Source organism: Lachnoanaerobaculum sp. MSX33 (assembly GCF_000512995.1).
GTDB lineage: Bacteria > Bacillota > Clostridia > Lachnospirales > Lachnospiraceae > Lachnoanaerobaculum.
The window spans coordinates 1-48,116 of record NZ_AZXX01000078.1; the positions used below are offsets into that span (position 1 = coordinate 1).

41 protein-coding genes and 1 CRISPR repeat array are annotated in these 48,116 nt (G+C 37.1%); of the genes, 37 read left to right on the forward strand and 4 right to left on the reverse strand.

Annotation, left to right across the window (positions count from 1 at the left end):
* Nucleotides 1-176 precede the first annotated feature (176 nt).
* Nucleotides 177-683 carry a hypothetical protein gene (locus HMPREF1495_RS08575; RefSeq protein WP_034213837.1) on the forward strand — a complete coding sequence of 169 codons (507 nt, stop codon included), beginning with the start codon at nt 177-179 and terminating at the stop codon, nt 681-683.
* 37 nt (nt 684-720) lie between these two features.
* Here HMPREF1495_RS08575 and HMPREF1495_RS08580 read toward each other — a convergent pair whose 3' ends face one another.
* Nucleotides 721-1,725, reverse strand: a complete 1,005-nt coding sequence (locus HMPREF1495_RS08580; protein ID WP_034213839.1) for a LacI family DNA-binding transcriptional regulator — start codon at nt 1,723-1,725, stop codon at nt 721-723.
* A gap of 392 nt (nt 1,726-2,117) precedes the next feature.
* Between HMPREF1495_RS08580 and HMPREF1495_RS08585 the strand changes: the two genes are divergently transcribed.
* The 8 genes from HMPREF1495_RS08585 to HMPREF1495_RS08620 all read left to right on the forward strand — a co-directional run bounded on the left by HMPREF1495_RS08585 (nt 2,118) and on the right by HMPREF1495_RS08620 (nt 10,833).
* Nucleotides 2,118-3,311, forward strand: a complete 1,194-nt coding sequence (locus tag HMPREF1495_RS08585) for a substrate-binding domain-containing protein (RefSeq protein ID WP_034213841.1) — start codon at nt 2,118-2,120, stop codon at nt 3,309-3,311.
* A gap of 138 nt (nt 3,312-3,449) precedes the next feature.
* On the forward strand, nt 3,450-4,985 hold the full coding sequence (locus tag HMPREF1495_RS08590) for a sugar ABC transporter ATP-binding protein (protein WP_034213843.1): 1,536 nt from the start codon (nt 3,450-3,452) through the stop codon (nt 4,983-4,985).
* Nucleotides 4,985-5,956, forward strand: a complete 972-nt coding sequence (locus HMPREF1495_RS08595; protein ID WP_034213846.1) for an ABC transporter permease — start codon at nt 4,985-4,987, stop codon at nt 5,954-5,956. The genes HMPREF1495_RS08590 and HMPREF1495_RS08595 overlap by 1 nt, the downstream gene beginning before the upstream one ends.
* Nucleotides 5,957-5,973: 17 nt before the next feature.
* Entirely contained in the window at nt 5,974-7,194 is a 1,221-nt protein-coding gene (gene mtnK, locus HMPREF1495_RS08600) for an S-methyl-5-thioribose kinase (protein WP_034213848.1), read from the forward strand.
* Nucleotides 7,195-8,286, forward strand: coding sequence for an S-methyl-5-thioribose-1-phosphate isomerase (gene mtnA, locus HMPREF1495_RS08605; RefSeq protein ID WP_034213851.1), 1,092 nt, complete (start codon nt 7,195-7,197; stop codon nt 8,284-8,286). It abuts the gene before it with no gap.
* A 17-nt stretch (nt 8,287-8,303) separates the two neighbouring features.
* A complete protein-coding gene (locus HMPREF1495_RS08610; protein WP_034213856.1) occupies nt 8,304-9,293 on the forward strand; it encodes a dihydroxyacetone kinase subunit DhaK in 990 nt (329 codons plus the stop codon).
* A gap of 8 nt (nt 9,294-9,301) precedes the next feature.
* Complete coding sequence (locus HMPREF1495_RS08615; protein WP_009663642.1) at nt 9,302-9,940, forward strand: dihydroxyacetone kinase subunit L; 639 nt, start codon at nt 9,302-9,304, stop codon at nt 9,938-9,940.
* Nucleotides 9,941-9,942: 2 nt separating this feature from the next.
* Entirely contained in the window at nt 9,943-10,833 is an 891-nt protein-coding gene (locus HMPREF1495_RS08620; protein WP_034213861.1) for a ribokinase, read from the forward strand.
* A 101-nt stretch (nt 10,834-10,934) separates the two neighbouring features.
* Here the strand turns inward: HMPREF1495_RS08620 and HMPREF1495_RS08625 are convergent, their stop codons facing one another.
* A complete protein-coding gene (locus tag HMPREF1495_RS08625) occupies nt 10,935-11,852 on the reverse strand; it encodes an Rpn family recombination-promoting nuclease/putative transposase (RefSeq protein WP_034213864.1) in 918 nt (305 codons plus the stop codon).
* 298 nt (nt 11,853-12,150) lie between these two features.
* On the opposite strand from HMPREF1495_RS08625, the gene HMPREF1495_RS08630 reads away from it, so the two are divergent.
* From HMPREF1495_RS08630 to cas2e, 8 genes are read left to right on the forward strand one after another with little or no spacing between them, the layout of a single operon-like run.
* Nucleotides 12,151-14,928, forward strand: a complete 2,778-nt coding sequence (locus HMPREF1495_RS08630) for a CRISPR-associated helicase/endonuclease Cas3 (RefSeq protein ID WP_034213867.1) — start codon at nt 12,151-12,153, stop codon at nt 14,926-14,928.
* A complete protein-coding gene (locus HMPREF1495_RS08635) occupies nt 14,915-16,573 on the forward strand; it encodes a type I-E CRISPR-associated protein Cse1/CasA (RefSeq protein WP_034213868.1) in 1,659 nt (552 codons plus the stop codon). The genes HMPREF1495_RS08630 and HMPREF1495_RS08635 overlap by 14 nt, the downstream gene beginning before the upstream one ends.
* Before the next feature lie 9 nt (nt 16,574-16,582).
* On the forward strand, nt 16,583-17,161 hold the full coding sequence (gene casB / locus HMPREF1495_RS08640; RefSeq protein ID WP_034213869.1) for a type I-E CRISPR-associated protein Cse2/CasB: 579 nt from the start codon (nt 16,583-16,585) through the stop codon (nt 17,159-17,161).
* A complete protein-coding gene (gene cas7e, locus HMPREF1495_RS08645) occupies nt 17,151-18,257 on the forward strand; it encodes a type I-E CRISPR-associated protein Cas7/Cse4/CasC (protein WP_034213870.1) in 1,107 nt (368 codons plus the stop codon). The genes casB and cas7e overlap by 11 nt, the downstream gene beginning before the upstream one ends.
* An 11-nt stretch (nt 18,258-18,268) precedes the next feature.
* Nucleotides 18,269-18,991: a type I-E CRISPR-associated protein Cas5/CasD gene (gene cas5e / locus HMPREF1495_RS08650; protein WP_034213872.1), complete on the forward strand. Its 723-nt coding sequence runs from the start codon at nt 18,269-18,271 to the stop codon at nt 18,989-18,991.
* A 1-nt stretch (nt 18,992) separates the two neighbouring features.
* Entirely contained in the window at nt 18,993-19,616 is a 624-nt protein-coding gene (cas6e, locus tag HMPREF1495_RS08655; RefSeq protein ID WP_034213874.1) for a type I-E CRISPR-associated protein Cas6/Cse3/CasE, read from the forward strand.
* A 14-nt stretch (nt 19,617-19,630) separates the two neighbouring features.
* A complete protein-coding gene (cas1e, locus tag HMPREF1495_RS08660; RefSeq protein ID WP_034213875.1) occupies nt 19,631-20,554 on the forward strand; it encodes a type I-E CRISPR-associated endonuclease Cas1e in 924 nt (307 codons plus the stop codon).
* Between the two features lies 1 nt (nt 20,555).
* Complete coding sequence (gene cas2e, locus HMPREF1495_RS08665; RefSeq protein ID WP_034213877.1) at nt 20,556-21,452, forward strand: type I-E CRISPR-associated endoribonuclease Cas2e; 897 nt, start codon at nt 20,556-20,558, stop codon at nt 21,450-21,452.
* Nucleotides 21,453-21,475: 23 nt separating this feature from the next.
* Nucleotides 21,476-23,639: a CRISPR direct-repeat array (repeat unit 28 nt; unit sequence GTGTTCCCCGCGTAGGCGGGGGTGATCC).
* A gap of 246 nt (nt 23,640-23,885) precedes the next feature.
* On the opposite strand, the gene HMPREF1495_RS08670 is transcribed toward cas2e, so the two are convergent.
* On the reverse strand, nt 23,886-24,560 hold the full coding sequence (locus HMPREF1495_RS08670; protein WP_007594582.1) for a Crp/Fnr family transcriptional regulator: 675 nt from the start codon (nt 24,558-24,560) through the stop codon (nt 23,886-23,888).
* Nucleotides 24,561-24,672: 112 nt separating this feature from the next.
* Here HMPREF1495_RS08670 and HMPREF1495_RS08675 point away from each other — a divergent pair, with 112 nt between their 5' ends.
* From HMPREF1495_RS08675 to trmB, 20 genes are all read left to right on the forward strand, one after another.
* Nucleotides 24,673-25,356 carry a DUF2249 domain-containing protein gene (locus HMPREF1495_RS08675; RefSeq protein WP_034213879.1) on the forward strand — a complete coding sequence of 228 codons (684 nt, stop codon included), beginning with the start codon at nt 24,673-24,675 and terminating at the stop codon, nt 25,354-25,356.
* Between the two features lie 3 nt (nt 25,357-25,359).
* On the forward strand, nt 25,360-26,013 hold the full coding sequence (locus HMPREF1495_RS08680) for a cupin domain-containing protein (protein ID WP_034213881.1): 654 nt from the start codon (nt 25,360-25,362) through the stop codon (nt 26,011-26,013).
* Nucleotides 26,014-26,031: 18 nt separating this feature from the next.
* Nucleotides 26,032-27,216: a flavodoxin domain-containing protein gene (locus HMPREF1495_RS08685; protein ID WP_007594576.1), complete on the forward strand. Its 1,185-nt coding sequence runs from the start codon at nt 26,032-26,034 to the stop codon at nt 27,214-27,216.
* Nucleotides 27,217-27,484: 268 nt separating this feature from the next.
* A complete protein-coding gene (locus tag HMPREF1495_RS08690) occupies nt 27,485-27,784 on the forward strand; it encodes an ATPase (RefSeq protein ID WP_034213907.1) in 300 nt (99 codons plus the stop codon).
* A gap of 301 nt (nt 27,785-28,085) precedes the next feature.
* Nucleotides 28,086-28,592, forward strand: coding sequence for a precorrin-2 dehydrogenase/sirohydrochlorin ferrochelatase family protein (locus tag HMPREF1495_RS08695; protein WP_007594571.1), 507 nt, complete (start codon nt 28,086-28,088; stop codon nt 28,590-28,592).
* A 14-nt stretch (nt 28,593-28,606) separates the two neighbouring features.
* Nucleotides 28,607-29,581, forward strand: coding sequence for a porphobilinogen synthase (gene hemB / locus HMPREF1495_RS08700; protein ID WP_034213883.1), 975 nt, complete (start codon nt 28,607-28,609; stop codon nt 29,579-29,581).
* Entirely contained in the window at nt 29,578-30,348 is a 771-nt protein-coding gene (locus tag HMPREF1495_RS08705; RefSeq protein ID WP_034213885.1) for a sirohydrochlorin cobaltochelatase, read from the forward strand. The genes hemB and HMPREF1495_RS08705 overlap by 4 nt, the downstream gene beginning before the upstream one ends.
* Nucleotides 30,338-31,258: a hydroxymethylbilane synthase gene (gene hemC, locus HMPREF1495_RS08710; RefSeq protein ID WP_034213887.1), complete on the forward strand. Its 921-nt coding sequence runs from the start codon at nt 30,338-30,340 to the stop codon at nt 31,256-31,258. The genes HMPREF1495_RS08705 and hemC overlap by 11 nt, the downstream gene beginning before the upstream one ends.
* 1 nt (nt 31,259) lies before the next feature.
* On the forward strand, nt 31,260-32,753 hold the full coding sequence (gene cobA / locus HMPREF1495_RS08715) for a uroporphyrinogen-III C-methyltransferase (protein WP_034213889.1): 1,494 nt from the start codon (nt 31,260-31,262) through the stop codon (nt 32,751-32,753).
* The gene (gene hemL / locus HMPREF1495_RS08720) at nt 32,734-34,029 is read left to right on the forward strand and encodes a glutamate-1-semialdehyde 2,1-aminomutase (protein ID WP_034213891.1); all 1,296 of its coding nucleotides are present in this window, start codon (nt 32,734-32,736) and stop codon (nt 34,027-34,029) included. Before cobA ends, hemL begins: the two co-directional genes overlap by 20 nt.
* Nucleotides 34,026-35,201, forward strand: a complete 1,176-nt coding sequence (hemA, locus tag HMPREF1495_RS08725) for a glutamyl-tRNA reductase (RefSeq protein WP_034213893.1) — start codon at nt 34,026-34,028, stop codon at nt 35,199-35,201. Before hemL ends, hemA begins: the two co-directional genes overlap by 4 nt.
* A gap of 354 nt (nt 35,202-35,555) precedes the next feature.
* A complete protein-coding gene (locus HMPREF1495_RS08730; RefSeq protein WP_007594545.1) occupies nt 35,556-36,437 on the forward strand; it encodes a DegV family protein in 882 nt (293 codons plus the stop codon).
* Nucleotides 36,438-36,607: 170 nt separating this feature from the next.
* Nucleotides 36,608-37,669 carry a zinc-binding dehydrogenase gene (locus tag HMPREF1495_RS08735; protein ID WP_034213894.1) on the forward strand — a complete coding sequence of 354 codons (1,062 nt, stop codon included), beginning with the start codon at nt 36,608-36,610 and terminating at the stop codon, nt 37,667-37,669.
* Between the two features lies 1 nt (nt 37,670).
* Complete coding sequence (locus tag HMPREF1495_RS08740; protein ID WP_034213896.1) at nt 37,671-38,609, forward strand: glycosyltransferase family 2 protein; 939 nt, start codon at nt 37,671-37,673, stop codon at nt 38,607-38,609.
* Nucleotides 38,610-38,653: 44 nt separating this feature from the next.
* Nucleotides 38,654-40,867, forward strand: a complete 2,214-nt coding sequence (locus HMPREF1495_RS08745) for a glycosyltransferase family 2 protein (protein WP_034213898.1) — start codon at nt 38,654-38,656, stop codon at nt 40,865-40,867.
* 15 nt (nt 40,868-40,882) lie between these two features.
* Complete coding sequence (locus tag HMPREF1495_RS08750) at nt 40,883-41,875, forward strand: glycosyltransferase family 2 protein (protein WP_034213900.1); 993 nt, start codon at nt 40,883-40,885, stop codon at nt 41,873-41,875.
* A 124-nt stretch (nt 41,876-41,999) separates the two neighbouring features.
* Nucleotides 42,000-43,406, forward strand: coding sequence for an undecaprenyl-phosphate glucose phosphotransferase (locus HMPREF1495_RS08755; RefSeq protein WP_007594537.1), 1,407 nt, complete (start codon nt 42,000-42,002; stop codon nt 43,404-43,406).
* A gap of 13 nt (nt 43,407-43,419) precedes the next feature.
* Entirely contained in the window at nt 43,420-45,138 is a 1,719-nt protein-coding gene (locus tag HMPREF1495_RS08760; protein ID WP_034213903.1) for an LCP family glycopolymer transferase, read from the forward strand.
* Nucleotides 45,139-45,268: 130 nt separating this feature from the next.
* Complete coding sequence (locus tag HMPREF1495_RS08765) at nt 45,269-46,876, forward strand: S1C family serine protease (RefSeq protein WP_034213905.1); 1,608 nt, start codon at nt 45,269-45,271, stop codon at nt 46,874-46,876.
* A gap of 92 nt (nt 46,877-46,968) precedes the next feature.
* Nucleotides 46,969-47,622 carry a tRNA (guanosine(46)-N7)-methyltransferase TrmB gene (trmB, locus tag HMPREF1495_RS08770; RefSeq protein WP_007594533.1) on the forward strand — a complete coding sequence of 218 codons (654 nt, stop codon included), beginning with the start codon at nt 46,969-46,971 and terminating at the stop codon, nt 47,620-47,622.
* A 66-nt stretch (nt 47,623-47,688) separates the two neighbouring features.
* On the opposite strand, the gene rpsT is transcribed toward trmB, so the two are convergent.
* On the reverse strand, nt 47,689-47,955 hold the full coding sequence (gene rpsT / locus HMPREF1495_RS08775) for a 30S ribosomal protein S20 (RefSeq protein ID WP_007594531.1): 267 nt from the start codon (nt 47,953-47,955) through the stop codon (nt 47,689-47,691).
* Nucleotides 47,956-48,116: the final 161 nt, after the last annotated feature.

Consider the following 48,116-nt stretch of genomic DNA (forward strand, 5'->3'; position numbering starts at 1 on the left):
TTTTCAGTCCGAAAATAATAAAGGGGAGTCACACGAAAGTGTGGCTCCCCTATTTACATATATTGAAATAACATGTAATATAGTAGTATATAGACTGTGCGTAGATTGTGTTAGAATACGATATGAAAAATATAGTATTTTTATACAAAATATTAAATTTTGGGAGAGTTTATCATATGAGTAATTTTGAACTTAAAGATTTTGAACAAAAAATGAATGAATTACTTGACTTTGACGGCATTGTGCTTGCTGTATGGGGCATGAAGCCGAATCACAATAAAGAAAAGTTTGCTGTAAGTTTTGATATCGGCATAGATTTGATTTTTGATTTATTATCATTCACAGAGTATGATTTTGAAGAAAAAACTTATGAGCCTAATGTAAGTGATATATTTATAATAAATACATTCTATGAATGCCTGATGAATTTTTCCGATATGACGGTAGAATATGTAGGTGAAAATGAAATAAATATATATGTACCGGTAGGAGATGCGTATGCACAACTTGAGATAAGGGATATAGAGTATCTTACTGTGACTGTTACAAGTTATAAAAAAGTGGCATTTTGTAAAGGTGAAAAGCCGGTCAAGATAGGAATATATGATTTTGATGCAATGAGATATGAAAAGTTCCCTGAAAACTTTGTTAAGGGAGATTCTAAATTTTATTGCTTCGGATAGAAGCAGAACAGAATAAAAAGGTAGCAAAAAGGCTTTTTTAAGCCTTTTTTGCTACACTGTCTCTGATGATTAAGTTTCCGGTAATTAAAGTTTTTACCGATTTATTCTTGGGGTCTTTTTTTATTTTCAAGAGTTGTTCCACAGCAAGTTTTCCTATTTGCTTTCTTTGTACATGAACTGTAGTAAGAGCAGGTGAAGAAACTGCAGAATACGGTATATCATCAAAACCTATTATTGAGATATCTTTCGGTATTTTTACTCCCTTTTCTTTTAAAGCCTTTATAGCACCGAGAGCAAGAGTATCATTGTCAGCAAAGAAGCAGTCGGGAAGCGTATTTAAATCGCCAAGCTGTTCTAACATATCATTATAAGCACCGATCATAGTTGGAGAGATCATATAGGTATGCTCTTTTACATAATCCATTTCAAGCCTTTCCACACTCTCTGTGAATCCTTTTTTCCTCAGTTGAAAATTTTCAGAATATATATTTCCACCGATGTATCCTATGCTTGTGTGTCCGCATTTTTTCAGATAATCAAGAGCAATATAGACATTCTCTTCATTATTCATACAAACACTGTTGCAGGTGGTATATGGGCAAACATTGTCTACGACCACATAGGGAATGGAGATGGAATCAAATAGTGGATACAGTTCCGGAGTAAACTCGGTACCTATCAGTATAATACCTTCGTATTGACTAAGATCCGTTTCCGACAGAAATTTTTCAAAGCTTTCCTTATGTACTCTCAGAACCATATTTAAATTTTCTTTTTGAAGTCTGCTCTCTATTGCGTCCAGTATTCCGGCTATAAACCCTTGATTTTCTTCAACAAAAACACCGCTTCTGTAATATTTGAGAACCAGTACATTTTTATTTTCTGTAATTTTTTTTCTTTGCTGAGGGTAATAATTATATTCCTTCATTGCCGCCAACACTTTTTCTCTTGTTTCTTCACTGACGCCTTTTTTTTCATTTATTACTATGGAAATAGTGGCAGGAGAAACATTTATCAGTTTTGATAACTCTCTAATGGTCATAGTATTCTCCAAAGAAATATTGTTCACTAAACAATAATTGTTTTCAGTAATCATAATACTATTTCAAAAAAATATTGTCAAATCAGAATATATAAGAAACTGAACATGAGATGTGCAGAACCATGCATGAAAAATTTATCTTTGGTGATTATATACTATAAAGAATATTATTTTTGTTTATAAAAACATGTTAAACAGTTTGAGTTTAAGTTTATTAAACGATAAAAGGAGATTAAAAACAGTTGCTATACAATATGTATAATAATATTATAATAATATATGCATAAGATAGAAATAATCAGATTGTATTGACATTTAAACATAATAATATTATTGTTTATATAAACAATAGTTCTTGATTTGTTAAATATTTAGTAAACAAGGAGGATGATATGAGAAAGGTCAAGAAATTAGTTAGTGCGTTGTTAATCGGTGCAATGGTTAGTGCTCCACTGATCGGATGTGGTGGAGGAACTACAAAGAGTGCAGATACTACTACTGCAACTGTAGCGGACTCTAAGGCTGAGGAGAGCAAGACAACTGACGGAAGCAATCCTGTAGCGGGTAAGAAGGTAGCATATATTATGATTATGCCTTCAGCTACTATCTTCCAGATGTGGAAGGATTCATGTAAGAAGCTTTGTGATGAGCTTGGAGTACAGTTTGATTTCTTCTTCTGTGACGGTGATTTTAATAAGTGGCAGGACACTATAAGAACATGTGCATCTGCAGGCTATGACGGACTTATAGTAAGTCATGGAAACCAGGACGGTTCATATGTATTCTTAAAGGGCATCTTGGATGAATACAAGGATTTAAAGATTGTTACATTCGATACACAGTTCTATGCGGACGGTGAATACAAGAAGCTTGACGGTGTTACTCAGATGTTCCAGCAGGATAAATCTTTGGTAACTGTTCTTCTTGATGAGATGGTAGCTAAGTATGGTGAAGGTGTAAGACTTGTAAAGGTATGGAGAGGTCCTAACTACAACAGCCCGTTTGACAGAAGAGAAGAAGGTTGGCAGGAGTATGAGAAGGCCGGAAAGATCGTAACTGTAGGTGAAGTACAGCCTTTACAGGATTCTGTAGACTCTGCAAACACTGTAACTGCAGCTTATCTTCAGAGTTTAAAGAGAGAAGATGTTGACGGTGTTATCGCATACTACGATATGTACGGACAGGGTGTATATAATGCGCTTATTGAAAACGACAATATGAACGGTAAGAACGGTGATGCACTTCCTATGGCATCGGTAGATATTGATCCTGTTGATATTACAAATATGCAGACAAGACCTGATATATGGACAGCGGCAGGAACAACAGACTGGACATTAAACGGTGAGATCGCTATGAGACTTCTTTTACTTGAGATGGCAGGAGAGTATGACAAGATCTATGATCCGGCAACAGGAGAAATGGGAGTTGATGTTGTAGAGGTTCCGGGTACAGCTATTAAGGCATCAGATTTAAAGACAGATTCAAATGTAGAGAATCTTGGAAATGTAGCAGGAGAAACTTATGGTAATCTTAACTATCTCTCGGAAGCGGATTGGATGCCGAAGGATCTTTTACACAAATAATAGGGATGTAAATATAAGGCTGCTAAACAGTAGCGACTTATAAAATTAATGAATGAGGTGAGTTTATCAGATACATTTACTTTTATTTTTAAAAGTCATTGAAATTTTGATGACTCACCCGTTTTAGATTGGATAATTATGGACAGAATAAAGTTAAGCACAAAAAATGTGTCGATAGAATTCCCGGGAGTAAAGGCCTTAGAGAATATAAACTTTGAGGTAAGTACGGGAGAGATAAGGGCTGTTGTAGGAGCAAATGGTGCCGGAAAGTCCACGCTTATGAAGGTATTATCAGGTGCCAATCCTACATACACCGGAGAAGTATTATTAAATGACAAAGATGTGGAGCTTAGAACTCCTGTAGATGCAAAAAAATGCGGTGTTCAGATAGTGTATCAGGAAGTAGATACAGCACTGTTTCCAAACCTTACCGTAGCTGAGAATATCATTCAGGGTGATTTGGTAATGGATAAGGGAAATGCCATCTTAAACTGGGGAGAGGTCTATAAAGAGGGTAGAAAAGCTCTTGACAGACTTCATATCAGTAAGGAAAGGATAAATGAAAGGGATCTGGTTTCGAAGCTTTCACTTGCAGATAAGCAGATGGTACTTATAGCAAAGGCAATCAGAAGAAAGTGTAATTTCCTGATACTTGATGAGCCGACGGCGCCACTTAGTAATCAGGAGACAAAAGAGCTTTTTGAAGTTGTTGAGCATTTACACAAAACGGAGAATATAGCAATACTGTTTATTTCACATAGATTAAACGAGATACTTGAGATATGTGAAAGTTATACAGTAATGAGAAACGGAAAGTTGATCGGTACATATCCTATAGAAGAGTCAACTACCACAAAAGAAATAGTGGAACTTATGCTTGGAAGAACTTTTGAGGAAGCGTACAAAAGAGAAGAAATTCCTATAGGTGACACTATTTTTAAAGCAGAGAATTTGAGTGAGATCAACGGAAGAATAAAAGATATAAACTTACATGTAAGAAAAGGTGAAATACTTGGTATAGCGGGGCTTGTCGGAGCGGGTAAGTCTGAACTTTGTAAAACTCTTTTCGGAGCATATAAGAGTACCGGAAAAATCATATTAAACGGTAAAGAACTGAATCTAAAAAATCCTGCACTTGCAGTTAAAAATAAAATAGCACTGGTACCTGAGGAGAGAAGAAAAGAAGGTGTACTTGTAGAAGAGAGTGTAAGCTTTAATTTATCTGCGGCATCCTTGGAAAAGTTTTGTAAATTGTCTTTCATAGACAAGAAAAAGGTAACAGATAATGCAAAGAGTTATATACAAAGTCTTAATGTATCAACACCAAGTGAAAGACAGCTTGTAAAGAAACTTTCAGGCGGAAACCAGCAAAAGGTTGCTGTAGGAAAATGGTTGGCTGCAGATTGCGAGCTTTATATATTTGATGAACCTACAAAGGGTGTTGATGTAGGTGCAAAGCAGGATATTTTTGATCTTATTCATGAGATAGCAAAAAAAGGAAATGCAGTTATATATGCAACTTGTGAGAACCAGGAGCTTTTGGCCCTCACAGACAGAATTTATGTAATGTACAATGGCGGTATAAGTGCAGAACTTATTACAAAAAATACAAATGAAGATGAGATAATGTTTTACAGCGTAGGTGGTAAGCAAAGTCAAGAGGAGGTAGTTTGATGGAACGCAAAAAATTAATAAAATTTGGTATAGATTGGGCTGCTATCCTGGCACTTGCTCTATGTTTTATAGCATTTACAGCAATTAAAGGCACGGCGTTCATGTCACAGAGCAATATGGTAAATATTCTAAGGGCAATGGCAATAACCACGGTATTCGGTATTGCAGCTACAATTACCATGGCACCTGACGGATTTGATATGTCGGCCGGTACTTTGGGAAGCTGTTCAGCTTACGCATTTGTATCATCATACCTTTGGTTTGGACAGTCACTGTTTATGTCGGTAGTAATAACTATAGTGACAACTTTGATTTTATATCAGCTTACCATGTTTCTTATTCTGGTTTGTAAGATACCGGATATGCTTGCGACTTGTGCTTTGATGTTTGTTCATCAGGGACTCGGACAGTGGTATATAGGAGGTGGTGCAGTATCCACAGGTATGAGAACACCATGGAATGCAGAACCTCTTAGAACAGCTCTTTCAGATTCTTTTTCGGCAATAGGAAGAGCACCTTGGATCATTATCATTATGCTTGGATGTGTGCTTGCCGCATATATCTTCCTTGATTTTACAAAGTTTGGAAGATATTTGTATGCAATGGGTGGAAATAAGGAAGCCGCAAAACTTTCAGGTATTGATATTAAGAAATACAGATATGTAGCAGGTATGATAACTGCTGTATTTATAGCTATCGGTGGTATTTTAGTTTCATCAAGAGGAAGTTCTGCACAGGTTATGTGTTGTGACAACTATTTGATGCCTTCACTTGCAGCGGTTTTCGTTGGAAGAACTGTAGGAGGTGCTGAAAAACCTAATGCTCTTGGAACAATGATTGGCTCAATGCTTGTATCTACACTTGAAAACGGACTTACTATCTGTGCAGTACCTTTCTTTGTATTGCCGGCGGTAAAGGGTGCGGTACTTGCTTTGGCACTTATAGCGGCATATGCATATAAGAGAGAATAATATAAAAGGGAGTCAGTATGAGTAGATTTGACACATATTTTCAGATGGAAGAAAAGGATATAGTTGAGTATACTTTATTAAAAGCTACATCCATAGACTGGGATAAGGACAGCATGAAGGCTGTTATACCTAAAGAACATGGGAATTTAAACTATGTCTACAGAGTAACGGATAATAAGGGACATTCGATTTATATAAAGCAGGCAGGTACCGAAACAAGAATCTCAAAGGATATGAAGCCTTCCAGAGACAGAAACAGGCTGGAATCGGAGATTTTAATGTTACAGGAAAAATTTGCAAGCGGAATGGTACCATATATTTATTTTTATGATACTGTGATGTGTGCCTGTGGTATGGAGGACTGTTCAGATTTTTTGGTAATGCGTCAGGCAATGCTTGAGCATAAAATATATCCTCATTTTACAGAAAAGATAACGGACTTTTTGATAGAGACATTACTAAAGAGCAGTGATGTGGTAATAGACCATAAAGAGAAGAAGGTAATCGGAGGGAAACTCGTTTCACCTGATCTTTGTGATATTACGGAAAAGCTTGTTTTTATGGAGCCATACAATGATCTCAATCATAGAAATAATGTTTTTCCTCCAAATGCAGACTTTGTAAATAAGGAGCTTTATGAGGATAAGGCATTGCATTTTGAAGTTGCAAAGCTTAAATTCAATTTCATGACAAATGCACAGGCGTTGATTCATGGAGATTTGCATACAGGTTCTATTTTTATAAAAGAAGACGGCTTAAAAGTATTTGATCCGGAGTTCGGTATACTTGGACCTTGTGGATATGATATCGGAAATGTTATAGCAAATCTTATTTTTGCCTATGACAACGGAATTGCTTACGAAAAGAAAGAGTTCACTGATTGGATTCTTAAATCAGTGGAAGAGGTCATAGATTTATTCATAGAAAAGTATAATAAATATTATGACGAGTGGGTAAGTGAGCCGATGGCAATGGTAGAAGGCTTTAAAGAGTACTATCTTGACGGTATTCTTAGAGACACGGCAGGATTTACCGGAACAGAGCTTCACAGAAGAACTGTAGGAATGGCTAATGTTACAGATGTAACTACAATTGAAGATGAGAAAAAGAGACTTGTGGCTGAAAGAATAAATATTTTGGCAGGTAAGGAGTTTATACTGAAAGCGGACAGCTTTAAATCCGGTAAAGATTATGTAGACACTATACTAAAGTGCAAAGCTTTGGCAGAGGAGTTATAAATGGGTATTGAAGAATTTTTTGACAATATAATCTCAGTGAAGTTGACAGAAGGTGGAGAACTGAATATTATTGACCAAACCCTTCTGCCGGGAGAGATAAAGAGAATAAACTTAAATACAAAGGAAGAAATCTGGGAAGCTATAAAGAAGCTTAGAGTACGTGGGGCTCCTGCAATAGGAGTATGTGCGGCATATGGTATTGCAAAGACGGCTTCACAGATAGAGGCAGACAACTATGCTGATTTTGAAAAAGAGTTTTTGGAATTAAAAGAGTATTTTGCCTCTTCCAGACCTACAGCGGTAAATCTTTTTTGGGCACTTAACAGAATGGAGGATGCCCTGAAAGCAAATAAAGAAAAAAGTATTGATGAGATAAAGGAAGCTTTATTTAAAGAAGCTGAGGATATCAGAAATGAGGATGTTGAAATAAGCCGTGGAATAGGAGCTTTGGGATTTAAGCTTTTAAAAAAGCTTAAAAGAAACGGTAAAGAGATCGGTATAATGACTCACTGCAATGCCGGAACATTGGCAACAGCAAAGTACGGTACGGCGACAGCGCCGATGTATATGGCACTTGAAAACGGATTTAACGGTGATGATATGCATGTCTACTGTGATGAGACCAGACCTCTCTTGCAGGGTGCAAGGCTTACAGCATTTGAGCTTAGTAATGCCGGAATAAAGACGACATTGCAATGTGACAATATGGCATCTATTTTAATGAAATCGGGTAAGATAGATATTATATTTGTAGGTTGTGACAGAGTGGCAAGAAACGGTGATGCGGCAAACAAGATCGGTACATCCGGACTCGCTATTATAGCAAAGCATTACGGCATTCCGTTCTATGTATGTGCACCTACATCAACTATTGATATGAAGGCTGAAAGTGATAAGGACATCCCTATAGAGATAAGAGATGGGGAAGAGATTACAGATATGTGGTATAAAGAGAGGATGGCACCTGAGAATATAGGTGTATATAATCCTGCATTTGATGTTACCGATCATTCACTTATAACAGGTATTATTACCGAAAAGGGTATTTGTAAATATCCTTTTGATAAGGCATTTAAGGAATTGGGACTTTAGGACAGATAGGAGATAATATGAAGAAGATAATCAATGTTCCTGAGAATTATACAGATGATATGTTAAAAGGCATTTATAGTGCACATAAGCAGGTTAAGTATGTAGCAGATGACCTCAGATGCTATTGTATAGCAGATAAAAAACCCGGTAAGGTGGCAATAGTAACAGGTGGAGGTACCGGACATTTACCGCTATTCCTCGGATATGTAGGTGAAAACTTGCTTGACGGTTGTGGTGTGGGAAGCGTTTTTCAGTCACCTTCAGCAGAGCAGATATATGAAATATCAAAGGAAGTGGAAGCAGGAAGCGGAATACTCTATCTATACGGAAATTATACCGGAGATATTATGAACTTTGATATGGCGGCAGAAATGCTTGAGATGGATGATATAAAGACCAGAAGCATCGTGGGAGCTGATGATGTACTCTCAAATAAGCTGCCTGAAACCAGAAGAGGTGTTGCGGGTATATTCTTTATGTATAAGTATGCGGGTGCCGCTGCAGCCGAGATGGGAAATCTTGATGAAGTATATGAGGCTGCAAATACAGCTAAACAAAATACAAGAACTGTAGGATTTGCATTGACACCATGCGTTATTCCTGAGCTTGGACATGCCAATTTCTCTTTGGCGGAGAATGAAATGGCATTCGGTATGGGAATTCACGGTGAGCCGGGAGTTTGGAACGGAGATATAAAGAGCGCAAAAGAACTTGCAGATGAAGCCGTGGGAGAAATCCTTGATGATATAGAAATAGGAAACGGTGATGAAGTTGCAGTACTTATAAACGGACTTGGTGCAAGCAGCATAGAAGAGCTTTATATACTTTCGGGAGAAGTAAGTGAGATATTATCATCAAAGGGTATCAAGATTTACAGAACCTTTGTAGGTGAGTATGCAACAAGTATGGAGATGGCAGGTGCATCCATATCTATTTGTAAGTTAAACAGTGACAAGGAAAAGGCTTGGCTTGATATGGAAGTAAAGACTCCATTTATCAGATTATAGGAGTTGTTATGACAGAGATTAGAATAGAGGATCTTCCGGAATTATTTGAGTCTATAGCTAAGGTGTTTGTCGAGAAAAAAGATGAACTATGTGCAATGGATGCAAATATGGGCGACGGTGATCTTGGGCTTACTATGAGTAAGGGCTACAGTGCAATGCCTGATCTTATAAGAGAAAATACGGTAGAAAATAATGTGGGAAAGACATTGTTTAAGGCAGGCATGAAGATGGCTTCAGTGGTACCCTCAACCATGGGTACATTGATGGCAAGCGGTATAATGGAAGCCGGCAAGTCATTAAATGAAAAGGATAAGATAGATGCCAAAGATTTGGCGGTTTATTTTGAAAGCTTTGCAGCAGGAATCAAGAAAAGAGGAAAATGTGAGGCAGGAGACAGAACAATATATGATGCACTTTTATTGGCAGGTGAAAGAGCAAAAGCAGCAGCGGATGGAAGTTTGCTTGATGTAGCAAGTGCGGCACTAAAGGGTGCGGATGAAGGTGTTGAAGCTACAAAAGATATGTTGCCTAAGTTTGGCAAGGCTGCGGTATTTTCCGCTAAAGCAAAGGGCATTGCAGATCAGGGTGCTGTAGCGGGATATCTGATGGTAAAGGGAGTATGTTTATTTTTAGAAAGTAAGAGTTGATAATGAAGGTACTTAATTTCGGTTCACTAAATCTGGATTATGTATATGATGTAGATCATTTCGTGAGAGAGGGAGAGACTATATCCTCAGCAGACATGAATGTATTTTGTGGCGGAAAGGGGCTCAACCAGTCTGTAGCCTTGGCAAAGGCAGGTGTTAAAGTATACCATGCCGGAGCAGTGGGAAGAGCGGACGGATCTATGCTTTTGGAGGCACTTTCAGAGGTAGGAGTCGATATATCTTACGTAAAAAGGTATGATATGTCATCAGGACATGCCATTATACAAAAAAACAGTGCAGGTAATAATTGCATACTTTTGTATGGTGGAGCAAACCAAAATATAGACATTGAATTTATCAAAGAGGTATTAGAGGATTTTGATAAAGGAGATATACTTTTACTTCAAAACGAGGTGAGCAATCTTGCATTTATTATAGATGAGGGAGCGGCTAAGGGAATGAGCATTATTTTAAATCCCTCACCTCTCAATGAAAAGATATTTGAATGTGACTTGGAGAAGGTGGAATATCTTATACTCAATGAAATAGAAGCTTTTGATATACTCGGAGTTGCTTGCACAGATGAAGATGAACTTGTAGAGAAATTGACAAAAAGATTTCCAAACACCAAGATAGTGCTCACATTGGGAGAAAACGGCTCCGTATATGTGGACAAGACGCAGAAGATAAGACAGGAAATATATAAGGCTGATGTTGTTGACACTACGGCAGCAGGTGATACCTTCACAGGCTATTTTATAGCAGGGCTGGTTGCAGGTACAGATGTATCAGGAGCACTCAAACAGGCCGCAAAGGCTGCAAGTATAACAGTCAGTAGAAAAGGAGCCTCACCAAGTATTCCGTTTGCAAAAGAGGTTTGTGAAAGACTTTAGAAATGTAAAATGCCACAAAATCATTATAATAGATGATTTTGTGGCATTTTTAATATTTTATATAAAGTTAGTACATCTGCAGGAAATAATAAATTGAAAAATTACTTCAATATATTATATTCCCTTAATAACTTATATCTGTAATCTTTGTCGGTGTTGGCTCTGCGAAGTTTATCAATATTCCCTTCGTTTAACAGTAATTCATTAAGCTTACTTACCATATCGGCACCTTCCTGCCTGCCTTGTTTCAACCCTTTTTCCAGACCCTTTTCCAGACCTTGCTCCAAGCCTTTTTCGATTCCTCTATTTTCAATAATATCAAGAACTTCACACATATATTTAGCCTCCTTTTCATTAGCTTCATTTATTGAATCTTCAAATCTATTGTCCCCTGTCATAACGGACATAAGGGTTAGCAGTTCATTTATATGCTTTATTGTATAATCTTTTGGATTATAGGAGTTGTTTGTTCGTATCTGATGCAAATAATCAACCAGTATCCGGAAATCACTTTTAAATAATGCTGTCTTTTCCTCCTCCAGGTATGCTATCTCAAAAAGATTGATTTTATAATCATTGACAAAAGGTTTTAATCTGTCATCAACTTTAACAATATCGAGTATATTAATCGGATAGTTCCATCTCTTTTTGTATCCTAAATATAATACCAAGGTAATCACGGGATATTTAGTCTTATATCTATGTCGTTTTTTAGTTTGTCTTCCATACTCTATACCGTCATAACTGATTACTCTTAAAGGCATTAACTTATCAGGTACAGTTTGATTTTCAAAACCGAATAAAGCAATATTTATACGGCTATGTTGCCAATACTTGGAAACATCTCTATCCTGAGAATGGACGCTACCGTCAATCTTTAACATGCTGCTTGTAGGTGTATCAAGTAGAGAATTTTCATCCACTACATTTTCACCATTAAATAAAAGTACATTTACTATGTCGGAAAAGACATCGTTGAATTGTTCCAACATCTTTTGTGATATATCTTTCTCTTGCATATTTCGCTCCTTTATTATATCAAAGAAATATTTTAGAATCCACGTTAGGGTGAAACTTAAGAATATAAGTATAGAAATTTTATAAAAAAGCCATGCAGGATTATTGTTAAATCCTTTTATATCTTTATTATACCAATTAAAAATCTTATTACAACACTGTAATTTAAGACTAAAATTATTTTGATATAGAAAATAAATTACAAGAATAAATATAAAGGAAATATAGAAATGCAGGTATTTTTAAAGGACAGCTAATATAGTAAAATAAAATTATAGAAAAAAGATAAGAGGAGGAGATATGCTGGAAGCTTTGTGGGCAAAGAAAGAAGAAAAAGATGGATTAATGTATTGGTTACCGCTTACGGCTCATTTAGAAGATACAGGAAGAATTATGGGACTTTTATGGGAACATTGGATGAGTGAGGGACAAAAGGGAACCATTACAGATGATACAGATATGGGAAAGCAGATTGCAATATTTATAGGTGCAATTCATGATATCGGCAAGGCAAGTCCGGCTTTTCAGCTAAAGAAAGGTTTTGCGAATTCTAAGGACTTAGATAAGGAGTTGACAGAAAAACTGGTAAGGGCAGGGTTTATAGGTATAGACTCACAGGATTTGCTTTCATCACCTGAAAAAACACCACATGGACTTGCAGGAGAGGTGATATTAAGTGTATTAAGCGATAGATTTAAAAAGGAAAATGACATAGGATCTATAGTAGGTGGGCATCATGGCAGACCTATAGATAATAAAAGTATGATCTCCGACACACTTAGTTCATTTAAGAAAAATCTCTTTCAAAGTGAAAATGAGAGCAGTGACATATATAAAAAATGGTTAAGTGTACAGACAGATATTTTAAACAATGCATTAAAAAATAGCGGCTTTGAAAGATGTGAGGATATACCGATACTCTCACAGCCTGCACAGGCAATGCTTCTTGGACTTTTGACAATGGCAGATTGGATCGCCAGTAATACATACTTCTTTCCGCTAAAAGAAATATTTGATGATACTAATATTGATATGAATAAGAGATGCGAGCATGGTTTTACAAAATGGAAATATTCAAATCAAAGTGATATGTGGTTACCTGAAGTATATGCTGATTGTAAAGGCTTGTTTAAGGAGAGATTTGGATTTTTACCAAGGGATGTACAGCTAAAATTTGCACAGACAATCAGTGATGCTAAGAATCCCGGACTGATAATACTTGAAGCTCCTATGGGACTTGGGAAAACAGAAGCGGCACTTGTGGGTGCTGAAGAGCTTGCTGTAAAGTCAGGAAGAAGCGGGCTGTTTTTCGGATTACCGACACAGGCGACATCAAACGGTATATTTCCAAGAATAATCAGTTGGATAAAAAAGCAGAGTGTGGAATTAGGTGAAAAAAGAGGATTAAGGCTGGTACATGGCAAGGCTTTTTTAAATGAAGAATATAATAATCTTACGAGTGCTTCAAGTATAGATGTTGATGGAGATAATGAAGGTAGAGAAGGTTTTGTAGTAAATCAGTGGTTTTGTGGTAAGAAGACGGCCATAATGGATGATTTTGTAGTAGGTACTGTAGATCAGCTTTTGATGATGGCACTGAGGCAAAAGCATTTGGCACTAAGGCATCTTGGTCTCAGTAAAAAGGTTGTAGTAATAGATGAGGTACATGCTTATGATACATATATGGATCAATACTTGAATATGGCACTTGAATGGCTTGGAGCCTACAATGTGCCGGTAATACTGTTGTCTGCAACATTACCGAAGAAAAGTAGAGTGGATTTTATAAAACATTATTTGACGGGCAAGGGAGTTAAGTTAAGCAAAGAGGATATGAGCAGTCTGATGGTAGAGGATTACCCTCTGATTACTTACACTGATAATTATAAAGCATTAACTGTAAAGGATTTTGCGCCGATAGAAGATAAGAGAATCGAGATAAAATATACTGATACCGAGAGTTTGCCTAAGCTGATGGAATCCTTGCTTGACGGTGGAGGTAATGTCGGTGTTATTGTAAATACAGTGAAGAAAGCACAGAATATTGCCAAAGAGCTGTCAGAAAAGTTTGGTGATGAAAATGTTATGTTGCTTCATTCTTCGTTTATAGCTACGGACAGAGTGAAAAATGAAGAAAAGCTGATGAGATATCTTGGGAAAGACGGAGACAGACCGGATAAGCTGATTGTAGTAGGAACGCAGGTTATAGAGCAGTCTTTAGATATTGATTTTGATGTAATGATAAGTGATATTGCACCGGTAGACTTATTGATACAAAGAATGGGAAGACTCCATAGACATACAAGGGATAATAGACCAAGGAAACATAAGAAACCTGTACTATATGTTTTAGGTAATGACAAAAACTTAGAATTTGAAACCGGCTCAAAAGCAGTATATGGAGGATATCTCTTAGCAAGAACCGGCTACTTTTTAGGTGACAGCATAAGACTTCCAAGTGATATATCAAGGCTGGTACAAGAAGTCTATGATGAGAATATAGAACCGGATCTACCTGATGAATTAAATGAGAAGTATAGTGAATATAAGATAGAATATAAGGCTTTGGTTAACAGTAAAGAAAGCAGAGCCGGAACTTATAGATTAAGTAGCCCCGTATTAAAAAAACGCATATCTAAGGAACCAAATCTTATAGGATGGCTTAATAATCAATCAAGGAATTCCGGCGAGGAAGAGGGTAACTCACAAGTTAGAGATACACAGGATACTATAGAAGTAATTGCATTAAAGAAGATTAAAGACGGTTATACTACATTTGACAGTAGTGAGGATATGTCAAACAATATTGAAGATGTAAAAACAGCAAAAAAACTTGCAAGTTGTACAATAAAACTTCCAAATAAGCTCTCAAAGTCCTATAATATAGACAAGACTATACGAGAGTTAGAAGATTTTTACATAAACAATTTGCAAAAATGGGATAATTCGGCGTGGTTAAAGGGAACTTTATGTGCAATGTTTGATGAGAATAACGAGTGCAGTATAAATGGAGTAAATATGATATATGACGAAAAATACGGTTTGATATTAAAGGGGGAAAATGATGCCAAGGTATAATTTATTGGATGAAAAGTGGATTCAGGTTGCAAGTAAGGATACTGTAGAAAAGGTTTCTATAAAAGAACTTTTTGCCGATGCAGCTAAGTACAAAGAATTAGCCGGAGATATGAAGACTCAGGATTTTGCAGTAATGAGAGTTATGTTGGCAATCCTTCATACAGTCTTTTCAAGGTTTGATTCAAATGGAGATCCATATGAGTTTTTCGAAGTGGATGAGAAGAGTTTTTTACAGACTGGAGAGCTTGAAGAAAATGATTTGGAAGATTATGAAGATGCATTGTATCAGACTTGGATAGATATATGGAATGCTAAAGAATTTCCAAAAGTAGTGTATGAGTATTTGGAAAAATGGAGAGAAAGGTTTTTTCTATATGATGACAAATACCCTTTCTTTCAGGTGACAAAAGAGGTGATAGAAAAGGATGCCGCCGGTGGTGGAGAGTTTTATGGAAAAAATATAAATAGGCTTGTTTCGGAGAGCAATAATAAGCAGGCATATTTTTCACCTAAAGATGAATCTTATAAGGAATATATTGCTGATGATGAATTGGCAAGATGGCTTATAACATTACAGGGCTATATAGGTACATCTGACAAGAAAAAGGTCGGATTTGCAAAGACATATTCCAAGGGGTGGCTGTATGATTTGGGAGGAGTATATCTTCAGGGCAATAATGTGTTTGAAACATTGATGCTTAATTTTGTAATTGGTCATAATGAAAACAACAATTTATTAAAAAGTCAGAAACCATGTTGGGAAGCAGAAACAATAGAGAAAAATATAGAGTTGTATTTTCATAATGGAATTGACAATATTGCTTCACTCTATACTGCCTGGTGTAGAGAAATATTTATAGATCCGAACAGAACAAAGGAAGATAAGTTTGTATGCTTTATAGCAAAGTTGCCTGAGATAGAACACTCAGATGCTTTTTTAGAGCCTATGACAGTCTGGAAATATAATGATACCGGTGAATATAAGGATAAATATAGACCAAGAAAGCATGATGCAAATAAGTCAATGTGGCGAAACTTCGGACTGTTAACAGGAGTGGGTGAGGGCACAAGAAAACCCGGAGTTATAGAATGGCTAAATAAACTGTGTGATATATCGGAGTCGGAAGAACTGGGATTTAACAAGGAAAATATTACATTGTGTGCAGTATGTATGTTGGATGATGGCAATGCTACTTCATGGGCACCTATAGATGAGGTGGAAGATACTCTTAACCTTAAAGAAAGAGTATTGGTAGACACCGGAGATAACGGTTGGATAATTAGAATAAATAAAACTATTTCAGATACAAAAGCAATAATAGATACAGTATTAAAAAGGTTCATATTTGACTTATTAGAGATAAGAAATATGGAGAAGTCGGATGTATCAAAATATGTTGAACAGTTTTATTTTAGAATAGACCTATCGTTTAGAAATTGGATTGAAAGCATTGATATTGATAATGACAAGGATACAAAAGAAATTGAATGGCAGAATGTTTTAAAAAAAGCTATGAAAGAGTATGTGGATGAGTTAGTGTCAAATGCCGGATTAAGGGATTATAAAGGTATAGAGACAAGTACCGGTGTAAAGAATATTGCAACGATATATAATTCATTTTTATATAGATTAAATCAAAATTAAGGAGGTTAGATGGAGAGTGTAAAAAGTGTTATCGGGAGAATTCTTAAAGAGCTGTATGCTATGCAGGAATATTCCACAGGAAAGGCAATACTTTCCAGGCTAAGGAATTCTATCGGAAGAGACTATGCCGATATGGCGGATATAATGCCTGTTGTTTTTGAGAAATTGCCTGAAAGCTTTCTTGGAAACAGTAAGAAGATGACTGATGAGGAAATTTGTATATTGAGCTGTTTACAGCTGTATGCAATACATCAGCAGGGGGAAGATCTTTGCGTCAATACTACTGAAGACGGTTACAGTAATGTAGGAACAAGTCTAAAGTTACTTAGAGTAGGTGATGATACTACAGCACCGGACAGAAGATTTAATGCAATGATTACATCAACAGATTTTGATGAATTGACAGTACATTTAAGGCATTTGATAAGGTTATTAAAGTCAAAGCAAAAAGGTGCAAGGATTGACTATGGCAGACTTGCAGAAGATTTGTACCGGATAAGGAAGAACAAAAACAAAGACAATATTATTTTAAACTGGGCAAGGGAATATTATAAGTTCAATAGTAAAGGAGAATCAAATGAACAGTAGATTATTTTTGGATATGCATATTATACAGACATTACCACCTTCAAATATTAATAGAGATGATACAGGTAGTCCAAAGACAGCTCTATATGGTGGAGTAAGAAGAGCAAGAGTAAGTTCACAGTCTTGGAAGGCTGCAATGAGAAATTACTTCAAGGAAAGTGGAGAAGTAGCTAATGTAGGTGTAAGAACAAAAGATATAGTAAGCTATGTTGCCGGAAAGATTAGAGAAATAAATAGTACGATACTTGAAAAAGAAGCTATGGATAGAGCGGCAGAGGCGATAGAAAAAGCCGGAATAAAACTGAAAGATAATAAAGATAAGAGTGCCAAAGAAGCTAAAGCTTTATTCTTCCTTGGAGAAAATCAGGCAAGAGATATTGCTAAAATAGCAGCGGAAGCAGAAGAGGATGCAAAGGGTAAGTTGGTACTGGATAAAGATTTATTGCAAAAAGTTTTAAATGATAATGTTGCGATAGATATAGCACTATTTGGAAGAATGGTGGCTGATGATCCAAGTTTGAATGAAGATGCATCTTCACAGGTAGCTCATGCAATTTCAACACATGGAGTACAGACTGAGTTTGATTATTTTACTGCGGCAGATGACCTTTCACCTGAGGACAATGCCGGTGCAGGTATGATTGGAAATGTTGAATATAATTCATCAACATTATATAGATATGCAAATGTTTCACTTCATGAATTTTTACATCAACTTAAGGACAAAGGTAGTATGATAAATGCAACTAAGCTTTTTGTAGAAGCTTTTGCCAAGTCATTGCCTACAGGAAAGGTAAATACATTTGCCAATCAGACATTGCCAAGTATATTGGTGATTAATTTGAGAGAGGATAGACCGGTAAGCCTTGTAAGTGCATTTGAATCTCCTGTAAAATCAGAAGAAGGATATGTTGCAGGTTCTATAAAAAGAATGTCGGATGAGATGGAAAAGATACAAAAGTTCGTACAGAAGCCTATAAAGACACTTTATTTAGCGATAGATAACATGAATATTGCAGATGGTGAGGAAGTAGATTCACTGGATGAATTACTTGAAAAGCTTGGAGCAGAAATAGAAAATTATCAATTTAGCTAAGGGGTGAAAATGTGAAAACTATATTATTGAAGTTTGCAGGACCTATGCAGTCTTGGGGAACCGACTCACATTTTGAAACCAGACATACAGATCTTTATCCGGCAAAAAGTGCAGTGATCGGACTAATAGGGGCTGCACTTGGGATAAGGAGAGATGATGCAGCTATCAAAGAACTGGAAAAGATAAAGTTTGCAACAAGGATTGACCAAGAAGGCAGTCTTTTAAAAGATTATCATATTGCAAGGAAATATAAGCCAGGTGGAGATTTTGATAGAACTTATGTTACAGAAAGATACTATCTTGAAGATGCTGTATTTGTAGTTGCGATATCACATGAGGATGATAATCTTATAGAGAAAATATATGAAGCTTTGAAGAGACCGTATTTTCAAATGTTTTTAGGAAGAAGATCAATACCGGTTTTGGCAGATTTTATTCTTGGAAATTTTGACGGTGATATAAGTAGCATATTGGGAAAATGTGAGTGGCAGGCAAAAGATTATTATAAGAAAAGATATAATAAAAGTCAGAAAGCATTGGATGTATATTGTGACAAGGGCATTTTTGATAATGCTGACAGAGAAATATTAAGGCAGGATAAGGTTATATCTTTTGCAAAGAAGAACAGGCAGTTCAGTTTTAGATATGAAGATCATGCAAAGATTTATGTAAAAAATAGTATGTTTGAAGATGAAGATACAAACCATAATATTTTTGATTTGGTAGGTGAATGATATGTATATTTCAAGAGTTGAGTTAGATATATACAATAGGCAGAAGATAAGAGATTTGACGCATCTGGGAGCTTATCATAATTGGGTAGAACAAAGCTTTAAAGAAGAGAGCGGGGTAAGAAACAGGAAGCTTTGGAGACTTGATAAGATAAATGATAAGAAGTATTTGTTGTTGGTAAGTGGAGAGAAGCCCGATCTGAAATTGCTGGAAAAATATGGTGTGACCGGCAGTGCAGTAACAAAGGAATATGATGCATATATAAGCAAAGTGAAAAATGGTATGAAGTTACGCTTTAGACTTGTAACAAATCCTGTACATGCAGTGATGGAGGATGGCAAGCGAGGCAGTGAAAAGCCGCACATTACAGCAGAGTTTCAAAAGAAGTTTTTTATTGACAGAGCTATAAAAAATGGTTTTGAAGTAAATGAAAATGAAGTGAATATCGTAGAGAGGGGATTTGAGCTACTAAGAAAATCCGGAACGAAGCCGATAAAAGTGGTAAAAGCCACATTTGAAGGGGTATTAACAGTAGTTGATGAGGATAAGTTCAAATTACTATTGGAGAATGGCTTCGGTAAGAAAAAAGCTTATGGATTTGGACTCATGACAGTAATACCGATGTGATAGTAGGTGTGAGTATGGAAAAAGCTAAAATAAATGAACTTCCCAGAATAAGTGACAGAGTTACATTTATCTATATAGAGCATGCCAAAGTGAACAGACAGGATGGAGCTATAGTGGTATCTGACAGTAGGGGTACTGTCAGAATACCGGTAGCAATGATTGGAGCATTGATGTTGGGACCGGGAACGGACATTACCCATAGAGCAATGGAGCTGATAGGAGATATGGGTACAGGCATAATATGGGTAGGAGAAAAAGGTGTACGACATTATGCACATGGCAGAGCATTGACTCATTCTACCAGGTTTTTAGAAAGTCAGGCAAGATTAGTTACAAATGTTAGAAGCAGAGTGGATGTTGCAAGGAAAATGTATATGATGAGATTTCAAGGGGAGGATGTCTCATCATATACTATGCAGCAGCTTAGAGGACATGAGGGTACGAGAGTCAAGAGATTATATACGGGATTGTCAAAAAAATATAATGTTGAATGGACCGGCAGAGATTATAAGGTGGATGATTTTGCAAGCGGATCTGTTGTAAATCAGGCATTATCGGCAGGTAATGTAGCATTATATGGGCTTGTTTACAGTGTGATGGTAGCACTTGGAATATCTGCAGGGCTTGGTTTTGTACATACAGGTCATGATTTATCATTTGTATATGATATTGCAGATTTGTATAAAGCAGATACAACGATTCCATTAGCATTTGAAATAGCAAGTGAGTTTGGAAAAGAAGATGATATTGGAAGCATTACCAGAAGAAAGGCAAGGGACATTTTCGAAGAAAAAAAGCTTGTAAAGCAGATTGTATCAGACCTGCAGTATTTATTGGATATAGGTGATGACGAAAAGCTTGAAGGGGAATTTTTGGGACTTTGGGATAATAAGGAGCAACTTGTAAGTTATGGTGTGAGTTATACTGAGGTGATGTGATATGCCGTTTACAGTTATTACATTGAAAAAAGTGCCACAGGCCCTCAGAGGTGATTTGACCAAATGGATGCAGGAGATAACTACAGGAGTCTATATTGGAAATTTCAACACAAAGGTAAGAGAAAAGCTTTGGAAGAGGGTGAAGGAGAATGTCAAGGACGGAGAGGCGACTTTGAGTTTCTCTTACAGAAATGAACTTGGTTATCAGTTTGATACTAACAATACAAGCTTTTCAAATATCGACATGGATGGTATACCTTTGGTTTTTATTCCAAATGAGAATGTAGATGAAAAAAGAGAAATAAAACATGGGTTCAGCAATGCGGCAAAGTTTAGAAATGCTAAAAAATATATGACACATAAGAGTAAGCTTGATTCTAAGGATTTTGTTGTAATAGATATAGAAACTGACGGTTTGGATAAAGAGAAAGATGTTATTATCGAAATAGGTGCAGTAAAATCTGAGGGTGGAATAATAAGTGAATTTCAAAGTCTGATAAGCTATGAAGGAACATTACCAAAACATATAGTTGCAATGACAGGTATTACCACTAATATGCTTAAAACTAATGGTAAGAGTGTAGATGTGGTATTAAAGAATTTTAAGGAATTTATAGGTGATTTGGATATCATAGGATATAATGTAAGTTTTGATATTGAATTTATAAATATTGCACTGTCAAAATTTGAACTTGAAAAACTTGAAAATAAACGATATGATTTAATGAAGTTTGTAAAAAATGAAAAACTATTTTTGGCAAACTATAAATTACAAACTGTGATAAAGGAATATGGGGTTGGTGATGAAGTACCACATAGAGCATTGGAAGACGCAAGGCTAATATACAAGCTTGCTGTAAAAGTAAACAAATTCAGGGATTTATATAGTCTGACATAGCGTGTTTAAGGGATCTTATTACTGTGTTCCCCGCGTAGGCGGGGGTGATCCCAGGCGAAGAGTTGGAGTTTATAAGCTTTGAACGTGTTCCCCGCGTAGGCGGGGGTGATCCTGCGACTGGGTCGTAGGGGCTTGCCGTGTTGGCGTGTTCCCCGCGTAGGCGGGGGTGATCCCGAGTTGAAAATTTTTAAAAATGAAGCATTTGGGTGTTCCCCGCGTAGGCGGGGGTGATCCCCTGATTTGAAACAAATTTCTTCATATGCACCTGTGTTCCCCGCGTAGGCGGGGGTGATCCTGCCCACACAACACCTACTAAAGCTCCTACACCGTGTTCCCCGCGTAGGCGGGGGTGATCCCCGACAACAAAAATATATGTATCACCTATTACAGTGTTCCCCGCGTAGGCGGGGGTGATCCCGGTGCTTTCCTTGCCTTGCGTCCGTCATTTATGTGTTCCCCGCGTAGGCGGGGGTGATCCTACTGATTTATAACTATATCAATTATCAAAGCTAGTGTTCCCCGCGTAGGCGGGGGTGATCCCTGGAAATATTATCAGAATGGGAATATTGTAACGTGTTCCCCGCGTAGGCGGGGGTGATCCTACGGCAAAAGTAGGCAGTTTAGTATTTTTTAAGTGTTCCCCGCGTAGGCGGGGGTGATCCCGCATTGCAGATGGCAGGGAAAAAGCAATATTAGTGTTCCCCGCGTAGGCGGGGGTGATCCTGAGATAGAAAAAATGATAGTCCAACTAGGTATGTGTTCCCCGCGTAGGCGGGGGTGATCCCAGAGACGATGACAGAGGTTATAATAATACTACGTGTTCCCCGCGTAGGCGGGGGTGATCCTGGAACGAAACCTATTTCAAGTTGAACTATACGGTGTTCCCCGCGTAGGCGGGGGTGATCCTGAGCATCGCTGCAGGTTGTGCACTTGACGACAGTGTTCCCCGCGTAGGCGGGGGTGATCCTATGTACCTTGTTCAACAGGTAAATCAATAATTGTGTTCCCCGCGTAGGCGGGGGTGATCCCAGAAGTTCAGTACAATACTTATATGAATGATAGTGTTCCCCGCGTAGGCGGGGGTGATCCAAGAGATTTTAAAAGATTATGATAATATAGAGAGTGTTCCCCGCGTAGGCGGGGGTGATCCTCATATCAAATAAATAAATAGATTGATTATCTAGTGTTCCCCGCGTAGGCGGGGGTGATCCTCAGATATATAATAAAATTCTATATTAATATCAGTGTTCCCCGCGTAGGCGGGGGTGATCCTATCTTTATCTTACTATCCAATAACCCCAGTAGGTGTTCCCCGCGTAGGCGGGGGTGATCCTTGCTTGCGATTGTCTTATTTCTTTTTCGTACTGTGTTCCCCGCGTAGGCGGGGGTGATCCCTGCTAAGGCAAAATGGCATTGATATCGGCGCTGTGTTCCCCGCGTAGGCGGGGGTGATCCTAGTTTGGCTATATGATAATATGCGTCTTTTTCGTGTTCCCCGCGTAGGCGGGGGTGATCCCAACCCTGAAGGCTGGACGGAGTACGATAGATAGTGTTCCCCGCGTAGGCGGGGGTGATCCCCTTACCTTTTATTTTTTCATTAACGTAACAAAGTGTTCCCCGCGTAGGCGGGGGTGATCCCGGCAAAAACAATTATACTATTTTCGCAAAAGAGTGTTCCCCGCGTAGGCGGGGGTGATCCCTCTCATCATTCTTAGATGCTAAAAATTGTGTTGTGTTCCCCGCGTAGGCGGGGGTGATCCCGTTTAAGTCGTTAGAATTCTGTGTAATTCTACGTGTTCCCCGCGTAGGCGGGGGTGATCCATTATCAGAATTTTCAGACAATAAAATAAATTAGTGTTCCCCGCGTAGGCGGGGGTGATCCTTAGATTAGATAATCAATCAGAATAGAATAATCGTGTTCCCCGCGTAGGCGGGGGTGATCCTAATCTATCTTAAATATTTCTATTATTTCTTTTGTGTTCCCCGCGTAGGCGGGGGTGATCCCATACAGAGCCAACAACAGCACTTGAACATATGGTGTTCCCCGCGTAGGCGGGGGTGATCCCCCATCTTGTACCGTAATTCATTTTCTCTGATAGTGTTCCCCGCGTAGGCGGGGGTGATCCCGGCTACTACAAACGCTCGGATGGACATCCACAGTGTTCCCCGCGTAGGCGGAGGTGATCCCTATTCTATTCACGATTTTTTCTTCATCAGGTATTCCCTGCGTATGCGGGGTGAAACCTACCACATATTATGTTCCATCACCATCAGAAATATTCCCCGCGTATGCGGGAGTTACTACTTATATTAAAATTTGTATCCTTTGGTAATTTTGTCTTATCCTTATATGCAGAAGTACTTTGAGATATTTAAACCTGTATTTATTAATGAGATTGTATAAGTAATACTATAAAGAGAATACAAATACCGTCACCTGCTTAATATATCCTGCAGGGCATCTGAATCCAGTATTTTGATTACAGGGGGATTATAAAAAATAATTTTCTCGGATTCCAGGCGGCTTAATTCCCGGTGCAGGGAGGTTCTGGATACATTCATAAGCATTGCCCATTTTGAAATGCTGTCAGGAATTGTGACAGTATCTTTACCTGATTGACAGGACTGCATTAAAAGCCAGAATGCCGCTTTTTGTGCGATGCCTCCGTAGGAGAGCAGCTCAAGTCTTTGCTGAAGCATATAAGTGGCAGTGGAAATTTCGGTGGTGAAATTTTGTAATATGCAAAGATTTAATTGCATAAGCTTTAAAAGCTCATCTCTATGTAAGAGCATTATCTTTGCAGGCTCAATTGCAACTATATCACAGGGATATTTTCGGCTTTTGGAAAAAACGGCGGCAGGTCCTATAATATCTCCGGGATTTCGTACAGAAACATCCACCTGCCTGCCGTTTGGGAAATTTTTCCTTGCCTCTACGCGACCTTCTAAAATAATACCTATACGATTGGCGGTATCCATAAAATTAAACACGGTATTTCCTTTGTCATAGTATTTAACGGTGGGGGAAATAATTCCAAGGATATCTGAAATTTCATCTTCTCCCAAACCCTTAAATAAGGAACTGTTTTGAAGAATTGAATAGTACATATTGTCTCCATAGTTTTTTGTTGTTTTTATTATACATGAAATCTGTATCTGGGAATACAGATTTTTTGACATTATAGGAGTATAATAAAGACAAAATAAAGGAGGTCAAGATATGAGCGTTACAAATTGGAAAGATAAAGTTTCAAGTTTTAAGCAAATTGATGTAAGAGGAATTCAAGGCAATTTCTTTTTGGGATTAAAAAAGCAGGCCATGGATGTGAAGGCAGGCGAGGGAATAGCGGTTATTCAGTCCTTTGATCCCATACCTCTTTATGAAGTAATGGAGGGGTTGGGTTTTGAATATTATACGGAGAAAAAAGCCGAAGGTGAGTACCATGCTTATTTTTACCGCGTGGAGGTAAAGCAGGAAGAAAGGGATATTCCTATGCGTCCGGCGGCACTTACAAATATGCCTTTGATTGATGAGAAATTAGGGGATATAGCTGTAAGTTTCTGGGATTTGACATGGAATGATGAGCATAGATATCTGCCGTATGAAACAAGGCTTTTACTGTCATTGACAAATGCAGTGGGTGCGGGCAGAATGCGTCAGGCAACAAGAGAACTTGTAAAGGCATATATTCACGGACTTGACAGTGCTGCATTTGATGATGTTTTTGAACTTCTTGTATGGAATCAGGGAATAGGTTATTTTAGTTCGGAGATAGGCCCTTCCACACTTTTTGCAGCATATAAGACCATAAAAAACATGGAAAAGCAAAACAAAGCAAGGGGCGAGATTTGTGAAACATTAAAGGAAAAATTCGGAGAGAAGAATCCGGATGTAAAGGTGTGATATATGAAAGAAAAAGTAGGTGAAGTATTTTCTATAGCAAGGGATAATGAACCTGTTGCCGGTTGTACTGTTTCAAAGGCGGTATATGAGGGAGCAAATGATATAATATATTTTTCTTTGGCGGAGAATACGGATATAAGTGCCGAAATATATCCCTACCATAAGCTGCTTATAGTGGCTGAGGGAAGGATGAGTGTTTACGGTGATAAGGGTTTTATAAGAGAGCTTGAAACAGGAGACTGTATTATAACAATGACAGATACACCTGTGGGAATGAAAACAAATAGTGGAGCCGTGTATACGGAAATATCAATAAGGAGAGAAGATATTATGAATAACAGTGTTAAAGCGGGAGAAGTTTTTAAATTAGCGGATTTGGTACCATATGCGGATGGAAAGATTGTAAATATGGATGTGGTTCATAATGATAAGATGAAATTTATTGTTATGGCATTTGATGAGGGTGCGGCACTTTCAGAACATGCAGCACCGGGTGAGGCAATCGTTTTTGCCCTTGACGGCGAGGGGGTAATAGGTTATGAGGGAAAGGAACATGTTATAAAAGCAGGTGAAAACTTCCATTTTGCAAAGGCGGGACTTCACTCGGTAAAAGCAACAAAGAAATTTAAAATGGCATTATTACTTACACTTGAATAAAAGAAAGGGGGCGATCACATGAGAAAAAAAGTAAAGGGGAATGTAAGCTGGGTAGGATATATTGATTGGGAGCTGGAGAGTTTCCATGGCGATGATTATTCCATAAAAAACGGTTCCAGCCAAAATGCCTATCTTATAGAAGAAGAAAAAACAGTATTGATTGACACTATATGGACACCTCATAGATTTGACTTTGTAGAGAATCTAAAAAAGGAGATAGATTTAAGCAAGATAGATTTTATAGTTGCCAATCATGGAGAATGTGATCATTCAGGTTCCCTTACCGCACTTATGGAGGAGATACCTGATACTCCGATTTATTGTACCGCAGCAGCTGTAAAAAGTATTGAAGGTCAGTACGGAAAGCGTGGCTGGAACTTTAATGTGGTAAAGACCGGAGACAGTTTGGATATAGGAAACGGTAAAAAGCTTGTATTTGTAGAAATGCGTATGCTCCACTGGCCTGACAGTATGGCGACATATATGACAGGAGACAATATCTTATTTTCAAATGATGCCTTCGGACAGCATTATGCAGTGGAGGAATTGTTTAATGACAAGGCGGATCAATGTCTTTTGTGGAAGGAAGCAATGAAGTATTTTGCAAATATATTGACTCCTTTTGCTCCTATACTTACCAAAAAGCTGGAGGAAATCACAGGTTTTAATCTGCCGATAGATATGATTGCACCTTCTCATGGTGCAATATGGAGAGAAGATCCGCTGCAAATAGTTAAAAAGTATGGAGAATGGGCGGCTGACTATCAGGAAGATCAGATAACCATAGCGTATGATACAATGTGGGAAGGAACTACAAAGATTGCACATAAAATAGCTGAAGAAATTCATGCTAAGAGTCCCGATACTGTAGTAAAGGTATTTAATATCTCAAAATCGGATAAGAATGAGGTTATGACTGAAATCTTTAAGTCAAAGGCAATTGCGGTGGGTTCTCCTACAGTCGGAAACAGCATATTAAGCAGTGTGGCAGGCTGGATGGAATTTTTAAAACAGCTTAAGTTTAAAAATAAAAAAGCGGCAGCTTTCGGTTGCTATGGATGGTCGGGAGAGTCTGTAAAGATACTTAAAGAGCAGCTTGCAGGAGCCGGATTTAAAGTGGCTGAAGAAAATATAAAAGTTTTATGGAATCCGAAGGAGGAAGATTTTAACAAACTACCGGAACTGGTTGAAAGTTTATTATAGTATAAAGCAAATCTAAAGCGTCATTAACCGAATAGATTGAAAGGTTAAAATTTATTATAGAATAAAGAATCGGGTAGGGGATGTCTCTACTCGATTTTTGTTGTAAAATCATAAAAAAACTTAACCTATTCCGAAGGTATTTTTAATGTACAGCTTATATAATATATTGGTTTCATATAAAAGAGTTGCTTAATATATATTCAAAAGTCTATGAGTAAAGGCAAAGATTCTATGTAATAAATACAATGATTTAAGAAAGGGAAAGCAAATGAAACCGATATATACATTATTTGCAGGGGTAAACGGAGCCGGAAAAACCACATTATTTAATATGCAGGATAAAGATTTGGGTGTAAGAGTTAATTCTGATGAGATAGTAGTTGCAAACGGAGGTGATTGGAGAAATCCTTCCGATCAGGCAAGAGCTATGAAGGAAGCGGTGAAACTTATCAAAAGATGTATAAATGATCAATGTGATTTTAATCAGGAGACCACATTGACAGGAAAAAGCATTATAAATAATATAATAAAAGCAGGGGAAAAGGGATTTAAAATAAAAATGAATTAACCATATATGATAATACAAAGGATTTAAAGGTAGTTGCAAAATTTATCAAAGGCAAAAAAGAAAAATGTGATTTAGACTGTACATGGCTAAGGCAAATACTTTAAATAACGGAGTATTAAATAAAATCCATATTTATCATAAAAGATATCATACTCCGGCAGTCAAAATAAAAAGCGGGGAATAACCTGCTTTTTTTAATGAACATTTTATTGTCGGCTTATATTTTAGATAATATTTACCTTATTATATGTTATAATATTTGAAGAATTTTATTGGTGGATTTAAAGTGCAAGGAGGGCTTATGGCAAAGTATTTTCCGCTGTTTATTGATATAAGTAACAAGACATTTTTGGTGGTAGGGGCCGGAAATATAGCTGCAAGAAGAATTCTAAAACTTAAGGAGTTCGGTTGCAAGATAATAGTCGTAGCAAAGTCTATAGCAGTAACTATAATGGATTTGCAGGACGACAGGCTGATTTTAAAGGAAAGAGCTTATGACAGTTCGGATGTTGTAGGTGTTGACTATGTTATAGCCGCTACCAATGATAAGGAACTGAATGAAAAGATAGTATGGGATTGTAAAAAAGCCGGTGTTATAGTAAATGATGCCTCGAATTATAAGAATTGTGATTTCTATTTTCCGGGGATTGTTACAGAGGAAGAGATGGTGATAGGAGTAACATCATCCGGAAGTAACCATAAATTGGCAAGAAGGGTGGCAAGTGCAATCAGATACAATATAAAAGATATAGTTGAGGAATGCAGGAAAGAACAGGAAGAAAATCCGAAGCAGGAAGATTTTGACTGAAGCAGGGAGGACATATGTTTAGGACCAGAAGACTGAGAGCAAATGCGGGTATAAGAAATATGGTCAGAGAAACAAGGATAAGCAAGGATGCCCTTATTTATCCTATGTTTTTTGAAGAGGGAGAAAATATATTTGAAGAAATAGAGTCCATGCCGGGACAGTATAGAATGAGTATAGACCGATGTGACAGTGTAATAGAAGAACTTTTAGATGCAGGGGTCAGTGCCGTAATGCTCTTTGGTATACCGAAGCATAAAGATGAAGTAGGGAGTGAGGCATACCATGACCATGGCATTGTTCAGGAAGCAATCAGATATATAAAGAAAAAATATCCGGGGATTTATGTAATAGGTGATGTATGTATGTGTGAGTATACTTCACATGGACATTGTGGAATATTAAACGGAAGTGATGTAGATAACGACACAACTATAAAGTATATTGCAAAGATTGCGCTTTCACAGGTAGAAGCCGGAGCCGACATGGTGGCTCCTTCAGATATGATGGATGGCAGGGTTGAAGAGATAAGAGCAATTTTAGATGATAACGGATATAAAAATATTCCTATAATGGCATACTCGGCAAAGTATGCTTCTGCATTTTATGGTCCTTTCAGAGCGGCGGCAGATTCCGCACCTGCTTTCGGTGACAGGAAGAGCTATCAGATGGATGTGCACAATGTAAGAGAAGCACTAAAGGAAGTAAAAGAGGATATTTTAGAAGGTGCCGATATTGTAATGGTAAAACCGGCTATGAGCTTTTTGGATATAGTGACAAAAGTCAAGGAGATTACGAATGTTCCGGTAGCCGCATATTCTGTAAGCGGTGAGTATTCTATGGTGAAATCCGCGGCAAAGAACGGCTTTATAGATGAAGAAAAGATAATGTGTGAGATGGCGGTATCGGCGTTCAGAGCGGGAGCCGATATTTATATTACATATTATGCAAAAGAACTGGCAAAATGTATTGACAAGGGGATAATCGGATGAAAAAGGGAGTTATAGTTGCAAGTTTTGGAACAACACATGAGGACACCAGAAAAAAGACAATAGATGTGATAGAAAATGATATAAGAGAAGCCTTTAATGACAGTATCTTTATCAGAGCTTGGACAAGCGATATTATTAGGTCGAAATTAAAACGTCGTGAGAACTTACATATCAACAATATAAAAGAAGCCTTGGATGAGGCTGTACAAGAAGGTGTGGAAGAATTATTGGTAATAAGTACTCATATTATAAACGGAGTGGAACATAATAAAGTCAAGGATGCAGTATTAAGCTATAAGGACAGATTTAATAAAATAAAAATCGGAGCTGCACTTTTGGAAAATGATGATGACTTTAAGTTTATTATAAAGGAACTGGATGAGATCTACAATAAAGAAGCTGACAGCGCATATCTTTTGATGGGCCATGGTTCAGACCATGAAGCTAATGAAATATATGAACAGCTTAGGAACAGATTTGTAGATATGGGAAGAGATGATATACATATAGCCTGTGTAGAGGGTTATCCGTATATTGAAGATATTCTACCGGAGCTTTCGGAATACAAGTCCGTTCATCTGTCACCTTTTATGATAGTGGCAGGAGATCATGCAAAGAATGATATGGCAGGTGATGAGGACAGCTTCAAAACGATTCTTGAGGAAAGAGGAAAAAATGTAAGTTTTGAACTTAAAGGACTTGGAGAATATGATTTTGTAAGAAGTCTTATACTTAAGCATGCAAATGAGGCGGTATATGTTTCATAAAGATACAATAAGAATAGGTACAAGAAAAAGTGCTTTGGCACTGGCGCAGAGCAAATTGGTGGGGGATGCTATAATAAATAGCTTCCCCCATATAAAAATAGAGTATGTTCCTATGAATACGGTAGGTGATAAAAGGCTTGATATTTCATTACAGGAAATAGGTGGAAAAGGTTTATTCACAAAGGAGCTGGAAGAAGCACTGATAAATGGAGATATAGATCTGGCGGTGCATTCAGCAAAGGATTTGCCTTTAGAGTTTGACAACAGGCTAAAAATTATGCCTGTTTTAAAAAGGGCGGCAGTCAATGATATTTTTGTGGTAAATAAAGATTCAAATAAAGATATAAGAAACTTACCAAAGGGATTTAGAATAGGTACAAGCTCAAAAAGAAGGTCCGAACAGTTGAGGCTTTTAAACAAGGATATTGAAATACTGCCTGTCAGAGGAAATGTAATCACCAGAATAGGAAAGATATTTTCAGATGAGGTGGATGGTGTTATCTTGGCAGGTGCAGGAATTGACAGACTTATTGAAGATAATAAATATGCTGCGGAATACAGCGATATTTTTGATAAGATAAGCATTTTTATTATAAAAGAATGTGATATATTGCCGGCACCTGCACAAGGAATATTATGTGCAGAATATGCAAATGATGATATGGCAGAGATACTTGAAAAAATACAGGATAAAGAATGTGCGTCTTTATTTATTGCAGAGAGAAGGTATTTAAGTGTATTACAGGCCGATTGTCATACAAGTGCAGGTATTTATATATCCGATAACCAAAAAAAATATAGTATAAAAGCTTACTTTGACGGTAAATATATGGAAGCCGATAATATAGAAAAGACATTAGAAAAATTGCTGATTGTCATAGAGGAATTGGCGGGCAAATTAAAGAGGTAAAATGTTTGATAAAAAAATAAATAGTGTATCACTGGTAGGTGTTGGACCCGGAGATGAAAAACTGCTTACATTAAGGGCATGTGAGTGTATAGAAACTGCCGATGTTATAGTATATGACAATCTGGTGAATCCAACTATATTAAACAGGGCAAAGATGAGTGCAAAGCTTATATATGCGGGGAAGATATCAGGAAATCATTATCTTACACAGGACAAAATAAATGAGACTATTGCAGAACATGCTCTTACAGGTGAATATGTAGTGAGACTAAAAGGGGGTGACCCCTATATTTTCGGGCGAGGCGGTGAAGAGGCCGAGTATCTCTTGGAAAGAGGTATTGATTTTGAAATAGTGCATGGAATCAGCTCATTCTATGCAGGTCTTGGCTATGCCGGAATACCTGTTACATTCAGAGGGGAAGCCGCAGAGTTTCATGTCTTTACCGGCCATAAAAAACAGGGAGAAGAACTTGATTTAAATTTTACAAATATAGCAAAGCTTGAGGGTAGTTTGGTATTTTTGATGGGAATATCAAACTTAAGTTTGATAGTACAAGGTTTGCTGTCAAACGGAATGAATCATGATATCGGAGCCGCTGTTATTGAAAACGGAACAAGATATAATCAAAGAGTATTCAGAGGGAAGCTTTCAAATATAGAGGAGATTGCAAAAAGAGAAAATATTATTTCTCCGGCTCTTATAGTGGTTGGCAATGTATGTGAAAAGAATCTTGCTTTCTTTCAAAAAGATATACTGCCGCTTTCAGGTAAAAATATACTCCTCACTGCCACCAAGGGTTTGCTGGAAAAGATGGCACCTGAATTTAAAAAGCTTGGAGCAAATACTTGTGAGATGAGTCTTATCGCTACAAAAGAGATGGAAATTGATAAGGAAAGATTTGTTTCGGAGCTTGAGCTTGCCACACATGTTTTATTTACAAGCTCAAACGGTGTGGATATATTTTTTGATAAGATAAAAAAATATGATATAGATATCAGAAGCCTATACAATAAAAAAATATGCGTTATAGGTAGCGGAAGCAGTGCTGCTTTGAAAAAGTACGGAGTGAATGCGGACTTTATTCCGAGCAAGTTTGACTCAAAAAGTTTTGTGGAAGAAATTTTGCCAAAGCTTGATAAAAGCAGTAAAGTACTTATGCTAAGAGCCAAGCTTGGAAATGACAATCTTCCAAACGGACTTAATGAGGCAGGTATAGAATTCAGCGATATTCCTATCTATGATACAATTATTGACTACAGAAGAAGTTTCGAGCTCAATAAGGAAATAAAGAAATTTGATTATGTGGTAGTGGCAAGTGCCAGTGCGGCAAAGGCTTTGTGTGAGATGATAGAGGATAAATCGGCTCTTTTAAACAGAGTGGTATCTATAGGGCCTGTGACCACAAAGGCTCTTAGGGAATTTGGTATAGAGGAATTGATTACAGCAAAACAATATGATGTAAAGGGGATAGTAGATGCAATCAAGGGATTATAAAAAATCGGAAAAATATTTCGGTATATCTCAAAAGTATATTCCGGGCGGTGTAAACTCACCGGTTCGTGCGGCAAGGGCGGTACACAGAAATCCGGTATTTATAAAGTCGGGCTTGGGATCAAAGATATTTGATGTAGACGGAAATGAATATATAGATTATGTATGCTCATGGGGACCGGCAATACTTGGGCATGCTCATCCGTATGTACTTGAAAAGGTAAAAAAGGCATTAAAAAAAGGCCTCAGCTTCGGTGCTCCTACAAAGAAGGAGTATATACTTGCTGAAATGATAAATGAAGCAATGCCTGTTATGGAGCAGGTAAGACTGGTAAATTCAGGTACGGAAGCTACAATGAGCGCTATAAGACTTGCAAGAGGATATACAAATAAGGATCTTATTTTAAAATTTACAGGTTGCTATCATGGACATTCGGACGGACTTTTGGTAAAAGCCGGAAGCGGTGTGCTTACAGAGGCAATTTCTTCAAGCGGTGGAGTACCTGATGACTATGCAAAAAATACTGTCGTAGCGGAGTTTAATGATAAAGAAAGCGTCAAAGCATTATTTGATAAATATAATGATAAGATTGCTGCAGTTATTGTGGAGCCTGTAGCGGCAAATATGGGTGTTATTCCTCCAAAGGATGGATTTCTTGAATTTCTTAGAGAAATCACAAAAAAGAATAATGCTCTTTTGATATTTGATGAAGTAATAACAGGTTTCAGACTGGCAAAGGGAGGAGCCTGTGAATACTTTAAAATAAAGCCTGATTTAGTTACTGTAGGCAAGATAGTAGGTGGAGGTATGCCACTGGCGGCGTATGGTGGAAAGAAAGAGATAATGGCTCATATCAGTCCTCTTGGAGATGTGTATCAGGCGGGTACTCTTAGTGGAAATCCTATAGCAACAACAGCCGGTATTGCAACTCTTGAAGTACTTTTTCAAAATCCTGAGATTTATGCAAATATAGATGAAAATGCTAAACTTTTGGCTGAAGGTATTGAAAAGATAATGAATGAGGGAGAGAAAAAAGTACATATAAACAGAGTGGGTTCTTTGTTATCGGTATTTTTCACATCAAAGAAAGTTGAGTGCTATGAGGATGTATTAAGCTGTGATCTTGACAAATATGCAAGTTATTACAGCTTTTTAAGAGAGAATGGTATTTATGTGGCACCAAGTCAATTTGAGGCGGCATTTATATCCAATGCACATACAGCTGAGGATATAAATAATACTTTGGATGTAATAGCCGAGTTTGGGGGAAAAGAATGATTTTACTCCTAAGCTTAAGCTTTCGAAATACACCGCAAAAGATAAGAGAGTATTTTGCATTCGGAACTGAGGACAAAAAGAGACTTTTAAAATCATTATGCAGTGAAGAACTGATAGATGAAGCTGCAGTACTTATCACATGTAACAGAACCGAAATATATGTAAGTGCGGGAAATGACAAGAGTACCGGCAGTATAATAAACATTATTTTGGAAAAATGTGAAGAGATAATAGGTATAAATATAGAAAACCTCAGAGATTATTTGCTTTTCTATACCGGAAAGAGTGCAGTTTATCATCTGTATAAGGTCAGTGCAGGTCTGGATTCAATGCTTATAGGTGAAGACCAGATACTTGGGCAGGTAAAGGATGCTATAGAATTTGCAAGAGAGTGCGATACAGCACATTTATATCTTAATACATTGTTCAGAGACGCCGTCACGGAGGCTAAGAAGATAAAAACAGAAACTTTAATCTCAAAATCAGGAGTATCTACAGCCACATTGGCACTGAGAGCGGCAAAGGATGTACTTAATTCGTTTTCAGGAAAAAATATACTTGTGATAGGTGCATCCGGAAAAATCGGAGATATCGTATTAAAGAATGCGATAAGCTACGATTTTTCACAGATATATGTTACAAGAAGAAGGCATAATATAGATATGTCTCCAAATGTGATGGACAGGGTGAGAATTATAGAATATAACGACAGATATGATTATATAAATGATGCGGATATTATTGTTTCGGCTACAAGCGGACCTCATTTCACTCTGACAAAGGAACATATTCAGGAGAATATTGTGCCGGGAAGTAAAAAAGTATTCATTGATTTGGCGGTGCCATGTGATATAGATGAAAGAGTAAGAAGCCTTGATAATGTATATTATTACAATATGGATGACATGAAAAAGTTTGCAGATGAAAACAATGAGAAAAAGAAGATAAGTATTGAAAAAGCAAATGCAATGACGGATGAAGGTGTGGAGAAATTTTTAAAATGGGCATTGTTTCAGGAAAATTTAAAAGTGTTTTCAGACGCAACGGAAAATCTTGAAAAAGAGATGGCAAGAATCGGAGAAAAAAAGACTTTGGAACATCTGTTTTATAAGATAAGAGATAACGGAAGTTTGGAAGCATTGCAGTCTATCATTGATGTTCTTTCAATATGATACAGCAGATTGTATAATTGTTTAATAGCTGAACTATAATTTTCCATATTGAACAAATATATCTTATATATATGTTTATATAGTAAAATTACTTTTTTTGAAATCATTTTGTGAATAAAAAAACGCATAAAAAATATAAATCAAATAATAAAATATTGAAAAATAGCCTAAAAGTATGTTATTATAGAGTTGCAGAAGAATTTGCAAATTGACATTAGATTGACTTGATATGTAAAGACAGAAAAGAAGGATTGACCGATCCTTATATCAGAGCATTTTTAATGGGACGTAGATGATGTTTTGGTATCAAATTCCATTTGGTTGGGTCACAAAAAAACGTTAGGAGGTATAGTCATGGAGGACTATATTTTATCATGCAGCTCCACCGCAGATATGACTAACGGGTATTACTCTAGTAGGGATATTCATCATATAGACTGTAAATACACTATAGGTGGCAAGACATATGATGAAAGTATGGGAGAGAGCGTGCCTTTGTCGGAGTTCTACGAAAGAATGAGAAACGGTGAAAGTCCGACAACAAGTCAAATCGACATGGCAGAATACAAGGAATACTTTAAGAAATTCTTGGAAGATGGCAAGGATGTATTGCATATTTGCCTATCATCAAGTATATCCGAATCGTATCTATCAGCGATGGCAGCAGTTAAGGAACTTAAAGGGGAGTATCCTGAAAGACAGTTATATGTAGTAGACTCTTTGTCTGCATCAGCCGGTATGGGACTGCTGGTAGACATCCTGGCAGACAAAAGAGATGAGGGAATGCCTATTGACAAGCTGAAAAGTTATGCGGAGAATTCCAAGAAGTATATCAATCACTGGTTCTTTTCCACAGACTTAACTACCTACTTGAGAGAAGAAAGTCTTGCCAATTTTACTTTTAAGATTGGAAAGACATTGAATTTCTGTCCGCTTATGTGTGTGGACGGAGAGGGTAAGTTGGTAGTTATTGAAAAAGTAAAGACCAAGAAAAAGACCATGGAGGCTATAGTTTCAAGAATGGAAACACAGGCCGTAGATGGAAAGCGATATACCGGAAAATGTTTTATCAGCCATGCAGATTCAGAAAAAGAAGCAAACAAGTTGGCAAGTATGCTTGAGGCTCGTTTCCCGAATTTAAAGGGAAATGTAGAAGTAAAAGATATAGGCCATGTGAACGGTGCACACACAGGTCCCGGAACAGTTGCAGTATTTTTTGTCGGTGACAAAAGATAATTAATTAGAATTTTGATGATTTTAAAAGAATGAAAAAGATGCTTATGCCGCTATTGAAAGATTTCTTCTTAGTATGTCGGTATAAGCATTTTTTGTTTATATTAACACTATTGTTCCATTTGCATTTAAGATATATAATTAGATAAGAAATATTATTGAAAGGATATATCATGGAGGCATTTGCGCTTATAAGGAGAAACGAAGCAAAAATTATAGATTTGCCAAGTCCGAAACTTTCAGATCCATATAATGCTATATTGACACCGGCAGCGATATCGGTTTGCACATCTGATGTAAATACCGTATACGGATCCGGATCAAAGAAACCGGATAATCTTATTTTGGGACATGAAGCAGTTGCAAGGATTGTAAAAGTCGGTGAAAAAGTCAAAGACTTTAAAGAAGGGGATGTGGTTGTTGTTCCGTCTATGACACCGAATTTTCATGACAAAGATATACAGGACGGAAATTTTTTACATGCAGGAGCAAACTTCAGTGCAAATACTTTGGGAAGAAGTACGCCGGGAGTTTTTGCAAGAGAATTTGAAGTGGCTGATGCGGATTTAAACTTGGCTATTTTGCCTGAGGGTGTAAGTCTTGGAAACGGACTTATGTGTACAGATATGGCCACTACAGGCTTTACAGGTGCGGAAACGGTGAATTTCGGAGATACAGTTGTTGTGCTTGGAATCGGTGGTGTAGGGCTTATGGCAATATGCGGTGCCGCTCTTAGAGGTGCCGGAAAAATCATTGCGGTCGGAAGCAGAGGCGTAAGTATTCCACTGGCATATGAATATGGTGCAAGCGAGGTTATTTCATATAAGGATAACAATGTTACGGAATATGTTCTTAAAGCAACAAAAGGCAAGGGCGCAGATGTGGTAATAATTGCAGGTGGCAATGATAAGTCTTTTTCAGATGCCATAGATATGGTAAGATATGGTGTCGGGAAGGTTGTAAATTTGAAACTTTTTACAGGTGACGGAAGTATGGAGATACCGAAGTTTTCTTCAGGTAGAGGTATGTCAGGAAAAACCGTATATATGGAGCTTGGAAAAGGCGGTAGAGTCAGAATGGAAAGACTGCTTTCAATGGTAAAGCATAAAAGATTTACACCTGAAAAACTGATTACACATACATTTGAAGGCTTTGAAAATGTAGAACAGGCTCTTGAACTTATGAGGGACAAGGGCAATACTGTTATAAAAACAATGATACTTACGGGATGGTAGAATGAAAAAAATAAGTATAGTTGTACCATGTTTTAATGAAGAGGAAAATGTGGTACCTATGGCGGATGCCATAAGAGAAGAGTTTAAGAAAAATCTTTCATCATATGAGTATGAAATTATTTTTATTGATAATGATTCAAAAGATAATACAAGAGAGTTGATAAGAGAACTTTGCAAATCGGATAAGGGTATTAAAGGTATATTTAATGCGAAAAATTTCGGACAGTTTAATTCACCTTATTACGGAATGCTGCAAAGTACCGGAGATGCCACAGTGCTGATGGCTGCAGATTTTCAAGATCCGGTGGAGATGATACCGAAATATGTAAAAGCATGGGAAGAGGGCTATAAAATAGCTATCGGAATCAAGAAGTCCAGTCAGGAAAATAAGATAATGTTTCATCTTAGAAGTCTGTATTACAAAACTATAAAGAAACTTTCAGAAGTTGAGCAGATAGAACATTTTACAGGTTTCGGACTGTATGACAAGGCGTTTATAAATGTTATGAGAAATCTTGACGATCCGGTCCCTTTCCTGAGAGGAATAGTTGCGGAACTTGGATTCAGAAGAAAAGAGATTCCATATGAGCAACCGCAAAGAAGAGCCGGAATTACAAGCAATAATTTATACAGATTGTACGATGCGGCAATGCTTTCGGTTACGGCATATACCAAGGTAGGGTTGCGACTTGCCACATTTGCGGGAGTCATACTTTCAGGTATATCAATGATTATTGCCATTATATATCTTATATTAAAGCTGCTTTATTGGGACAGATTTCCGGCAGGTATGGCCCCGATACTTATAGGTATGCTTTTCCTCGGTTCAATACAGATATTCTTTATAGGACTTATAGGTGAGTACATACTTACAATAAATCAAAGAGTGATGAAGAGACCCTTGGTTGTTGAAGAGGAAAGACTCAATTTTGATGAATAAAGGCTGCACTAAAGCACAGAATATTATAAAAAGGATAATACTTTATGAAATATAAGGTGGACTATGTTCGCATACGCGAGAATTATATCACATTAAACGGTTGGGTAGTGGGTAAGAAACCAGGTTCACAGCCTTCTTTTCATGTATATAACAGTAAAATGGAAAGTGTTGACTTCAAATATGTAAAGACCAGAAGAGATGATGTATGTCAGGTATATTTCGGTAAAATATATGATGAAGATTACGGTTTTGATATTAAGTTTGATTATAAAAGGGGTGAAGACTATTATCTTGAGATAAAAGTTGACAATCAAAAGAAGAAAATCAAATATAATGAGGAGCTTATATATAAGCGTTCAAGTGTAGCCTATAAAAGGATGGAAAAACTTAAAGACCTTTGCAATATGGAAACTGTAAGGGTTGCTTTTAACTTCATGAAAAAGAACGGACTGAGAGCTCTTATCAGAAAGTCAAAGAGTAAAATACAGGGCATGGACAATGATTACGAATATACAGAATGGTATGAAAAGACCAAGCCTACAAAGGAAGAGTTGGCAGCACAAAGAGAAGTTAAATTTGACTACTCACCTTTATTTTCAATAGTAATACCTCTTTATGCGACTCCTGACAATTTCCTCAGAGAGTTGCTTGACTCAATTCTTGCACAGACTTATTCAAAATTTGAGATTTGCCTTGCGGACGGAAGTGAAAACGGCAAGGACAAGGAAGATTTTATAAAAAAATATATTGAAGAAAAAAACACAGGAAGCAAGATAAAATATAATAAACTTGGCAAAAACTTGGGTATTGCCGGAAATACAAATGAAGCACTTAAGATGGCAAGCGGTGATTATATAGTACTTGCAGATCATGATGATGTTATTACCGAAAATGCATTGTATGAATGTGCAAAGGCAATAAATGAAGAAAACTGTGACTGCTTATATTCCGATGAAGATAAGCTGGATATGGACGGAGGTTCATTATTCGATCCTCATTTTAAGCCTGATTTTAATATCGACTTACTTGAAAGTGTGAATTATATCTGTCATCTCTTTGTAGTAAAGAAGGAGCTTGTGGATGTGGCAGGAATGTTTGATGCGGCATTTGACGGAGCACAGGACTATGACTTTATATTCAGAGTGACTGAGAATGCAAAAAAGATTGTACATATACCGAAGGTTTTATACCATTGGAGATGCCATATGAATTCAACAGCTTCAAATCCGCAAAGTAAATTATACGCATTTGAAGCGGGAGCAAGAGCAATAAAGGCACATATTGAAAGAGTGGGGATTTCATTACCTTTAGAAAAGATAGAAAAGGGTGTTGATTACGGTATTTACCATAAATACTTTATTATGGAAGATAAACCTTTGCTTTCAATTATCATTCCTAACAAGGACCACAGAGAGGATCTTGATTTGGCGATTCGCTCTATAATGACAAAGAGCAGTTATAAGAATATTGAGTTCATTGTCGTGGAAAATAATTCTACCGATAAAAAGACTTTTGAGTACTATGATAAGATTCAAAAAGAATTTGACAATGTAAAGGTTGTGCGTTGGGAGAGAGAATTTAACTATTCTCTTATCAATAACTTCGGTGTAAACTTTGCAAACGGTGAATATCTTTTCTTTTTAAACAATGATATAGAACTTATAAATCCGACTTCAATAGAAGAGATGATGTGGTATGCGGTAAGAAAGGATGTCGGTATAGTGGGTGCAAGACTTCTCTACAATGATGATACAATACAGCATGCAGGTGTTGTGGTCGGATTTGGAGGAGTGGCGGGGCATACCTTTATAGGACTTTCAGAGGTTGAAAACAGCTATTTCCACAGAGCACTTACATTACAGGATTATTCCGCCGTAACGGCTGCAGCACTTATTACGAAGAAATCGGTATTTGAAGAAGTTGGCGGATTCAGTGAAGAATTGGCGGTTGCATTTAATGATATCGATTTTTGTATGAAGGTAAGGGATAAAAACTATCTTGTAGTCTATAATCCTTATGCACTTTTCTATCATTATGAGTCAAAGTCAAGAGGACTTGAGGACAGCCCTGAAAAAATCGAGAGATTTAACAAAGAGACTGCTATATTTATGAAAAGATGGCCCAAAATACTGGAAAAGGGAGATCCGTATTATAATCCTAATCTTACATTACGTAAGTCAAACTTTGCACTTAGAGATTTGTTGAATGAAAAAATAGGTGAACCGTTTATTGACGAGAAGATAAAAAAATACCTTTAGGTATCCGGGAGAAAGATGAGTAAAGTAACAATAATAATACCGAACTATAACGGTATAAAGTTTATGAAGGATTGCATTGAATCGCTTAGAACTCAAACTTATAAAAATTTTGAGATTTTGGTGGTAGACAACGGTTCAAAGGATGATTCGGTAGATTATTTAAGAGATCTTGAAAGTTATGAAAGCAATCTGAATATAAAAGTGATTTATCTGGATGAAAACCTTGGGTTTGCAGGTGGAGTAAATGTAGGACTTGCAGCCTGTGACAGTAAATATGTTATTTTGTTGAATAATGATACCGAAGTATTTCCGGACTATGTGGAAATGCTTGTTAATGCAATAGAAAAGTCTGAAAAGATATTTGCAATAAATCCACTGATGATAAATGCTCATGACAAGGAACTTGTGGATGATGCCGGAGACGGATATTCTCTTCTCGGCTGGGGGTATCAGATAGGTGTCGGAGAAAAGGTAGCGGATTTTACAAAAAGAAGAGCTGTATTTTCGGCATGTGCCGGTGCAAGTATATACAGAAAGAGCATCTTGGATGAGATAGGTTATTTTGATGAAATGCATTTTGCATATTTGGAGGATATGGACTTAAGTTTCAGAGCAAGACTTAGAGGATATATTATCGGTTTTGAGCCAATGGCCAAGGTATATCATCTCGGAAGTGCAACCTCAGGATCAAAATACAATTCCTTTAAGGTAAGACTTGCAGCAAGAAATAATATTTATTTGATTTATAAAAATATGACAAACCTGCAGATTGCATTTAACTTTTTCCCACTTTTACTGGGAACTTTAATTAAAACGGCATTTTTCTTTAAAAAAGGATTTCTGACAGATTATATAAGCGGACTTAAAGAAGGCTTTAAAAATCTTGGAGAATGTGAAAGAGTTGATTTTTCGGAAATCAGAAAAACGGATATATTGGCGCTTGAGGGCGAGATAATAGCCGGAACATTTGAATATGTGTATAGATTTATAAAAAGACATAGCAGTTGAGAACTGTTACTAAAGATTAAGTAAAATGTAATAAATGATTTTGCGTTTGGTTGTAAAATTGATATATGATTTTACGAATAATGAAAAGAAGTCTATCGCATAAGATTGCGATATGGAGCAATATATGATTAAAGAAAACCAGAAGAGATTAAACAGGCTGCATATACTCTTAGATGCTCTGGTTATATTTTTAAGTTATTTAATAGCTTATCTTATAATGTATTATAATGATGATGCCTTGCTTGCATTGTCGGCACAGGAGTATTTCAGTGCTCTGATAATAATTATACCCGGTTTTTTGATACTCTATGAATTCTTTGAACTGTATACACCTAAGAGAGTTTCGGGAAGAAGAAGCGAGATAGCAAATATATTCAAAGCCAATTCTATAGGATGGTTGATATTTACATTGACACTCTATTTGGGTGGTAAAAATATGAATATGCATCACTTCTCAAGAAGATTGGTAATTATCTTCTATATTCTGGCAAATGTACTTATGATAGTTGAGAGAACTTCAATACGAATTTTCTTAATGAACATAAGACAGAAGGGGTATAATCAGAAGCATATTTTATTAATCGGGTATTCAAGGGCTGCTGAAGGATATATAGACAGAGTAAAACAAAATCCTGAGTGGGGATATAATATCAGGGGTATCTTGGATGATAATAAAGAACGAGGATTCAGCTATAACGGTGTAAAGGTGATAGGAACCGTAGCGAATCTTCATATGATATTAGAGATGAATGTACTTGATGAAATAGCGATAACTCTCAGTATAAAAGAATATGAACATCTGGAAGCCATAGTAAATGACTGTGAGAAATCCGGCGTTCATACAAAGTTTATACCTGATTACAATAATTTTATTCCTACTATTCCATACATAGAGGACTTACAGGGATTGCCGGTTATAAATATCAGGCATGTGCCGCTTACAGAATTGCACAATGCATATATAAAAAGAATTGTTGACATATTCGGGGCATTATTTGGTATAATACTGTTCTCACCATGGATGTTAATTACCGCAATACTGGTAAAGCTGACAGACGGTGGCCCCATAATATATGCTCAAGAAAGAGTCGGTTTACACAATAAACCTTTTAAAATGTATAAATTCCGCTCAATGGCTGTACAAAAGCCGTCAGAGGAAAAGTCAAAATGGACTACTCCAAATGACCCGAGAGTCACCAAAATAGGTAGATTTATAAGGAAAACAAGTATTGATGAAATGCCTCAGTTTTTCAATATCTTAAAGGGTGATATGTCACTTGTGGGTCCGAGACCTGAGAGACCTTTTTATGTGGAAAAGTTCAGAGAAGAAATACCGCATTATATGATAAAACATCAAGTCAGACCGGGACTTACCGGTTGGGCACAGGTTAACGGGTTTAGAGGAGATACTTCAATACAAAAGAGGATAGACCATGACTTATATTATATTGAAAACTGGACTTTAGGTTTTGATTTCAAGATAATGTTTTTGACGATATTTAAGGGATTTATCAACAAGAATGCTTATTAGCAGGAGGATTATAATGAGCGAAGAAAAAAAGAAGTCCAGAAAAAAGAAAAAATCAAAAATTGCTTTTTTCATTACTATGCTTATAGCGGAGATGCTTGTTCTGGGCGTTATATTTGCATATGCCTATGCGCTGAAACAATATTCTAAAATCCAACGACCGGAGTATGATGTGGAAGAGGTGGCAAATACCGGCTTGTCGGAAAAAAAGCTTCAGGAAATGAGAGGATATAGAAATATTGCATTATTCGGTGTAGACTCCAGAGACAACAGTGTCGGAAAAGGAAACAGATCCGATGTCATAATTATATGTTCAATAGATCAGGCTACAGGAGATATTAAGCTTGTATCTGTATACAGAGATACATACCTTGATGTAGGTAAGAATTCATTCCAGAAGGCTACACATGCATATAGCTATGGCGGACCGGCAAGAGCTGTTAAGATGTTAAATGACAGTTTGGATCTTAATATTACAGACTATGTTACATTCAACTGGAAGGCGGTTGCAACAGCAATAAATATTTTGGGCGGTGTAGATATAGAAATCACAAAGCCGGAGTTTAAATATATAAACTCTTATATTACAGAAACTGTAAAGGGAACAGGTATAGGATCCGTACAGTTAAAGGCTCCGGGCATGCAGCATTTGGACGGTGTTCAGGCTGTTGCATATGCAAGACTTAGATATATGGACACAGATTACCAGAGAACGGAAAGACAGAGAAAAGTTATTGAACTTGCTTTTGAGAAGGCAAAGAAGGCCGATCTTAAGACTTTGAATGATCTTCTTGGAAATATGCTTTCCATGGTAGCGACAAATCTTACATGGCAGGACGGTCTTGATGTAATAAATGATTTCGGAAAATATAATTTAAAAGATACTGCAGGTTTTCCGTTTGAATTGGATGATATGACTCTGGGTACAAAGGGATTTATAGTAGTTCCCGTAAACCTTGAGAGTAATGTATTGGAACTTCACAAATATCTCTTCGGTGATGAAAATTATGAGGTTTCCGCAAAAGTAAAAGCCTACAGTGACAGAATTTCATCAGATACCGGAGTTTATAAAGACGGTGACAGTATAAAGCGAGTAAAAACCAGCGGTGGATATAAGTCGAATAAAAACACTGATAAAGATGATAAAGAAACCAAGAGTAAGAAGAAATCGACTACCGAAGCCGAGACTAAAAAGAGTGTAGATATCTACATAGATAATAACGGAAGATATTATCAGCTTGATAAAGACGGTGAAACCGTTTGGATAGATAAAGATGAAGAAAATGATTATTACACAGACGGTGACGGAAATAAGTACTATATAAAGCCTACCGAGAAGGGAAGTGCGGCTGAAAGGGATAAGACCACAAGCAGCTCAAAAACAGGAGTAAATGTAGGCCCGGGAGAGACCACACAGGCCTCAAAGGGTTCAAATGTGGAGATTATAACTTCGTCAACCGAGGCTCAGAATAAGAAAAATACTACAGCTGAAACTCAGACAAAGAAGGTAAACGGACCGGGAGAGACTACTGCCGCAAGCGGTGAGGCTCAGCCGAGGAAATCAAACGGACCGGGTGAAACAACTCAGGCTCAGACAAAGTCGGGAAAGAGTCCTAAAGAATCTACAGTGGAACCTTTGACGACTACAGCAAAAGAAGAAACTGTGGCACCTGCTCCTAATGTAGTGGGACCGGGAAGTACTGTTTCACAGACTGTAGAAGCAAAACCTGAATAAAAAACACAAATTAAACTTATTTCGTACACAAATAAGACACAAAGCATTGGTAGACTATAAACCATAAAGGAAAGCTACCGATGCTTTTTTAATATATGAAAGGAGCGCACGTAATCGTACGAATAAGAATATGGGATTTGATAGAGATGAATTTGATAATGAGATAAACAATACACAGGAGCTTACAACAAACACAGAAAACACAACAGAGATTTCAAACACAAATACTGCAGATGAAATCGGTATTGATACTCAGTCCGAGCAAAAGGATATAGACAGTATTATAAAAAGACATACGGACAGTCTTGCAAAAGCTGCAGAGAATATAGCTAAAAATGAGGCGGAGTCCGGCAGCAGCGTTAATACGGTAAGTTTAGATAAAACAAATACAGATGAGGAGGTAAACAATAATGCAAACATTGAAGGAAACAGTAGAGAAACTTATAGAACAACTCAGTCAGAAGATGTACGAGCAAGGGCTCTTACCGCACAGCCTCAAAAAGTCCAAAGTAAGGGTAAGGAGCGAAAGAAATCAAAAGTAGGTAAGGCCGTAGGTCTTGTAGCAAGTGCGGCTGTATTCGGACTTGTTGCCGGTGGAGTAATGGTAGGTGTAAATACTGTTGCCAACAGCTATATTTCAAGCAATGTGGAAACTAAAGACAATATTGTTATAGGAAATCAAACCGATATCAAGAGTGACAGTGAAAGCACTGCGGCACCTGCAACAAATCTTTCAAATATGGATGTGTCTACAATTGTAGACAAGGCTATGCCTTCAGTAGTAGCTATCTATGGTAAAGCTGAGATTACTCAGAACAGCTTCTTCGGAACACAAAGCTACGAGGCACAGTCAAGCGGTTCAGGTATTATAGTCGGAAAAACAGATACTGAACTTTTGGTGGTCACAAACAATCATGTTATTGCAGATACCGACAGTCTGGAAGTTGAATTTAATGACGGAACAAAGGCTGCAGCTTCCGTAAAGGGCGGAGACAGTGACAATGATGTTGCCGTTGTGGCAATTAAGCTTTCAGATCTTTCGGAAGATACATTGTCAAAGATAAGCATTGCAAATATAGGCGATTCAAATGATATTAAGGTCGGACAGGGAGTGGTTGCCATAGGTAATGCACTTGGATATGGCCAGTCTGTAACTGTAGGTTATATTTCGGCATTAAACAGAGAAGTAAAGACTGAGGGAGGCACATCAAGAAATCTTCTTCAGACAGATGCCGCTATAAATCCGGGAAATTCAGGCGGCGCACTCCTTAATATGAAGGGTGAAGTCATCGGTATAAATTCAGCAAAGTATTCAGATACCGATGTTGAAGGAATGGGCTATGCCATACCTATTTCTGCAGTAAAGGATCTTATAGCTGAACTTTCAAGCAAAGAAACCAGAACGGTTGTTGCGGCAGAGAATCAGGGATATCTTGGAATACAGGGTAAGGATATAGATGAGGAAATGGCTAAGGCATATGATATGCCACAGGGTATTTATGTTTACAAGGTTGTAGAAGGTGGAGCGGCAGCATCTTCAGACTTGAAGGCCAAGGATATCATAACAAAGTTTGACGGACAAAGTGTAAGATCAATGGAAAGTCTCAAAAATATGCTTACATATTATGAGAGTGGAAAAACAGTGGATTTGACAGTTCAAAGGCTGGATGAAAGCGGCAATTATGTAGAAAAGACTGTAACAATAACTCTTGGAAAGAGAGAGGCTGTAGAGCAGTAATATATTTATACGCAACAGGCATAAATGCCTGTTGCTTTTTTTATCCGATATAATGTATACTAAATTGCTATATAGGAAATGGAGTAGTAATAATGAGACTTAGACATATAAAGGGCTGTGAGGACTTTATAACCGAAGCAAAGGAATGTATCAGAGAAGATAAAGCAATAGAATTGAAGGGAAGTATACAGGATATCTTTGAGGAGAAAAGATCTTTGCAGATTGAGATAGGAATGGGCAAGGGACAGTTTATCAGAAATATGGCGATAACACATCCGGATATAAACTTTATCGGTATAGAAAAGTATGAAAGTGTACTGATGAAAGCAATACAAAGAAAAAGAAACCTTGAAAAAGAGAAGAGTATAGACAATCTAAGGTTTCTATGTGCAGATGCAAAGAAGCTCTCGGAGATATTTGAGGCAGGAGAGGTGGATAAAATATTTCTTAATTTTTCCGATCCATGGCCGAAGGACAGACATGCAAACAGAAGACTTACATCACCGGATTTTTTAAATGTGTACGATATTATATTGAAAAAGGACGGAGTAATAGAATTTAAGACCGATAATATCGGGCTGTTTGAATATTCTTTGGAGGTGGTAAAGGATTCAAAGTGGAAACTTGATTTTTGCAGCTTTGACTTTCATTCTGAAAAGGAATCTGAAGGAAATATAATGACGGAATATGAGGAGAAATTCTCAAGTCAGGGAAATAAGATTTGTAAAATGATTATAAGCAGATAAAAATCACCTGCCGAAATAGGCAGGTGAAATAAAAAACTCCAATGATGACGGTCATTGGAGTTTGTTTTATGCATTGATACTATCAACAGCCTTTGAAAGTCTTGCAACCTTACGAGATGCATTGTTCTTGTGATATACACCCTTTGATGCTGCCTTTGTAATCTCAACGATAGCATTCTTAAGGTTCTCCTGTGCAAGCTTCTTGTCATTTGCTGCAACAGCACTGTCAACTTTCTTAATAGCAGTCTTTACTTTTGATCTGATAGACTTATTTCTCTCAGTTCTAACTAAAGCAACTTGAATTCTCTTCTTTGCTGATTTGATATTAGCCACAATTACCTCCAATAAATAAATAACTTTTTTTGTTGAATTAAATTTAATTTTAAAAGTTTATATTGAAGCCTGGACACGGACAGTTCAATCTAAACGCGAATATAATTTTAGGATATTCTAAGTGGAATGTCAAGGTTTAAGAGAAAGTTTTGTTGAATAGT

Bases quoted from the DNA above. Each gene is read 5' to 3' on its own strand.
- HMPREF1495_RS08575 (WP_034213837.1), top strand. From the start codon at position 177: ATGAGTAATTTTGAACTTAAAGATTTTGAACAAAAAATGAATGAATTA.
- HMPREF1495_RS08580 (WP_034213839.1), bottom strand. From the start codon at position 1,725: ATGACCATTAGAGAGTTATCAAAACTGATAAATGTTTCTCCTGCCACT.
- HMPREF1495_RS08585 (WP_034213841.1), top strand. From the start codon at position 2,118: ATGAGAAAGGTCAAGAAATTAGTTAGTGCGTTGTTAATCGGTGCAATG.
- HMPREF1495_RS08590 (WP_034213843.1), top strand. From the start codon at position 3,450: ATGGACAGAATAAAGTTAAGCACAAAAAATGTGTCGATAGAATTCCCG.
- HMPREF1495_RS08595 (WP_034213846.1), top strand. From the start codon at position 4,985: ATGGAACGCAAAAAATTAATAAAATTTGGTATAGATTGGGCTGCTATC.
- mtnK (WP_034213848.1), top strand. From the start codon at position 5,974: ATGAGTAGATTTGACACATATTTTCAGATGGAAGAAAAGGATATAGTT.
- mtnA (WP_034213851.1), top strand. From the start codon at position 7,195: ATGGGTATTGAAGAATTTTTTGACAATATAATCTCAGTGAAGTTGACA.
- HMPREF1495_RS08610 (WP_034213856.1), top strand. From the start codon at position 8,304: ATGAAGAAGATAATCAATGTTCCTGAGAATTATACAGATGATATGTTA.
- HMPREF1495_RS08615 (WP_009663642.1), top strand. From the start codon at position 9,302: ATGACAGAGATTAGAATAGAGGATCTTCCGGAATTATTTGAGTCTATA.
- HMPREF1495_RS08620 (WP_034213861.1), top strand. From the start codon at position 9,943: ATGAAGGTACTTAATTTCGGTTCACTAAATCTGGATTATGTATATGAT.
- HMPREF1495_RS08625 (WP_034213864.1), bottom strand. From the start codon at position 11,852: ATGCAAGAGAAAGATATATCACAAAAGATGTTGGAACAATTCAACGAT.
- HMPREF1495_RS08630 (WP_034213867.1), top strand. From the start codon at position 12,151: ATGCTGGAAGCTTTGTGGGCAAAGAAAGAAGAAAAAGATGGATTAATG.
- HMPREF1495_RS08635 (WP_034213868.1), top strand. From the start codon at position 14,915: ATGCCAAGGTATAATTTATTGGATGAAAAGTGGATTCAGGTTGCAAGT.
- casB (WP_034213869.1), top strand. From the start codon at position 16,583: ATGGAGAGTGTAAAAAGTGTTATCGGGAGAATTCTTAAAGAGCTGTAT.
- cas7e (WP_034213870.1), top strand. From the start codon at position 17,151: ATGAACAGTAGATTATTTTTGGATATGCATATTATACAGACATTACCA.
- cas6e (WP_034213874.1), top strand. From the start codon at position 18,993: ATGTATATTTCAAGAGTTGAGTTAGATATATACAATAGGCAGAAGATA.
- cas1e (WP_034213875.1), top strand. From the start codon at position 19,631: ATGGAAAAAGCTAAAATAAATGAACTTCCCAGAATAAGTGACAGAGTT.
- cas2e (WP_034213877.1), top strand. From the start codon at position 20,556: ATGCCGTTTACAGTTATTACATTGAAAAAAGTGCCACAGGCCCTCAGA.
- HMPREF1495_RS08670 (WP_007594582.1), bottom strand. From the start codon at position 24,560: ATGTACTATTCAATTCTTCAAAACAGTTCCTTATTTAAGGGTTTGGGA.
- HMPREF1495_RS08675 (WP_034213879.1), top strand. From the start codon at position 24,673: ATGAGCGTTACAAATTGGAAAGATAAAGTTTCAAGTTTTAAGCAAATT.
- HMPREF1495_RS08680 (WP_034213881.1), top strand. From the start codon at position 25,360: ATGAAAGAAAAAGTAGGTGAAGTATTTTCTATAGCAAGGGATAATGAA.
- HMPREF1495_RS08685 (WP_007594576.1), top strand. From the start codon at position 26,032: ATGAGAAAAAAAGTAAAGGGGAATGTAAGCTGGGTAGGATATATTGAT.
- HMPREF1495_RS08690 (WP_034213907.1), top strand. From the start codon at position 27,485: ATGAAACCGATATATACATTATTTGCAGGGGTAAACGGAGCCGGAAAA.
- HMPREF1495_RS08695 (WP_007594571.1), top strand. From the start codon at position 28,086: ATGGCAAAGTATTTTCCGCTGTTTATTGATATAAGTAACAAGACATTT.
- hemB (WP_034213883.1), top strand. From the start codon at position 28,607: ATGTTTAGGACCAGAAGACTGAGAGCAAATGCGGGTATAAGAAATATG.
- HMPREF1495_RS08705 (WP_034213885.1), top strand. From the start codon at position 29,578: ATGAAAAAGGGAGTTATAGTTGCAAGTTTTGGAACAACACATGAGGAC.
- hemC (WP_034213887.1), top strand. From the start codon at position 30,338: ATGTTTCATAAAGATACAATAAGAATAGGTACAAGAAAAAGTGCTTTG.
- cobA (WP_034213889.1), top strand. From the start codon at position 31,260: ATGTTTGATAAAAAAATAAATAGTGTATCACTGGTAGGTGTTGGACCC.
- hemL (WP_034213891.1), top strand. From the start codon at position 32,734: ATGCAATCAAGGGATTATAAAAAATCGGAAAAATATTTCGGTATATCT.
- hemA (WP_034213893.1), top strand. From the start codon at position 34,026: ATGATTTTACTCCTAAGCTTAAGCTTTCGAAATACACCGCAAAAGATA.
- HMPREF1495_RS08730 (WP_007594545.1), top strand. From the start codon at position 35,556: ATGGAGGACTATATTTTATCATGCAGCTCCACCGCAGATATGACTAAC.
- HMPREF1495_RS08735 (WP_034213894.1), top strand. From the start codon at position 36,608: ATGGAGGCATTTGCGCTTATAAGGAGAAACGAAGCAAAAATTATAGAT.
- HMPREF1495_RS08740 (WP_034213896.1), top strand. From the start codon at position 37,671: ATGAAAAAAATAAGTATAGTTGTACCATGTTTTAATGAAGAGGAAAAT.
- HMPREF1495_RS08745 (WP_034213898.1), top strand. From the start codon at position 38,654: ATGAAATATAAGGTGGACTATGTTCGCATACGCGAGAATTATATCACA.
- HMPREF1495_RS08750 (WP_034213900.1), top strand. From the start codon at position 40,883: ATGAGTAAAGTAACAATAATAATACCGAACTATAACGGTATAAAGTTT.
- HMPREF1495_RS08755 (WP_007594537.1), top strand. From the start codon at position 42,000: ATGATTAAAGAAAACCAGAAGAGATTAAACAGGCTGCATATACTCTTA.
- HMPREF1495_RS08760 (WP_034213903.1), top strand. From the start codon at position 43,420: ATGAGCGAAGAAAAAAAGAAGTCCAGAAAAAAGAAAAAATCAAAAATT.
- HMPREF1495_RS08765 (WP_034213905.1), top strand. From the start codon at position 45,269: ATGGGATTTGATAGAGATGAATTTGATAATGAGATAAACAATACACAG.
- trmB (WP_007594533.1), top strand. From the start codon at position 46,969: ATGAGACTTAGACATATAAAGGGCTGTGAGGACTTTATAACCGAAGCA.